This is a genomic window from Bacillus sp. NS1, assembly GCF_058248265.1.
Window position 1 is genome coordinate 172447 of the sequence record NZ_JBZAZF010000004.1, and the last position, 57671, is coordinate 230117.

A 57671-nucleotide genomic window follows, 5' to 3' on the forward strand; every position below is an offset into this window, starting at 1 on the left:
TCGAATGTCCAAAGCTTTGACAGCTTTCCGTCTCTGAAGTTATAGGCCACAAGCGCAGTTTTGGCATAATACCCTCTGGTCATAATCAGGCTCGGCCGCTGTCCATCGAGGTAGGCAATGCCAGCGAGAAAACGATCAACCCGGTTGCCGTAGCTGTCTCCCCAATCTGATACATTGCCGCGCGCCGGTTCAAAATTTGTTGTGACAAGCTCTTTCCCGGTTGCACCCTGAAACACAGTAAGGTATTCCGGCCCCGAAAGCACACGCCCCTGCTCATTTCTGTAATCAGCATTGGCATTTCCAATCACTTTGCCTGTGCCGTCTTTTGTACCGTCTGCCGTTTTCATCGCCACTTCCGCTTTTCCGTCACCATCAAGGTCATACACCATAAACTGGGTGTAGTGTGCTCCCGCCCTGATGTTTTTGCCGAGATTGATCCGCCATAGCTTCGTTCCGTCCAGTTTATAGGCGTCTATCAGCACGTCACCCGTATAGCCATCCTGTGAGTTGTCCTTTGAATTAGACGGGTCCCATTTCAGGATCAGCTCGTATTGCCCGTCACCATCCACATCCCCAACACTTGCGTCATTTGCACTGTAGGTGTAAGCTTCACCCTTTGGCGTCGTGCCGCCAGCCGGCTTATCCAGCGGGACGGAATGATACGGCTGTGCCCATACAGAGGCTTTTTCAGATGCCGCCTGTTCAATTCCATTTACGACAGCCCGAACCGTATACGTTGAGATCGCCGATCCATTTTTATCCACATAGTTCGTGGTTTTGACAGGCGCAGCATTCAGCTTTTGTCCGTCTCTGTACACATTGAACGAAACAGATGCATTTTCAGTGCCAAGAAACCGCCAGCTGACAAAAATGCCGCCGTCCGTCTTGACCGCCACAAGCCCCCGGTTCAGCGCTTCCATCTGCCGCGCTGCTCCTTCAGCTTTCACAGGACATACAGTGGTTCCCATCACCAACAAGACCAGCAACGTAACAGCGGTAAACAAGCGTTTCCTTCGTTTAATCATCAGACAGCTCCTTCTCATTTTTCTGTAAGCGCTTACTTAAATTGGATTTTATGCGCTGTGTGAGCTGTCTTCAATTTCATTTTTTTGCATCTGCCTTTTTCGGGCACTGTACTTTTTTGCACGATTGTCATTTTTTTGTTAACCTGCTTGGTGGTGCTGGGCCTCCGTCTTTTGAAATCCTCTGAGAGCAAAAAACATCGACACAAGCCCAAACAAACATGGGCCGTAAAATGGGATCAAGCCTGGGAGCGTATACAGCAGATAAAGGACAAATCCGCACCCGATCAGCATACAGCCGGTCGTCAGCGGCCGCATGGCGCCAAACAGCAGCGCTTGCGGAATATATTTTCGCAATGGGAGCTGGTAGTGCACATAAAGGGGAAACACATACACCAGTGCGATGATATACAAAAGGCCCGCCAGCAACGTGCAGCTTGTTACGGCAAAGGACAGCCAATCCGTACTGGCTGAAAAATAATGATAATTCGCGGACAATATGAGCAAAAGCGCTGCAAATGCCAATCCAATCGCATTGACCTTGAAAAACTCTTTTTTGTAGGTATCAAGAAATAACGGAAACACTGGGACATCCTTTTGCCCCATCAGCCATTTCCGTATGACGGCACACATTGCGGCTGTGCTCGGCGCCCATCCGAAAAGAACGCCGCCCAAAAGCGTAAACAACAGCCACAGCCCGTTGAGCCACGCGATTTTCACAACCGCTTCGCAGCCGGCGTAAAGCGCATCCGTTACCGTCGTCTTCATCTTCTCACCGCTTGATGCACAGCAAAATCTCGATAAGCGGCTTTCATGGGCGCCATCTGCCGGAACCCGATTTTCCCTTTCGTTAATACAGGCCCGTATGTGCTGCCGTCGTCCATCCATTCAAGAATGGGCAAATCATTAATTGAAAAGTGCACATAGCCTTTGTCTTTAATGAGCTTCATATGATACGGGGAATCAGCGTCGTCTGGAGATGGCAGCGGATCGGCTCCCATCGCGGCGAGGTGGAAACCGCGGCTTTTTCTTAAATTGCAGGTGCGGAACGCTCTTTCCTCCTCGTATTTTCTGCGGAAATACGACAGGTGGAGCGCGTTGATGTCCCCCGAGTGATATTCGGGGTATTTTCCCGTTCTTTTCTTGAGACTAGGGTCAAACAAATCCTCACCTCCGATCCCACCAGCGGAAAAAAACAGCATACACAGGCCCGGCTGCTCAAGCGGAGCGAAGTCCCATGTCACAATGATGCCGTCCGGAAACGTTTCGGGGCACCAATAGACAAAGTGCGCTTCGTCCTGAACATGCGACAGATGCAAGCAGTGATCGTCAAAAGAGATCTGTCCGCCTCCCTCCATCCGCCAGTCCTTCATATCGCTTGCTGACCGTAGGGGGTTGCGGTACAGGCACGCGCCTTCCTTATACATATTCTTTTCCCTCCCGGCTCACAAGATGGTCCTTCAGCGGAAGGCCGAGTTCTTCAATGCCTTCTGCCACAAGCTTCGCAACCTCCATTGCCCCTTCTTTTGAAAAATGCGTATTGTCCTCAATGCCGTCTGGATAATTCGGATGTTCATTCGGCTGAAACCAAACGAACAATCTTTTCGACTCCTCCGGCCCGTACGCTTCATACAGCACCTTTGTTTTTGCCAGCAGATCAATCACGGGCACATCAAGCTCCTTCGCCAGCGCTTTCATTGCATCAGGGTACTCGCCGAGTGTATGCTCGATCCGTCCGTTTTCATCAAAGCGGCGGCGCTGCACCGATGTGACGAATACAGGATACGCTCCTTTTTCGCGTGCCGTATCTGCAAACAGGGTGAGAAATTGCTGGAATGTAGAGTACGGCTTCGTTCCCCGCGGTTTCTGGTCATTATGGCCGAATTGAATAAACAAATAATCGCCATGTGTAATGCGCTCGGCAATCGCTTGAAGCCTTCCTTCCTCCACAAAAGAATTGGTGCTCGCCCCTCCTTTGGCGTGATTATGCACCTTCACATCTTCAGAAAACAATTGCCCGAATACCTGCCCCCACCCCGCCATCGGCGCTTCATGAGGCGGGCAGTCACTCACGGTGGAATCCCCCGCTAAAAACACTTGAATCACTTTCTCCATCACATGTTCTCTCCTTTCACGGCGTTTCCTGATACATTTGCCTGAAGACACCCGGCGGCATGCCCACCTGTTTTTTAAAAATCCGATTGAAGTAATTGTGGCGGTAGCCGACTTCTTCAGACACGTCATGAATTTTTTTATTCGTATTCACCAGCAGCTCTTTCGCCTTTTCGATTCTAATTTGGGTCACATAATCTATAAAATTAATGCCGGTCACTTGCTTAAATGCCTTGCTTAACGTATATGAATTCATGCCGAGCGCATCGGCACAGCTTTCTAGCGAAATATCCGCCATATACTGTTCGTGAATCATGGCTATGACACGATCCGCCAGCTGTTTTTGCTGTCTGTTTTTTCTGCCCTCAAGCTTAGAAAGGTAAGGCGTCACCACAGCATCCATCAGCCAGGCCGCTGCTTCAATGGGTTCGCGCAATTCTGAAATGTCAAGAAGCAGATCCCGATGCTGAAACAGTTCACTCGGATTGAGCCCGGAATGCAAAATATCCTCCTGAATGCGGGAAAACAGCTGAATCAGGGCGGAGTGCACGTGCCTGTCTATAACCGCCTTTTCCGCCAGTTCCTCCATGCATACACGTATTAGTTCCTCGGCTTCCTGTTTTCTTTCCAGCCGGATCGCCTGAACAATTTGTTTTTCCAGTTCAAAAGGATAATATGGGACGGAGTGCTTATCCTGAGGGAAGTCGCCCTGCAAATCAATCATCTGGTGCCGGTTGGCAAACTGCCTGCGGGATTTGCCGCTTTTCACATCCTGAAATAAAGCAGGGATTTCCGTAATATGCTCCGTCTTCCTGCTCATCGTTCCGGTCAGGCTTAATCCGGTAACATCGTCAAATTGGCGTGCCAGCTCCGTTACATACGCCTTCAGATCAGAGCTGTTTGTTTTCATCACCAACACGGTGACGGAAAGCCGGCCGATATCTAGAATGGAGGGCTGAAAACAGCGTTTTTCCGCAAGCTCCTCGGCCAGATTGGTCAGGGTAAATACAGCGAGCTGTTCATCACCGGCATGGAAGATGCTTTTTTCAGAGCGGAGCCCTGTCACCTGAAGATCAAGCACCTGAAACACGTTTTCTCCGATGCTCCATCCAGCCTCCTCCATCCGCGATCTGAGGCTTTTCTCGTTGTCATAGTAAAAATCGCCCTGCAAGAGGTGCTGCAAGAAACTCTTTTTCATATGGGGTGTCTGCCGCAGGAGCTGCTCTTGAAGCTTCCGGCTTTCAAGGGAAAGATCATTCCATCGCTTTTCAATCCACTTGAATTCATCCTGCCCGGACGCCTGCCATGTTTTCTTCTCTCCACCGGTAAATAAGCCAAGCAAATGCTGAATGGGACGGTAGATTTTTTTTGATGCATACCACGTCATGCACACCGCTAAGATAATGCAAATGACAAGCATCACGATGATCACTTTTGATAAAAACACCATCGGCGCTGTAATAGCTGAAAGAGGCGCCGCTGAAACAAAGATCCACTGCTGATGCATGCGATTCATTTCTCCAAATGAGACGGAATACACCTTACCGTCCCATTCCATCTGAAAATGGCCTTTTCCGTCCGGCTGTTTTTTTACCTCTTTTAGTAAAGCTTTTTCAAAATCCTTCTCTCCCTCCTGAAAAAGCACCTCCTGCTTTTGATCCAAAAGAAGCGCACTGCCATCAGGATAAGGAGACAAGCTTTGCAGGATAGACTCCATTTCTTTCGGATCAACCGCCAGCATGATCGCGCCGAACGGTTTCTCCGCCGAGCCCGGAATGAGCTGGATCAGCATCGCTTGATTTCCGGACCGGTTCCAATAAATACTGTTGTCTGAGGCAAGCAGCGAGCGATACTTGCGAAGCGCCTCCTGTTCTGTCAGAGCGCTGTATTCGGGACTCAGCACAAGAGGCCGGGGGCTATTCAGAAAGATGGAAGCCTGTTCGATCAGCGGCTGCTGGTCCCGTAAAAGAAACAGCTTTTTCGTTAATTGATAGGAGAACGTAAAGTCTTTCTCCAAATCCCTCTCGGCCAATCCGTTCATCAGCGAAGAATCGTATGCCATTTGGGTGAGAGTCAGCTCCAGCACTCCGAGCTTCTCATCCATCCGGCTGACTTCACGCGCCACCTGTGTTTCATGCGATTTCTGCAGCTCTTTTTCCACCTTGTCGATCGAAAGAAAGTATATAGCGGCGCCAGTCAGCAATCCGGGAATACAGGCAATCAGCAAAATGAAGACAAAGTTTCTTTTGAAATACGATCCCTTCCAGCGTGAAACCCGTTCCTTCTGTTGAGGCTGTTTTTTCATCCCTTTCCCCCCGCTGCCGTCTTTACTGATACACGCGTTTTTTCGTTCTCAATACATCAGCAAGAAACGTCAGCGCAAGTCCCTGTCCCCATCCTTGTATTCGTTTGTAAGGCACCTGTTTGTAGCCTTCGGCATTTTTCATGACGGCTGTTCCGGCCGATACCTTGCTGACCCGTCCGTCCTCTTCCACCGCATCTAATATGGCGGCAAGCGATTTCTGCGCATATTTCGTATACAGCTTTCCGCTCGACAGCAGAGCAGAAGCAATACCTGCCGATGCCGAAACTTCGAGATACGAATCCGGGTCATCCAAAATGGTATGCCACAGCCCTGTATCGTCCTGGAGGCGGACAAGTGCGCTTAGCTGATCCCTAAGCGATCCGTCGATGATCATAAAGGAAGGATGCGTCACCTCAATGAGCGGGAGTGCCTTCGCCATCGTGAGTGCCGCCCAGCCGTTCGCCCTGCCCCAATAAATCCCCGACAAATGATTTTGCGCTTTGTTGTCCCAGGCGTGGTAGTACAAATTCGTGACAGGGTCCTGAAGCACATCCTCATGTCCGTGAAACTGGCGAAGGCCGTCTTCAAAATAATCCTCACGCTCCATCACCCGCCCGATTCTCAGCAGAAACAGTCCCGCCATCATCAGCGTATCCGCCCATGCCTGCTCAGGAAACACATATTCTGCCGAATTAACCGTATGTTGAAGGATGCCCTCGCCAAAGCGCGGCGCTTTATGCAGCACATATTCCGCCATCTCGCCCGCTGTTTCCAAATACACGTGATCACCCGTCACCTTGTGGAGGAACAATAGCGTATGCCCGATGGAAACCCCGTTGATCGAAAGCGGCGGCAGCCCATCCTCCAGCTGTTCATCCACCCACGTTTTTAGCAGATTGATATATTCCTCGTTTTCCGTCGCTTCATAAGCCTCCGCCACGCCGTAAAATGCGACGCCGCCCGGCCAATCCCACGCAAAATCCATCTGAAATGTCCGTTTCACGATCCGGTCAATGACGGACGTCACCTTTTCTTCATCAAAAATAAGCTGTGCCATCTGCAACACTCCTTTTTATTTTAATCCGGTCGTACTAATGCCCTGAACGATATATTTCTGAAACAAAAAGAATACAAGAATCACAGGCAATAACGAGACGGCCGACATGGCAAACATCGCACCCCAGTTTGAGGCCGATTCCGTATCGAGGAAAAGCTTCAGCGCAAGTGAAACAGGATAAAGCTCCGGCTTATTCAAATACAAGAGCGGCTGAATCAGCTCCTCCCACTTCCAATAGAAAGAGAAAATCGCAGACGTCGCAAGCGCCGGGGCAATCAGCGGGAGAATGATCCGCCAAAAGCAGGCAAAACGCCCGCAGCCGTCGATTCGCGCGGCTTCATCCAGCTCCTCGGGAATCGTCCGGATAAACTGGATCATCAGAAAAATAAAAAACGCATGCCCGAAAAATTGGGGAACGACAATCGGTTTAAAAGAATTCAGCCAGTCTAATTTCGCAAACAAAATGTACTGCGGAATCATCAGCACTTCATGCGGCAGCATTAACGTCCCCATCATACAGGCGAACCAGAACGCTTTCCCCTTAAACGGGATGCGCGCAAATCCGTACGCAATGACAGCCGATGACAGGACGGCGCCGATTGTTGACAGCCCGACAATGATCGCCGAGTTTTTAATAAAGGTCAGAAACGGCTGCCCCGCAATGCCCTTCCATCCTTCAGCATAGTTGCTGAGAATAAAAGGATCGGGAATGAGAGAATGAGAGGTTGTAAAAATACTGGAGCTTTCCTTAAACGAGCTGACAAACAGCCAAATGACCGGGTACAGCAATAACACCGCCAGCGATGCCGTAAAAACATGGAACAGTATGCGTTTGGGCCTGACGCGCCCGGCTTTTTTTCTCTCAAAAACCGGGGCTTCTCTGACAGGCTGGTTGACCGGATCCATCCGTCATTCCTCCTTTGACTCGTAATGAACCCAATATGACGATGTTTTAAACAAAATCAGCGTAATCAGCCCGACAATGATCAGCATGATCCACGCCATCGCCGATGCGTAGCCCATTTGAAAATAGTTGAACGCCCGCTGGAACAAATAGAGCGAATACAAAAGCGTCCCGTCAAGCGGCCCGCCCTCGCCCTTCGAGATGATATAGGCAGGTGTAAATGTCATAAAAGCGGAAATCGTCTGCATCACAAGATTAAAGAAAATAATCGGCGTGAGGATCGGAAGCGTAATTCTAAAGAAACGCTGCACCCGATTTGCCCCATCCACGCTTGCCGCTTCCAAATACGATGACGGAATGTTCTTCAGCCCGGCCAGAAAAATCAGCATCGATGATCCGAACTGCCAGACGGACAACAGAATCAATGTCCACAGCGCACTTGTCGGGTCCTGATACCAGAGGATTTTTTGATCAATTCCGACAAAAAACAGCAGCGCATTGATGACCCCGTCATTGCCAAAAATATTCCGCCACATAATCGCCACGGCCACGCTCCCGCCGATGATGGAAGGCAGATAAAAGAGCGTTCTGTAAATGGCCGTTCCTTTTGCTGCATTGTTTAAAATGACAGCGATAAAAAGCGCGAAGCCGAGGCGGAGCGGAACCCCGGCAAGTACATACGTAAACGTCACCTTGAGAGACTGCCAATACTTTTCGTCACCCGTAAACATTTCTTTGTAGTTGTCTAGGCCGATCCATTTCGGAGCCGTAAACAAGTCATAGTTTGTGAAGGACAGAAACAGGGACGCCCCCATCGGAATCACTGTAAAGCAAAGGAACCCGATAATAAACGGAGAAATAAAAGCATATCCCGCCAGATTGTCTTTTCTCATACTCCGGCTTTTTTTCATTGCATCAGCCCCATTTCCCGTCAATTATTCCTCTCTAATATCTCATTGGCCTGCTTCCGGAACGTTTTGGCGGCTTTTTCCGGCGATACCTTCTGATACAGAATCTGATCAGACGTATCCTTCAGCAGCTTGATGACCTCCGCGCTTCCTACAGGCTCCGGCGGATCGGCTTGGCTGATGTTTTTTGATGCGGTTTCTACATATTCTACGATGTTGGCTTCTTCCTCATTGAGCTTCGGTTTAATCGCGTCCGCCACCTTGTCGGAAACCGGAACACCCCGCTCGCCTTTGATCAGCATGTTGGCTTCTTCATTGTTGATGAAGAAATCGATAAACTTTGCAGCCTCTTTTTTATGCTCAGAGCTTTTCGGAATCGAAAACAGCATACTCGGCTTCAGCGTCAGCGCCTTTTCCTTCATTTGCTCCGGCGGCAAATAAAGAGACAGCGGCGAGTCTGTCAGCTGGGCAAAGCCCAAATATTGATTGGAGTAGTTCCACGTAATCGCTGACTTGCCTTTGACGATAAAGTCGTCCTCCATCCCTTTAATCTGTGCGCTTTCATCAGGTGTTGGGGATGTTTTCGCTTTCACCAGCCTCAGCTGCCGCTCAAAATAATCGACAAACAGCTGATCATCCTGATACGCAAGGCCTGTGCCGTCTTCTTTATAAAAACGTTCACCCTTCGTGCGCAAATAATAAGGGAAGAAAATATCAGGCGGATGCATTCCGTTAGAGCCGTAGACGCCGGCTTTCTCCTGAAGGTCATACGCCAGCTTCTCGTAATCCTCCCACGCCCAGTTTTCCTGATTGATGGACACACCGGCTTTCTTCAGCAAATCATCATTTGCAATCACAGACAGCACGTTGACGCCCAGCGTAAACCCATAGAGCTTATTGTCAATTTTTCCGCCTGACAGCATATTCTCGTCGATTGAACTGACATCAATCGTTCCATCCTTTGTATACGGGGTTAAATCTTCCAGCTGGTTCTTCTTTCCATACTGTGCCAAATAAGCGGTATCCATTTGAATGACATCAGGAAGCTGGCCGGCGGCAGACATCGGAGCAAGCTTTTTCCAGTAGTCATCCCAGTTCGCAAATTCCGCATCAATATGGACGTGCGGATTCTTTTTCTCATATAGTTCAATCACCTTCGTTGTATAATCATGCCTTGGCTGCCCGCCCCACCATGCGATTCTGAGCGTAATGTCTTCTTTTTTCCCCGATGCCTCTTCACCCGCAGAACATGCGCTGAAAAAAAAGACGCAGACAAGCGATAACAGCACGTAACAAATCTTCTTCAAACCAATCCCCCCTTTAATGTAAGTGCTTACATTTTATTTTAAAGCGTTCAGATGGGGCGAAACACTCAAAAAACAGTGGCGAAAGTAAAAAAAACAGAGATGGCTATCCTGCGGAAGCGCCTCCCTGTTTTCTTCTGAATTCTGACGGTGTCAGACCGGTATATTTTTTAAAGACGAGACTGAAATACTTCGGATTATCGCCAAACCCTATTTCTTCTGCAATTTCTGATACACTCGCATCCCGCCTTATTTTCATCTGCTTCATCGCATGCTCAAGACGCACTCGCGTAACGTATTGGGAAAATTTCTCCCCTGTTTCCTGTTTAAATAATTTCCCGAGATAATCAGGATTCATAAACAGCATATCCTTCGCCGCCCATTTTAAGGACAAGTTCGGATTTCCGAGCTCGTCGGCAACAAGCCTGATCATTTTCAAAATCACTGCGCTCCCGTGCAAGTCACCAGACGCTTCGGCTGTGTCACGAAACAGCTGCCCAGCGTGCCGGAGTTCTCCCGCCTGACTGATTGCCATCTGGCGGTCCGCGAAAACGTCCGCCGCCTTTTCAGCGGCGTTCTCCTCCACGGCGAGCACGGTCCATTCTCCGCTGCTGCAAACCGCTGTCAGCGCCGAACCGAGCGCTTCTCTAGCCGCGGCATCAACAGATTGTTCTCCTTTTAAAATCAGGAGGCGGACCTTTTTTTCGGCAAGTGAAGGCGGCGGAGACAGCTGGGCCACACCGGCGATTACCCCCTCCAAGTATTGATCGGCGGCAAAAGAACGGATATGATCGAGCTCATGTTTCAGATGAGCGGTTTTCTTTTTCCGCACCTCATGCTGCTTCAGTTCTGCAATGATTTCCTCCAGTGAGCTGATAATCTGCTGTTCATTGCAGGGCTTCAGCAAATAATGCTTGACCCCATATTTCATTGCTGCCTTCGCGTACTCAAACTCTCCAAACCCGGACAGGACGACAAATTGAACCGACGGACTCACGGCTGACACCTTTTTGATCAGCTCAAGCCCGTCCATGCCGGGCATTTTGATATCTGTAATGACGATATGCGGCTGCTTATGTAAGATCTTCTCATACGCTTCATTCCCGTTCTGCGCCTTGCCGATTAATGAAGCGCCAAGCGCCTCCCACTCAATGATTCCTGCCATTCCGTCAAGAATAATCCTCTCATCATCAGCTAGCAATATCTTATACATCACGCCACCTCATTTCGGCACGGTATTGTGATCACAATCCTCGTTCCCTTCCCTTGCCCACTTTGAATGCGCAAGCCGTACGGCTCTCCGAATGTCAGCCGGATGCGTTCACGAATATTCCAAAGTCCGATTCCACTACCGCCCGATGTTTCAAGCATCCGTTCATCCATGCCTGGCCCATTATCTTCTACCGTAATACAGACACAATCCTTCATCTTTTTCGCCTGAAGGCGGATGGCGCACGGCCTTGTGAAGGGCTCAAGCGCGTATTGAATCGCATTTTCCGCCAACGGCTGGAGCGTCAGTTTCGGAATGAGGTAATGCTTCACTTCATCGTCAATATCCAAAGTGAAGTTTAGGCGCTCTTCAAATCGAAACCGCTGAATGGTCATATAGTGAAGAACGATGTCCGCCTCCTCCTGAATGGTCACTATATCTTTCTTCATATGAATGCTGTTTCGAAGAAGAAAACCGAGCGATTCCACCATTTTTGAGATTTGCTTTTGCTGATTCGCCTTTGCCAGCCAATTGATGGACTCGAGCGTGTTATACAAAAAATGCGGGTTGATTTGGGCTTGCAGTGCCTTCAATTCGGTTTCTTTAATGATGAGCTGTTTTTCCACATTTTCTTCCATAAGCTCGTTAATCCGTTTCATCATGACAGTAAAATGGCGGTTCAGCATGCCTGCCTCATCCTGTGTATGTTCCGGCAGAGAAAGCGATACGCCCGCCTCAATGCCGCCGTCCTGCACCGATTTCATCGCGGACACAAGCTGCTCGATCGGCTCCGTGATACTATTGGCGATTTTCCTTCCGAAAAGCAAAACCACACAGAAAAACAGAAGAAAACACGTGCCAATCACCGTTTTCATAAAGGAAATTTTTTCGAACATCTGATCAAAGGGGATGACGTTATAGTAGCTCCAATTTTGATAGGATGATTGAAGGAAAGAAATAAAATAACGTTTGCCATTCTTTTTTATTAAGTCATAACCGGGGTGCTTTAGCGTCTCCTCTGCCGCCTCAGGCACAAGCACAGATGCATGTGCCGAATACACCAAATTCCCGCCTTGGTCGGCGATCATGATGTCTCCGACCGAATCGCCCCAATCCTTAGGCACATCACGAATCATCTGTTTCACATTGACTTGGATCAGCACCATGCCCAAGCTGTTCAAACTCAGCTGGTGAAAGGATCTGATCTGCCGCGCCGAAATCAGGACAGGATCTGATCCGCCGAGCGTCATCCAAAGATTTCTTCCATTTTTCGCTTTGGCTCGTTTAAACACCTCTTCCCGCTCCTGCTTCAAAAGATCTGAAGAACTGCTTCCGGCTGAATACTCTGAGCCGCGGGCATCAATCAAATGAATGGAATCGATATACTTTTCATCGCCGGCATATTCCGCCAGCTGATCCCACAGCTCCTGCTTCATTTGATACTGATCGTACGTATCATCACGGTTTTGCATGCTCAGAATGCGCTGAATCTGTTCGTCCGTAATGATTTCATATGACACATCCTCTATCTTCTTCAGCTCGTCTTCGATCCTTTCAGAAGACATCCGCAGCACCTCCGAGGATTTGCGGTAAATCTGCTCATCATACACATGAAAGGCGTACTGCACCCCGCTGTATACAAACAAAAAGGAAACAGCCATAATCAGTGAAAGGAACACAAACAGCTTATCCCTAATCTTCATACGCCTGTACCAGCCAGCAGCTCTTTTTTTCATGCCGCCTTTTCTTTCTCCTGCCGCTGATCCATTGACCGAAACGCTTTAAAGGATAGCTTCGTTAAGATCAGGCTCACTAAACTACCGCTGAAAAACAGCAGAAACGTGACATGAAACAACACGAGAAACAGCACACCGACAGCGCCCGCCGCCATCATGAGCGTCACCGCCGGACGGCTGAAAGCAATCAAAAAGCTGATGCTCAGCACTTCTCTGACTTTCACGTCAAAATGAGAAAACACCGGAAACACATACAGCACAACAAATGCGAAAATCAAGCTGATGCTCAGGAACACATTGACGAGCACAGGCTGATTCATCTGAGCCGCAATCCGCATATCCGCAAACAGAAACAGGCCGGCCGTCACAAGAATGAGTCCAAGGATCTGTGCTGCCCGCCACTCCTTCTTGAATGCCCGAAAAAAGACAGAAAACACTGGGGCATCCGTGTTCCCCTTCGCCCATTCTCTCGTCACTGAAAACATCGCGGCAGTAGCAGGTATCAGCCCAAACACAACCAGACCTGCAAGAGAAAACAAAATCCAAAGCACATTCAAATAGGCCAGTCTCATCACCCACGTACAAAAACGATTCAGCCCATTCGTCACACTGTGTATCATCAACATCACCTTCCCGCTCCAGAAAACGCTTTCATTTGAAGTAATAAGTATTTCTCCTTCCGAAAGAAAATTCCTGCCGCCCTGTGAAAAATTCGACATTATTTGAGACAGCAGTCACCCTTACCTTTTTCTGTAACGCCCCTTTAGCACCCGGATGACCAACTCGATCAGATATCCGGCAATGGCCCCGCAAATGACATGAAATCCAAGCAGTCCAAGCGCCATGCCATCCGCCGACAAAAAAGATGCTGTACCAGATCGTAAGTACACCGAGCACAACCAGCCCGGCCAACATCCATTCCGGCCACCTTCTTTTTGAAAGCTTCATTCGTACAAAAACGGATGCGCTAGCGGATATACAAGCTGTCACAAACCCTATCACATAAAAAATGACTACAGCTCTTCCCTCCTTTTTGCACAAGACAAAAAAGCCTCCTGCAAAGGACGCTTATTCTGCCGAAATCTCTTTCTCAAACAAATGATAACCAGATGCATCAGCACCCATGAATTGATATCCCATACGCCGATAAAAGGAGTGCAAGGCATCGTTATCAGCGACACAGTCAAGCCGGATCCGTGTTTTCCCCGGATAGTCAACACCCGTCTCTGCCCAATGCAGGACACGCGCGCCAAGCCCCTGTCCTGCAAACCGGCGGCTGACTGCCAGACGGTGCAAATAAATGGACTCCTCATGGCCATCGTCTCCCCAAAGCGTCCGGTCCCACTCGCTCGGTTCCGGCAGCAGCATCACGACAGCCGCAAGCTCTTCATCTTTTTTAAACACAAACACATGTCCATTTTCAATGGAACCTGTGATATCATGTGTATCTTGTCCTTCCAACAGTCCGCTCCATTGGTTAGAGCCCCGATCCCGGAGCCATTCAGCAGTTCGAACGAGCAACCCAGTAATCGATTCTGCATCCCCATACACAGCCGGACACGCGTAAAACCCATCTGCAATCGTTTCACTCTTAATCTTAAAAGATGACATAAAGGCCTCCCAATCAAAAAGTAAGCTTGCACACACCTTGATTATAATGCAGACCTAACGGCAAAAACAGACATTTTCTCTGTATGTAAAAGGGGTGCATGAAAGAGAGGCCAATCTGCCCATTAGAAAATCTTCTTTTTATCCCGCTCTTCTTTTAAAATTTCAACCGCTTCTCTGAAGCGCATGGAGTGTACAATTTCACGCTCACGCAAAAAACGCAGGGAATCGTTCAAATCAGGATCATCGGATATATCGATCAGCCATTGATACGTCGCCCGCGCTTTTTCTTCTGCCGCAATGTCTTCGTATAAATCGGCAATCGGGTCGCCCTTCGCCTGGATATAGCTCGCTGTAAACGGCACGCCCGCCGCATTGTGGTAAAAAAGCGCGCCATCGTGATTGGCGTAGTGATCTCCAAGCCCGGCTTCACGCAGCTGCTCCGGCGTAGCGTCTTTCGTCAGCTTATAAACCATGGTCGCAATCATTTCCAAATGGGCAAATTCCTCCGTGCCGATATCTGTTAAAAGGCCGATGACCTTATCAGGTATCGTATATCGCTGGTTCAAATACCGGAGAGCCGCGGCCAGCTCGCCGTCCGCTCCGCCATACTGCTCAATCAAATATTTCGCCAGCGTCGGATTGCACGTACTGACCTTGACAGGGTATTGCAGCTTCTTTTCATACACCCACATTCAGGCATTCCTCCTTATACTTGCCACGGCCATGGCCCTTTTCCCCAATCCCAATCCTTGCCCGCGGGGCTGTTGCCGAACTGCAGAAGCGGTCCGTAAGAGGATTCGAACTGTCTTTTTAAGTGCCTTGAATAGCCGGAATATTGATTGAATTGCTTCAGCGCATCTTCATCATGAGGATGTGTGTCCAAATAAAGACTCAGCTCAACAAGCACAAAATCAGCAGCCTGTATTTGCTCAAGCTGACGGTAATATTCGGCATCAACCTTTTTTGCCATGTGCGTCTCCCCCTCGATAAGGGTTTTCATAAAAATCATAGAGATCCTTCCAAAGGGTGCCTTTCCTTAAAGCCTCCATCGGCGAAAACTGCTCCATATGCTCAGGCTGAAAGGTCATATAGAGATTAGGCGGCGTTCTGTAATATTTCTTCCCTATGGGCGGACAGGGATCAAAACGGCTGTGAAAGGGCGTGTATGATTTGACAGGCGTAAACGGCTGCATATCCTTCATTCCGGCTCCTCCTTTCTCAAAAACAATGACCTTAATAGGTATGAGGCAGGAGGTATCATTATGACTGAAAGCGTTAATAAGGAAGCTTGATCTGTCCTTCGATCCTCGCGATACGGAGCGGACCTAGCAGCGTTAAACGCGTTAACTGATTCGCCATAAACAACGGGCTGTACTTCATGCCCCTATCCAGCCAGGAACAAATGACCCCGATAGGCGAGGGCCTGCCGTTTACACTGCCGCGGGTTGAACACAGACTGCGCCATCAGCGTCCTGAAACCCATGGCAACCATAAGAAAGCGGCGACCGAATACCTCCGCAAAAACTTTTTTCTCACAACAAGCGGTGTGTTCAGAACACAGGCCTTAATTGATACATTGTTAGAGGTCGGCTCAGACCGCATCCTCTTCTCGGTCGACTATCCGTATGAAACGATGGAAGAAATCTCTTCCTGGTTTGACCAATGCCCAATCAGCGAAACGGACCGATACAAAATCGGCGCTGAAAACGCGGCTCAGCTTTTTTTTATTTAATCGGTAAAAAGAAGACCTTCGGCAAAGCCGAAGGTCTTTCTAGATCAATCAGTCCAAAATGAGGTCAGCGTTTCCAGTATACAGCATGAGCAGCGGCAAACTCAGTCAGTGAACGGGGTTCTTTTCCCGTCACACGCTTCACTGTATCCGTTACCCGATGTTCCGCACCATGGCGGATCGCGTCATCCAGCTCCGCCATAAAACGGGCATAATCCCCCGGCAAACCTGCTGCCTCCATCCTATTCTGCAGCTCGGAAAGAGAAATACTGACGTGCTCCACCCGGCGTCCCGCCGCAGCTCCGATGATCTCCGCTGCTTCGGTATAGCCCAGCGCCTCAGGCCCTGTCAGAATATGATGTGTTTGATGAGGAACATCATCTATCAAAGCACGCACAGCCGTTTCTGCGATGTCATCAGCGTCAATAAACCCCAGCTTCCCCCCGCCAGTAGCCGTGATGATGTGCCCCTTTGTTTGAATTGACATTCGATGCTGGACATTGATGAAATTTTGCATAAAGTATGAAGGACGCAACACCGTCCATTCAGGGAATTCGCGCACTGCCCGATGAAGCGCACCAAACACAGGGCCATCCTCAGGGACAACAGACGCACTGAGCATCACCACACGTTCAGCACCGAGCCGTTTTGCTTCCTTTAGAAACGGGAGTACATAGTGAGCAGGGTCAAACACACCAACCGGGGCAACAAGATAGATCTGTTTCACCTGTTCCAGAGCAGGAGTAAAACTGGAGGCGTCCTTCCAATCAAAATACACATATTCAGCAGCAGCAAGCTTGCCCTTTTTCCGGCTTGCAATCCGCACCCTGTACCCGAGCCCTATTAAACGTTGGGCAATTCGGCTCCCAGTTGTGCCGGTTCCGCCCGTAATTAAAATCGGCTGCTTTTTCATCATCTTCCACTCTCCTCTGTTTGCAAAAATGATCCTCCAAATGCCTCTTTTACGACAAGCGGATTCCAGTAATCCCTATAACGCACAATGCGGCCATCCCTCGTTTCGATGACACTGATATAGCTTTGGCGATACGGCAGCCCAGTCTCGATCACATGGCCGTCACATTGAAACTCTGCGATGATCGTATTCGTATCTGCTGAGCGGTACACTGTCGGAGCCGTAAACGAAGAAAGATGAATCTGCTTAGGATAATCTTTAATATAATCGTAAATGGCCGCTCTTCCTTCTATTCTTTTTGGTGACCCCTCCGGCGCATACGGAAACTCAAATACCGCATTCTCATCCCAAAGCTCCGTCCAGCTCTCCATGTCTTTTTCAAGCATATACGCCATAAATTTTCTCAATGTGTCACATGCCTTTTCAAATTCAGTCATTAACATTTATCATCACCTCATGTTTTGTTTTTTAGACCATCCAGTCCAAAAAGTGCATACATGGGCAAAGAATCCTTTACCACATGTTAATCAAGCACCGATAAACTCACGTCAACATGATCCTGAAGCCGATCCATATCAGCCGTCACTTTAGCAACAAACGTCAGAGACAGTCTGCTCTGATTCAAGTATCGGGCAAGCGCTGATATATCAGTGTCTTTGCCAGTCAGCTCTCCTTGATCCTTCGCTCTTAAAAGCGCCTGATAAAAAGCGTCCTCAAGCTGCTTGGATTGTCCCTCAAAATACCCGGCAAGCTCAGGATCATGCGGGATCTGTTCAATCGCGCTGTTAATGATGTAACACGCCTTCGCCCGTTCCGAATCTTTAAGGGCATTGACACCCTCCTGAAAAATATCACGTATGGCTTCCTTTACAGATCCAGGCGCCTCAAGCCTTTCGATCACGGCAGCGTTTTTCCCCTCAAGATACGTTTTCACAGCTGACAGAAACAAATCACGCTTCGTACCATACGTATCATACAAACTTTGGCGCGCAATGCCTAAATGAGAGAGCAGCTCCTGAAGAGACGTTCCTTCATAACCATACTCTCCAAAAACTTCTATCGCTCTGTGAAGAACAAGTGCCGTATCAAATTCTTTATTCCTCCCCAAAAGCTCATCACCTCCTGAAACAAAGATTACCATTTTTCAGACTGAACAGTCAAGAATAAATATAAAAAACACCCTTGGTCAGCAAGAGTGTTCCCTTTTAAACAGCCTTTATTTATGGCCGCCTTGTCCCCAGTGGCCCATATGGTGGTGATGATGGCTATAATGACCGTCATGGTGATGATTATCTTTTCCATCATGATGATGGTGATAATGGCCGTAATGACCGTCATGATGGTGATGATGATTATCTTTTCCATCATGATGATAATAATGGTGATGCCCATCGTTCTCATGGTGCATGCTGTAGCTTGGATAGCTTACAGTTCCCGGAGAGCCCCCGTAGCCGCCGAATCCCCCGTGTGCGCCATAGCCCGGATAGCCGCCGACTCCTCCATACATGCCGTATCCCGGATAGCCTACACCATGCATGCCATAGCCCGGAAAGCCTGCACCCTGCATGCCGTATCCCTGATGGCCCATACCACAGTCCGGATATTGACCAAAGCCGGATCCGTCATACATATGTCTTGTATCAGTCATATTCATCCACTCTCTCCTTCTCATAGGTTACAGTCCAGAGTATGAGAAGATCTTACAGATCGTATGGGCGGCCGCCTAAATCAGCTAAAAAGAAAAAGCAGACCATGACAGTCTGCTCATTTTTCTTATTCACCTAAATCAACGTTATGATACACCTGCTGAACATCTTCCAAATCCTCTAACGCATCAATCAACTTTTCAAACTGTTCCTTCGCATCATCCGGAAGCGTCACTTCACTTTGCGCAAGCATTGTCAGCTCGGCAACCGTGAATTCCTCAACGCCCGCGTTTTTAAATGCTTCCTGCACCGCATGGAATTGATCCGGCTCGGCATATACAATCACACTGTCATCCTCTTCTAAAATGTCACGAACATCGACATCCGCATCCATCAGGATTTCTAGCGCATCGTCAGCTGTTTTGCCATCTACACCAATAACAGCCGTGGCATCAAACATGTAAGCAACAGATCCGCTCACACCCATGTTTCCGCCATTTTTCCCGAACGCCGCACGCACTTCCGGCGCCGTACGGTTTACATTATTCGTCAGCGCATCAACAATGATCATTGATCCGTTCGGACCGAAGCCCTCATAACGAAGCTCATCGAAATTCTCTTCCGCTCCGCCCTTCGCCTTCTCGATCGCACGTTCAATGATGTTTTTCGGCACACTGTACGTCTTCGCGCGCTCAAGCACAACCTTCAGCGCCTGATTGGATTCCGGATCAGGCTCGCCCTGTTTCGCCGCCACATAAATCTCACGGCCAAACTTCGCATAAATCCGACTCGTATTCGCGTCCTTAGACGCCTTCTTCTCTTTAATATTGTTCCACTTACGGCCCATGATGCTCCACTCTCTTTCATATATATCAATCTGTATATTGTTATTCACTTTATCCATTATACCTCAAATGGTTTGGTTGTTTCGAGTGTCTTGCGTTAGAAATAGAAGGAATGCCGCAGTGTGGAGAATCGAACGTCTTCCGTAAAGCAAGAAAAAGCCCTAGCTAAGGGCTTTCTTCTTCTGATCCATGAGTTTGTAAGGGGAATGATCGATATACGTCGTGTTTCGATCCGTTGATTCCTTAAAACCGCCGGAGTTTGTCAAGAAAGGAAACGAAATACTTCCGAAAACTAGAGTAACAGCAAAGCACATCATCACTTTTTTCTTAGTAAGCATATAAACACTCTCCTTTTTGAATATCTTCTTGGGCTTTCAGCACTTTACGATAAAACGCAGCAGCGTGTTCAAAATGACAGCGGCTTTCAAAAACAGCGGCAGCGCTGCGGGCACATGCTTCAATGTAAGCGTACAGGTTCTTTTTTTCAAAATAGGCTAACATCTCAAGGACTTTAGCTTCATCAACACTCTCTTTGTAGACGGCCTGCAAGAACAAATACAATTCTTTATAAAATTTGTGAGAACCCGCATTTGGATATGTTGTGATAAGTTCTAATCCTTCTTCTATGAACTGAAACGCCTTCTCTGTTTGGCCTGCTCTACATAATGTCCAGCTTAAGCCAAACAAGACTTTCGGAAGCAGGTCAGGGACCGTTTCCCTGCTTACTTTCGCTGCTTTTTGGAAATGTTCTATAGCCATAGGATAGTCTCCTGATCTGTCATAACTATTCGCGATGTTCAACAGAGATATGGCGATCAACCGGTCGTTTCGAATGTCCATTGCCAATCCCAGCGCCGCTTTTAAATGCGGCAGCGCTCTATCATAATGTTTGAAATCATCATAGTTGCCGGCGATCACAAACAAGCTTTGTATGGTTCTAATGCTGTATAGGGGATGGTTTTGATAAATGTTTAAGGCTTGAAGAATATGATGCATCGACACATGGGTTTGCTTCATGTGATAATACGCCTCTGCCACTTTAAAATGGAATTCCGCTTTCTCAATTTCATCTGACACAATCGGCAGTTCTTTCTCCGCCTCGCGATAATACCCGATCGCTTCCACATATTCTTTCTGATCAAATTCATACATGCCGCGGAAAAACAAAGAGTAGTATTTCAAAAGGCCTGTGAGTTTTTTCTGAGGAGTTTCAATCGTTTCAAGAAGCTCTGTCACTGTAGGGCGATTCCCGTAAGGTTGTCCCGGCTCCAAATAATCCAGCATCAGCTGGTGCCGAAAACACATCAGAGAATAATAGATCAGCAAATCCTGATCCTCTTCCATCTGCTGTATGTCCTGCTCCACCTCCGCTTTCAGGACCTCAGCATCCGGGACACTGAACTGGCGAATCATCTTGTACCATTCATTAATCTTAACACCAACACGCGAAGACGGTATGGCTTGACTCAACGGCTTCCCTCCTTCTCTGTGAGATATGTCATATTCTATCAATCCCAAATTTTGAAAACAATATAGGAGGAAGAAATTGTTTTTTCATCCTGTCAATTTGTTTTTCTTCAAACAATAAATGCCTGACAAAGGCATCGTACCAAAATCTGCTGTCAGGCATTACGTGTTATCCATTCATTTGATTCGTAGGGGCTGCAATCTCTTGAGACACCAATAAAGGATTGTCCAGCATGGAATAAAAATATATTTTCCTTGGCCGATGTCGATTATGCCATTTTTGAAACGGACGGCAGTCTATCCGTACTGAAAAAGGAAGCAAAACAAAACGTGACGAAAAAGGATATGAACGTTCAAGGGGAAAATGCAAATCCGAACGTATCTCATCCTGCTTCAGTCATAGCTGATGGGAAAGTGAGAGAAGACAACCTGAAAAAAATGAATCTGAGCAAACAATGGTTGATGGATCGGCTAAAAGAAACAGGTATCCAGCATCCTGCAGAAGTCTTTCATGCAGAAGTTCAAACAGACGGCACTCTGTATATTGATAAAAAAGAGGATTCTTCACCTGAATAAAAAAGGCTTGAAACAGTCTTCTCTAACTGTTTCAAGCCCATGAAATACGCTCATTGTTAAGCTGCCTGTTTACAAGCCTCGGCACATGAAAAACAAGCTTCCGCACAATCCTGACAATGCTCTTTGTCATGCTTTTTGCATTCATTTCCGCAAGCCTCACAAATCGCCGCGCAAACCTGTGTCAGCTCTGAAACAAACGGCGTGCCTCTTACAATCGACTGCGCAACATACGCACAAATATCAGCACATTCCCGGTCCAGCCGAATGCAATCCGCCATCATATTTTCATTTTCTTCTTTTAAACAGGTGTCATAGCAATGGTTGCAAGCCACCATGCAGTCATGCAATGTCTCAACTAACGATTGATATTGTTCATACGCCATTCGTAAACCTCCTCAATAATCATCTCATTCATACCATATCCATATCCCCTGCTTGTAAAACATGACTCCTTTATCAACAAAAAAGACCTATGTCCGCAACACTGATACGTTGCGGCACAAGGCCCCTCGTTTTATTTCATATACGTATTCACTAGCTCAATGACACATTCTAATGAGCCGTCTTCTTCGTTATGCTGATTTGCCGCCGCATCTCTATCCTTTGTCTATTAGCATTGCTCCATTCACAAGGCCTCCATGTCTGAAACAACTTGCAGCACGCCGTAAGCCTCATTCAGCAATGCATCCCACATTTGATAATTATAGCGGCAATCTATCATTTGATAATCATGATGTTTCTCTTTCCGTTCCCCCATAGTAGCTTTCTTATTTATAGGTCTTTTGGAGGTTTGTACATTCCACTTTTACAGAAGCAGAAAGTGAAATACTCTCAATCGATCACAACAAAATCCTGCACCTTCACTTGTTCCTCAGGCAAATCAAACTGATAGAGCATCTTCTTAGAATGGATATCAAACACACCCACGTACCCGCCAATGCCCTTATTATGCTCTTCCTGGGCAACAATATACAGTTGATTCCCCTCAAACTTTGCATCCATATAACGGAATTTTAAGCCATATGTGCGAAAAGAAAAGTCCTTCCCATACTCAAGCAGGTTCGCTTCCCCCTCTTTGTCTTCGTACGTCACGTAAAAATGGCCGCTTTCTTTGTCATAGTACACGGTATCAGCATATTCAAGCTCATCAGGATACGGAATATATGTCGTCTTCCATGTCCCTTTTTCAATCACAGTCAGTTCATGCTGCGAGCTCGCGACAATAAATTCGGCTGAGTCTGCGAATTGATCTGCATATGAAGCTAAACCCAAAGTCTTAATCATTTCCTCTGTCTTTCTATCAATCACGTAAATAGACATACCCTGAATAATATAAATATAGTTCTCATCACTAGACCCCATCGTGACAAGCGAAGGCAAGGTAAGGCTATATTCCTTTTTCGTCTTTCTGTCGTTTATATGGATGTCATTCCCCATCGTATCAACGTTATAGGCCTTAACAGAAACATCCTTCCCCTCATACCAAAACGAAAATGGATTTGATAGCGGATGCTTTTTTATGGCATCCTTCTCCAGCGTGTAATAAAAGGACTCATGTTCCGCTAATAACACAATGTCTGTTGATGCGTAAGACTTCGTTTGGATGTATGGCACATCCGCCACCTTGAATGTACGCCTGTTAAATTTTTCGCCTGTTGAAGTCGAAAGCAGCGTGCTTTCTTTTATGAAAGGATTGGAGTAAATAAAAAAGATGCGGTCTTCTTCGGGGTGGATGGCGGGAGCTCTGACAGGAATATTGTTTTTATCATGTAATTGTATATATAGAACAAATAGGATGATGCATATCATTAACCCTAATAAACCGAATGTAATGCGTTTTTTCTTCATCACCATGCTCCTCTTCCAAAAAATGTTTAGTGAACAATAACATTTCGACCATGTTTCCACCAATCCCTTCATGAACAAAGACGCATGCCAAATGACTCATTTTTCCACCAAAACACGTTCTCACCCCCACCCTCATCCTGCCCCGTGGTAAAATTTTGATATTGAGCGAACAAAAGAAGGGAAATGGTCATGAAAGTACTTGAAGCGAAAACACTGCTTTCGGAAGCGACAGACCGTGCAAAAGAGTATAAAGAACTAAGAACGCAAATGGTAAACTTGAGAAAAGCGTTAAAAAGCGTCGCTGATCTCAGTGACAGCGAATTCTCAGGAAAAGGCGCCAGCAATATAAAGGCATTCTACCACGACCACGTCGGCGTCACCGACCAATGGATCGACTACATCGACATGAAAATCGCATTTTTCAACAGCATCGCCGGAGCAGTCGAGGATAAAGCCCTCTCTGACGCATACATCGAAGAATCCTTCCTGGAACACGAACTGGCAAATGCCAATAAAAAATCAAAATCCATCATGTCCGAACAGAAAAAAGCGATGAAAGACATCCTGAACGATATCGACGACATCCTCCCGCTCGACCTGTTTTCAACAGAAACCTTCAAAGACGAGCTGGCCGATGCCAACGACAAACGCAAAAAAACACTGGAAAAATTGGACGCCTTGGACGAAGACCTATTGACAGAATACGCCCTGTCAGAACCAAACGAACAATTCATTAAGTCCGACTTCCAAAAGCTCCAAGAGGCAACAGGCAAAGGCAAAAACGCCACACCCATCCACTACAACGCCAAAGCCTACCGTGAGAGTGACATACATAAGAAAAAAGGCGACATTGAAAAGCGGACTGAGGCTTACTTGAAGATTAAGAAAGAGGAAGCGAAGGAACGGGAGATTGAAAAACTGAAAGAAAGAATGAAAAACTACGATTATGCAGATGCCGATGAATTCTACGAAATGGCAAAAACGATCGGCTATGAAAATCTGACAGCAGAACAACAGAGATACTTCACCCAAATTGAAAACACGCGTGAGTTTGAAGCAGGTTTCAAAGGGGTCGCCGTTGGCCTTTATGATTCCGGAAAAGACGCGGTCACAGGCCTGTGGGATATGGTCACAGATCCGGGCGGAACCGTTGAAGCCATTACAGGAGCGGTGGCTCACCCGATCAAAACGTATGAAGCCATTTCAGCGGCAATCGAAGAATCATACCAAAAAGACATGGTGAATGGTGACACCTACTCAAGAGCAAGATGGGTGTCATATGCGGTTGGCACGGTTGTCACATCAGTTGTCGGCACAAAAGGCGTTGGCGCCGTCTCAAAAACTGGCACAGCTGCCAAAGTAACGACCAAAGTCAAAACAGCAGCAAGCAAATCAGCAAAAGCTCAAAAAGCCATAACAGTCTCAAAACAAACCATTGATCACATCAAACAAAAAGTAAACAAAGGCATAGAAGTATCAAAAAAACAGGTCAAAACCAAATTAAATCAAGTCGGAGATCTAACCCTTGCGGATATTCTCCCATATCACCCGCGTCACGATTTAGTGCCGGCAGGCGTTCCTTACAACGCAGTCAATGGGGTCACACTTAAAGAGGGACTGCAGAAATTCGCCAAGGTCATCCTGCCGAAACCGTACGGAACTTCTTCAAGCGGTAGACGAACACCAGCGCCAGTTGTACCGCCGGTAACCGTCAAATACGGCGAGCATTATGCAAAATGGAGCAGAAAGAAAGTGCTGAAGCCGAATGTTGTCTATAAAACAAAAGAAGGCTACACGTACACCACTGACAACTATGGTAGAATTACAAGTGTCAAAGCAGACTTGCTGCTGGGAGAAGCAAAACGAAACCAGTATGCACAGTCCAATGCTGGAAAGCCCCAAGACCGAAAGCCTGACGATGATGGAGGGCATTTAATCGCCACCCAATTCAAAGGCTCAGGCCAGTTCGACAATATCGTGCCGATGAATTCTCAGATTAATAGGAGCGGCGGGAAATGGTATGAGATGGAGCAGGAGTGGGCAAAAGCTCTTAAAGAAGAACCTCCCAAATTAGTAACAATTGAAATTAAGCCTATTTATAGTGGAGACTCTTTAAGACCTAATTTATTTAAAGTCAAATATAAGATCGGGAATAAAAGATTTAAAAATGTTAGAATAAAAAATCAAGCAGGAGGCTGATATTGTGGAAACTGAAAAGATGGGAGTACTATATCAAAAAATCGCTGAGCAAATAAATGAAATTATCCCCTCTGAGTGGGAGAAGGTTGCTCTTTATGCCGAAATTTTAGATGATTCTTCAGAAGTTTACTTTTTCTTTACTATTCCACAAAATCAGGAATATATATATTCCCACGATATTCCTGAACACTTTAATGTTAATGAAGATATATATGACGAACTTCTATATGAATTGCATGATTATTTCGAAGAGTTACGAAATGAATTTAAAACAAACAATGAGGACTTATGGACAAACCTCACTTTACATTTAGAAAGAAGCGGGAAATTTTCAATAGATTATGATTACACCGATGTCATTGCCTCAGACTTAAATGGTACTCAACGACAAGTGGTATGGGAATATAAAAATTTAGGAATATTGCCTGAAGATGAGGAAGATAAACAGTTTGTAATAAACTACTTCGGTCTATAATTCAAAAATAGCTCAGCTTTTTACTGCTGGGCTATTTTATATTCTCAGGTTGGCTTTTATGGAAACCAAAAAAACAAACCTATTATCTTTAATACAAAGGATAGTGAAGAAAATCATTCATTTCCATAAATCCCTAATTCATTACAAGTTTGTGATCAAATTTATGCTTCCATGTTTATTGCACTTCAAAATTAATTTGACGAACTGATGAAAACACCTTCATATCATTACTTAAACATCTTAACAAATAACGAGGTGGAAATTTTGGACTTATTTGAAGAATGCATCGAAGTCCTTAGAGATCCTAAAGTAATTTTATCAGATGAGCTAACCGAACAATACTTTAAGACACCAAACAACAAATTCCCGATAACCAGTTGGGCTAGAATTGAATAGGACAAAGTACCTCAAAAAGATATATAGAAACCTATGATGATCTATATAATAGAAAAGTCTCAAGGGATTGTAGATACAACCATTAATCTTCTATGGAATCCATCGGATTTTCCTGTTGTGAGGACTACATTAGAAAATGCAATAGAAGTGCTAGATAACGTACTTGCTGTAGGTTCAGATACTTATATGTACAGCGACCACGGTTTTGTTATTGAATTTTTCCATGATGGTGAGGTCACAATCGGGAGAAGTGAATAGTAGTAAGCTACTTTTTTGAAATTTAGATTTGTCTATCGAAATCTTAATATTACTATTAATCTTCATTTTTTCTTTAAGAGTTTCAATTGTCACATTAGTCGCTACTATTCCGCCAAAAAAATATTTATCAAAATATTCCACAAAATTCTTTTCTATTTCTTCAAAAACTTCTTTGATGATGGGCTTCGTAACAAAAATCACTCTAAATCTAAATTATAATCAAGCATTCAATTCTCCTTCTTATAGTTTGAATACAACTATATTTTACTTCAAAACACATAAATAAAAGTGTCCTATTTCAATTTTCCTAGTTAGAAATCCTAAATGAAACCTAGCATTTGAAATTTAAATTAAGAAACTTAAATCTGACAGTATGAACCTTCTTAAAGAAAAAAGAGATTGAAAGCTAAGTCATATATTGAAATGAACGAGATTACTAGAGAAAGAAGACTCGGTGAAGGTGAGTAAAAAAACTTCTCTGTGGAGAACGGACCTATTAATTAATTCAGAAATGCAAACTGAAAACAAAAGATCAAAGTAATTTTCACCGAGGCTACGGCCTTCGCTATAATTCATGGGTTGAGGTATGTACTTTTCTTTTTTGGTAAATGTTAATAATTTCTTGGTATTGTAAATGTACTGCCCTTTACTTTCTACAGCTACATTTTTTTTTCATTTTTAGGTCGAGGCTAAATATATCGTTACACTCAAGGCATAATAAAAGTTTCATTTATATCACCAATTGTTTCAGCTTGTCTACGCAAAATATTTTAATTTGATTCATACCAATGATACTCGTCTAAATATTTATTCTTACTTGGAAAACCGGAGCTAATTAAATCTGACAATTTCTTGGATTGTTCAGAGTCACCTAATGTGTATTTGCACATATGTATTAATTTTTCTTTTTCAATTGGTAATTCATTTACCTTTAATTCCTCAAATAAATTAAACAATTCACCAATTACTCCAAGTATTATAGCTGTTTCACTAGTATAAATTAGATTTGATTGTTTTTTGATATATTCTCTTTGGAAGTAACTCTTAAAATTGTCCAATTCCAAATTAAAGTCCAATTGTCTATAACCTTCAAAAGAATAATTCTCAAGGTTTCTTTCTTCGGTAAGATGCTGCGGGTAACTATAGGTCATTTCAGTGATACCGAATTCTTCTGTATTTAAAGCAGAATACTTATTCCAGACGTAGCTATGTGAACCACCGCTTCCTAAATTATTAGTGATTATCAGTTTTCCTTCATTTAAAGATGGATTAATATCGATTTCAATGCCGTACTTTGCATGACTTGCCACAAAACTTCCGTTCTTATTTATATTATTTTGATAACCTTTATTATTTACTAGCTTATAAATATCCTCAACGAAGTTATCACTACTCCCAGAAACTATATATCTTGACTTTCCCGATAAGGTAATAATACTGTTTGCTATATAAAATTTTGCATAATATGCAGTAATTTCGATCCAATGTTGTAGTCCACCATCATATAGTTTTAATGCACATAAATAGTTATAAAAAGCCTTATAAAAGTTAAATAAAGATTCATGTAACAATAACGCCTTAAAATATTCTAAATCTTCCTGTTCTAATTCAATTTCAACCTGATTATTATTCAAAGAACTTTTAAATATGTCAATATTTTCAGGATATACTTTTTTAATAAAAAGGGGAACATTCCACTCGCTAGGTCTAGGAGGTATTCCTCTTATAGATAAACTTTTAGTTTTATAACCCGTTTCTTTATAAAATTCAATCAAACTTTTTCTATCCATACTTTCCCCCTTAAACACCTTATAAATTACTTAAATGTACCTTATACTTTGGTTTATCTCTGTCCATACTTAACTAAGTTGTTAGTGCAACTTGTATGTCAGACAGGGAAGAGATGCATAAGCATCTCTTCTTTTAATACTTAAAAAAATAGGTTCGGCTTAGATTAAGCCCTAAACTTCTTAAAGTTCTCTGACTGTTCGAATATCTCTTTAAAGATCTCGTCTTTAGGGACAGGAGGGTAATCGTTTTCAGCAAGCGTTAATATAAGATCAACTTTTAGCTCTGCCTTAATATCATCTCTACTCGGCCAGTCTGTATATCTAGCTTTATCCGCGATAATTGCCTTTATTTCTTGTGATAGTTTAATAAGTTTGTCGTGCGGGTATTCAAATTCATGTTTCTCGAAAATTGCTTTGAGAATATCGTAAAAAGCCTTTTCCTCATAATCAATCCCTAACTCCTTGAAAGAGTCCCGCTCTTTCATTAGTTCTGCGAACAAATCAGCAAATTGTTCTGCAACATCATCCAAAACATCACTTTGCAAAGCTTAGAAGTCTTTTCTTTCATTATATTGTTCAACCAATTTTTTAAATCTTTTTAAAAAGTCGACACCCTGAATTTTATTGTTTTTTTTAAATTCCTCAATTGCTTTTGACAGTAGTTTTTGTAGAAGCTTAATTTTAGTGTTTGGTAGTTTGATTTTATTAATCTTAGCTAAGTATTCATCACTAAATAAATCCGCACTATTTTTCGGGTCATTTTTATCTAACTTGAATACTTCTTCCACACCTTCACTTATCAACGCTTCCTCCATCATTTGCCTTACTTTTTCGTTCATTTGGGCAGTATCCGGAGCATCACCTTTTGTTAGTTTATGGATGAACACCGGTGATTAATTACCGATTTGCCACCCAACATTTGAATAGAAGCAGGTATTACCCTTATCGGGAGCCTGCTTCATTTTTTAAAATCATCTGCGATACTACCTCCACATGATTCGTATGCGGAAACATATCCACAGGCTGCACTTCGCGCGTCACGTACCCGCCATCCTCAAGCACCCGCAGGTCTCTTGCCAGCGTGCCAGGATTACAGGACACGTACACAACCCGCTTCGGCTTCATCTCGACAATCGTGCGCAGGAGGGCTTCGTCGCAGCCTTTTCTTGGCGGGTCGACGACGAGAGTATCGGCCGTGATGCCTTCTACATACCACTTTGGAATCACGGTTTCCGCTTCCCCGACCGCGAATTCTGCGTTTGTGATGCCGTTGAGCTCAGCGTTTCGTTTCGCATCCTCAATCGCTTCCGGCACAATCTCTACACCGTACACTTTTTTCGCTTGCTTCGCCAAGAAGAGGGAAATCGTTCCGATGCCGCAGTAGGCGTCGATGACGGTTTCTTCTCCTTGCAGCTCCGCGTACTCAAGCGCTTTGTCATAAAGCACTTTTGTTTGCTCTGGGTTAACCTGATAGAACGATCTTGCGGAGATGGCGAATTTGACGTCTCCGATGAGGTCGTAGATGTATTCTTCGCCCCAGATGACGTTTGTTTCGTTCCCAAAGATGACGTTTGTTTTGTTTGGGTTGATGTTTTGCACGATGGATTTGACGTGCGGGAATTGCGCTGTGATGTCTTCAATGATCTTCGCTTTGTGCGGGAAGTCGTTCGTTCTTGTAATGAAGACGATCATCATTTCTCCCGTTACCACGCCGTATCGAACCATAATATGGCGGAGCCAGCCTTTGTGGCGTTCTTCGTTGTAGGCTTTGACACCGTATTTGGCGCAAATGTCTTTGACGGCTTGGACGGCTTCGTCGTTTTTGGATTGCTGGATCAGGCAGGCGCTCATGTCGATGATGTCATGGCTTCTTTGCTGATAGAATCCGGCGACGAGTCCGCCTTCTCGTTCTCCTACCGGCACCTGCGCTTTGTTTCTGTAGTTCCAAGGGTCTTCCATGCCGAGTGTCGGGTGTACGGTGACGTTTGACAGGTCCAGCTTGCCGATCCGTTCTAAGACGTCTTTGACTTGTTTCTGTTTAAACAAGAGCTGGCCTTCGTAGGTCATGTGCTGAAGCTGGCAGCCTCCGCATTGCTTGTAGATTGGACATGGGGCGTCAGTTCTGTGCGGGCTTTCTTCCTTCAGCTCGATCAGGCGGCCGAAAGCGAACCCTTTTTTGACGCGTGTCACTTTGATTTGTGCTTTTTCCTCCGGCAGACCATTTGGCACAAAGATTGGGAAGCCTTGGATCTTTGCGACGCCCGCTCCTTCGTGGGTCAAATCCTCAAATGTCACGTCGTAGTATTCGTTTTTTTCTACTGGGGGTTTCATTTTCATCTATAATCACCTCTAGTTTTAAGCGAAAGAAAAACTTGGCCTGTACAAGCCAAGTTTTTAGTCATCCAGCTGTTCCGCTTTCTCCTTCGGCATGACGACGTGAATGTGTCTATACAGATTCACGAATTCGCCCGGCAGCATGCCGCCGTACTCGCCGTCCAGGTTCAGCTGCATCTTTTCTGATACATTGACTTTCACGCGGTTCGCTTTTGTATAAATAATGTGCTGGTCGTTGATGTGTTCGCCGCGGAGCGCCATCGTTGCGACTCTGATAAATTCAGCAAGGTTTGCTTTCTTTAATATCATCAAATCAAACATGCCGTCATTCAGGCTGGAATCCGGTGCGAGTTTTTCGAACCCGCCGACGGAATTTGTCAGCGTGACCAAAAACAGCATGATTTCACCTTGAAACAGCTTGCCGTCATATTCAATCTCGACTTCTGTCGGACGAAGTGAAGGCAGCATTTCCATTCCCTTTAAATAATAAGCAAGCTGGCCGAGCATCGTCTTGAGTTTGCTTGGCACGTCGTACGTCAGTTCCGTCAGACGTCCTCCTCCGGCGATATTGATAAAATACTGGCCGTTCACCTGTCCGATATCAATCGGGCGGGCAACACCGTTAATGACCGTATCTGCCGCTTTTAAAATATCCTCGCGCGGAATATTGAGCGCTCTGGCGAAGTCGTTCGTTGTGCCGACAGGAATGACACCGAGTGTCGGACGGTTGTCTAAAGGCGCAAGCCCGTTGACGACCTCGTTGATCGTTCCATCTCCTCCTGCTGCAACGATTAAGTCAAACTCACGCAATGCCGCTTCCTTGGCGGCGTGCGTAGCGTCTCCTGCGCATGTCGTGGCATGGGTGGAGGTTTCATAGCCGGCTTGTTCAAATTTTTGCAGGACCTGGGCAAGATGCTTTTTAAAGATCTCCCGTCCTGAAGTCGGATTGTATATTATGCGTGCACGTTTCATTATCTCATCATCCTACTTAAGAGTATCCGATCCATTTTTACACTAACAACCTTTAATTATACTATGAGTTAAAAAAATCGCAACAAAATGTACATAATCTTACAGGTGAAAACGCACAAAAGCTCAAAACTGATTCTTGTTTTGAGCTTTTGTCATCCTTAACATTCTTTCAGCTTGATTGAAAACCTTTGTAGTCTAGGAAGGGGGAGCATTGGAGCGGAGCGAATGTAGAATTCGTGAGCACCGACGCGCAGACCTGACAACGAATGCGAGGGTTTTTCAACAAGCTGAAAGCCTCAGCAGAGCTGAGGCTTTTTGTTTTTTTACTCTTCTTCCGTTCCCGGTTTTTTCTTGCGGAACTTCGCCAATACTTCGTATACGATTGGCACGATTAAGAGCGTCAGAAGCGTCGAACTGATTAAACCGCCGATAACGGTTACGCCGAGTCCTTTTGAAATGACCTGGCTTCCGCCTTCGAATCCGAGTGCTAACGGAATCAAGGCGCCGATTGTCGCGATGGCTGTCATCAAGATCGGACGGAGTCGTGTAGAGCCGGCTTCGAGGAGCGCTTCTCTCGTAGACAGTCCTTCCGCTTCCTTGTGGATGACGCGGTCAATTAAGACAATGGCATTCGTAACAACGATACCAATGAGCATAAGCATACCGATCATTGCGTTCAGACTGATCGTTTCACCTGATACATAAAGTCCGACCAGGGCACCGATAACTGTGAACGGCAATGAGAACAGAATCGCAAATGGCGCTAGTGCTCCGCCGAATGTAATCACAAGCACGAGATAGACGATCGCAATCGCTGCAAGCATCGCTAAACCGAGCTTCGTAAAGGAATCAGCGATATCTGCTGATACGCCGCCTGTATCAATCGATACGTTATCAGGAAGGTCAAGCTTATCAATTTTCTTCTGGACATCAGCTGATACAGCTGTAACGTTGTCTGTTGTCACTTCACCTGTGACATCTGCATAGACTTTTCCGTCACGTTTTGACACTGTATCGGATGTTGATCCTTCTTTCACTTTTGCAACATCGCCAATTTTGACTTCCTGGCCAGTTGCAGAAGTGATCTTTTTGTTCTCTAAATCTTTCACACTCTTATACTCGTCTTTTTCTGTCTTAATGTTCACATCAAGCTCTTTGCCGTCTTTTTTCACGGTTGTGAGCGGTTCTTGTGATGTTTGTGTCATTAAGGCCTGAGAAATTTGAGACGCCGTTAAACCAAGTTTGCTTAATTTTTCTTGGTCAGCGACAAATGTGTACTCATCATATGTGCTGGAAAGGCCTGAGCTTACGTTTTTCAGATCCTTTTCATCTTTCATGACTTTTTCAATGTCTTTGACCGTGTCTTTAATGTCGTTTTCAGAATCGCCATACACATAGTATGTTAATTCATTGTTATTGCCTGAAGAGCTGAAGTCCTGTGACTTCCATTCTCCGCGGTCAGACTGCTTTTGGATTTCCTTCAGCACGTTGTCTTTTTCTTTATCAAAGTCTGGCGTGTCGCTTTCATATTTGATATAGAATAACGCACCGTTAGAATCTCCTCCGGCAAGCGGGCTGCCAGAGCCTAATGAATACTGAACCGTATCGATATGCTTGCGGTCAAGCAGGATTTTTTCCGCTTTTTCAGCTTCTTTTTCGGCTTCTTTTTTCGTTTCACCCGGTTCTGGGCTGTATGTGAGCTGCATCGTTTTTTCTTCCTGGGACGGCAGGTAGCTGGCACCGATTAACGGTACAAGGAACAAGCTTCCAAGGAGCATAAGAACAGCGATGATAGACGTGATCCATTTATGGCTCAGCGCCCAGTTCAATACTTTTTTATAGATGTTTGCAAGTCTGCCAGGTTTGTGTTCTTTCGCTTTGATTGGCGCACCTGTTAATGATTTTTTGAACAGGCTGTGCGCCAGCATCGGCACAAGCGTGATCGAAATCACCAGGGATGCGGCAAGCGCAAAAACAATCGTTAAGGCAAACGGGATAAACAACTCACCGATTTGTCCGCCTACAAGTGCGAGCGGCAGGAATACTGCGATTGTCACGATCGTTGATGACATGATCGGTTTAAACATTTCCTTCGTCGCTTCACGAACCAAAGCTTTTCCGCGGAGCGGCTCATCTTTGAGTCTCATGCGGCGGTAAATGTTCTCGATCACAACGATAGAGTCATCGACAACCCGTCCAATCGCAACTGTCATCGCACCGAGCGTCATGATATTCAGTGTGATATCAAGCTGTTGCAGCACAAGAAGTGCGATCAGCAATGATAATGGAATAGAAATAATCGAAATTAATGTTGATTTGATATCTCTTAAGAATAAGAGAATAATCACAATCGCAAAAATAGCGCCGAAAATGGCTTTGCTTAACATCGTTTCAACTGACTGTGTGATCGGCTCTGCCATATCGAGTGTTGCGCTGTAGTCGAAGCCTTTATGGTCTTCTTTAAACTTCTTCAGCTCAGCTTTGACATCGTCAGCAACCTCTACTGTGTTTGCATCGTTTGCTTTGACGATGTTAATGCCGATACTGTCTTTGCCATTTGTGCGTGAAACAGATTCAGCTTTTTTCACATCTTTCATTGTGGCAATGTCAGAAAGCTTGACCGTCGGCACGTCTGTGCTTGCGCTTTGCTGCGCCTGTGCTGCCGTGCTTTGAGCTGCTTGTGCACTCTGCGCTGCCGCTTGAGATGCTGCGCTGCTGCCAGCACTTGAAGCAGATGCCGTCGGGATTCTCATATTCTTCAAATCTTTGATTGTTTCAATATCGCCGCTTACGACAACAGATTTTTCTTTATTTCCGAATGTGTACAATCCAAGCGGAGTTGTCACATCTGAACCTTGAATCACTTGCTTGACTGTATCTTCATCAAGGCCGAATTCTTTCAGTTTGTCTTCTTTGAAAGAGAATTCAACCTCTTCCACCTGCTGGCCTGATACTTGGACTGAAGCAACGCCTTCTATGCCTTCAAGCTTAGAAACGAGGCTGTCCTCCACTTGTTTCGTCAGTTCTTGCAAGTTGTCTTTGTCACTGGACACGCTCAGCGTCAGAATCGGGAAGGAGTTCAAGCTGTAGCGTGAAATTTCCGGGTCCTTCGCGTCATCAGGCAGGCTGACGTTTTCTAATGCTTCAGCCGCTTCTGTTTTGGCTTTGTCCATATCTTTCTCATAGTCATATTCAATCATGACCGACGATGCGTTTTCATAGGACGTCGAAGTCACAACACTGACCCCGTCCAAATTCTGCACCGCTTGTTCAACCGGTTTGGTCACCTCATCAGCCACCTGGCTTGGCGTCGCGCCCGGATATGTCGTGCTGATCGTCAAGTAAGGCATGTTCACGTCAGGAATGGATTCTTGCTTCATATTCATACCCGCATACAAGCCGGCTGCTGTTACAATAATCGTCATCAGCCATACGGCGAATTTGTTTTTCAGAACGAAATTAATAACGTGATTCATCATATCCTCCATTACATTTTTAATTGACTGACTGGTCATTCTATATAATACTAAACGTTATAACGCAACAACGTCAACTCATATACCAGAAAATTTTACTAAATTTTTCAAGGATTAAGGGGAAGCACGTCATGAATGAGAAAAAAGAGAAAATCATAAAAACAAGCATTCATTTATTTGCGAAAAAAGGATTTGCAGCTACGACGATCCAGGAAATCGCCAGTGAATGCGGCATCTCAAAGGGCGCTTTTTATTTGCACTTCAAATCAAAAGAAGCGCTGCTGTTATCTGCCTGTGAATATTATATTGGCATGTCTATGAAAAAAATGAAGAATATAGAAGAGGATCTCGCCGGTAACCCGCCTAAAGAAGTATTAAAAAAGCAAATCGGCGCTCAATTTGAAGATTTTCGTGTTCATAAAGATTTTATCGTTCTTTTGCTTACCGAAAATATCGTTCCGGAAAATCAAGAAATCAAGCAATACTTTTACAACATAACAGCGGAGACGGATAAACTGTACCGAAGCGCATTGCTGGCGTCCTATGGCGAAGGAATCGAGCGGTACGTCGCAGACCTTTCCATTATGGCAAGAGGCATTGTGCATTCCTATATGAATGTGATGGTATTTAACGGAGAGCTCAACATTGATGCAGAAGAAATCTCAGCCTTTATCATCGAGAGGCTGGATGACCTCGTACAGGGACTGAGCCGTTCAACCCTCAATCCAATTGTGCCAAAAGACATTTTCAGACCGATGTCTGCGGGAAAAGACCAGCTGCTTGAGAACATACAGAAAGTGAAAGAAAATAGCACGCTGCCTGAGGATATCACCGTATCGCTGGAGGTCATCGAGGAAGAACTGTCTCAGGTTAAACCGCGCAAGCCGATTATTAAAGGCATGCTGTCCAATTTAACCGGAACCACCGATAAAGAAGTTGAAAAGCTTCGGACCCTGATTTCTGTCTTCATCTCGATTTGACCGTAAAAAAAAGCAGCCCCTGCGGGCTGCTTTTTATTAGCGTTTTTTTATTTCTTCAAGCAGGATTTTGTTGACCATCGGCGGGTTGGCTTGTCCTTTGGACGCTTTCATAATCTGTCCGACAAGGAAGCCGATCGCACGGTCTTTCCCGTTTTTAAAGTCTTCGATTGATTGAGGATTGTTGTCAAGCGCCTCTGTGACAAGCTTCAGAAGCACACCTTCGTCAGAAATCTGAACAAGGCCTTTCTCTTTCACAATCTTCTCAGCGTCGCCGCCTTTTTCAATCAATTCCTTAAACACTTTCTTCGCGATCTTAGAAGAAATGGTTCCTTTTTCAATCAACTTGATCATGCCGGCAAGGCCTTCAGGTGTCAGCGCTACGTCAGCAAGCTCTTTTTGCTCTGCATTTAGATAAGCTGACACTTCACCCATTAGCCAGTTAGATGCTTGTTTGGCTTCAGCGCCTTTTTGAACGGTTTCTTCGAAGAAATCAGCCATTTCTTTTGTCAGTGTCAGAACCATCGCGTCATATGCAGGCAAGCCAAGCTCTTCGATATAACGCTTGCGGCGCTCATCCGGAAGCTCAGGAATGCTTGCTTTCACGCGTTCCTTCCATTCGTCATCAATGTAGAGCTCGACAAGGTCTGGCTCTGGGAAGTAACGGTAGTCGTCAGATCCCTCTTTGACACGCATGAGAATGGTTTTCTTCGTTGCTTCATCATAACGGCGAGTTTCCTGCTGGATGACGCCGCCGGAGAGAAGAACCTGCTCCTGGCGTTTTTCTTCATGCTCAAGGCCTTTTTGAACAAACGCAAAAGAGTTCAAGTTTTTCAATTCTGTTTTTGTGCCGAATTCCTCTTGGCCGATCGGACGAAGAGAGATATTGGCGTCACAGCGAAGTGAGCCTTCTTCCATTTTACAATCAGAAACGCCTGTATATTGGATGATGGACTTCAGCTTTTCAAGATACGCGTACGCTTCTTCCGGCGTGCGGATATCCGGCTCTGATACGATCTCAACAAGCGGCGTTCCTTGGCGGTTGAAGTCAACAAGAGAATAGCCGTCGCCTGTATGCGTCAGTTTTCCTGCATCTTCTTCAAGGTGAAGACGTGTGATGCCGATGCGTTTTGTTTTTCCGCCGACTTCAATTTCGATCCAGCCGTTTTCGCCGATTGGCTTATCAAATTGAGAAATCTGATACGCTTTCGGGTTGTCCGGATAGAAATAGTTTTTGCGGTCAAACTTCGTATCCGTTGCGATCTCACAGTTGAGCGCCATAGCTGCTTTCATTGCGAATTCAACGGCTTCTTTGTTCAGAACAGGCAGGACGCCCGGGTATCCGAGGTCAATGACGCTTGTCTGCGTATTCGCCTCCGCGCCGAATGGCGTTGGAGAGCTTGAGAAAATTTTTGATTTTGTTTTTAACTCAACGTGGACTTCAAGTCCAATTACCGTTTCAAAGTTCAATTTTTTTCACCCCTTACAATTCAGGTTTTGCTTTATGATGGTCTGTCGCTTGTTCAAATGCATGGGCAACACGGTATACAGTGCTTTCATCAAAGTGTTTTCCGATGATTTGCAGGCCGAGCGGAAGTCCGTCTGCTAATCCGCATGGCACACTGATTCCCGGTACGCCGGCAAGGTTGACCGGAATCGTTAAGATATCGTTTGCGTACATTGTGAGCGGATCTTTCGTGTTCTCACCGATTTTAAATGCAGGTGTTGGTGTAGTCGGTCCAACAATAACATCATATTTCTCAAATACGTCTTCGAAGTCTTTCTTAATCAAAGTACGCACTTTTTGCGCTTTTTTGTAGTACGCATCGTAGTAGCCTGAGCTTAATGCGAACGTTCCGAGCATGATGCGGCGTTTGACTTCATTTCCGAAACCTTCAGCGCGCGTTTGCTTGTAAAGGTCGATCAGGTTGTCCGCGTTGTCTGTACGGTAGCCGTAGCGGATGCCGTCAAAGCGTGCAAGGTTGGCTGACGCTTCAGAAGATGACAGCAGGTAATATGTCGCTAGCGCATATTTGCTGTGCGGAAGAGACACTTCTTCCCATGTAGCGCCGAGGCCTTCAAGAACTTTCAGCGCAGCAAGTACAGATTCTCTCGCTTCTTTGCCGACACCTTCACCAAGGTATTCTTTCGGAACCGCAATTTTCAGTCCTTTGATGTCGCCAGTTAATGAAGAAAGAAAATCAGGCACGTCCACATTTGCGCTCGTGGAATCCATTTTGTCTACGCCGGAAATCGCTTGAAGCAAGAATGCGTTGTCCTCAACCGTACGAGTAATCGGCCCGATTTGGTCTAATGAAGACGCAAATGCGACCAGCCCGTAACGGGATACACGTCCGTATGTAGGCTTTAATCCGACAACGCCGCAGAAAGATGCCGGCTGACGGATGGAACCGCCTGTGTCAGATCCAAGAGAAAACGGAACTTCTCCCGCAGCAACCGCAGCCGCTGAACCGCCGCTTGAACCGCCGGGAACTGTATCCAGATTCCAAGGGTTTTTCGTCAGCTTGTAAGCTGAGTTTTCAGTAGATGATCCCATGGCGAATTCATCCATGTTCAATTTCCCGATTGTGACCGCTTCAGCGTCTTGAAGGCGCTGAACAACAGTAGCATCGTAGATCGGATCGAAGTTTTCGAGAATTTTGCTGGAGCAAGTTGTGCGAAGCCCTTTTGTTACGATATTATCTTTTACGCCGATCGGCATACCAAAAAGAAGACCGTGCTCAGAACGGCCGTCAACCGCTTCATCAAGCTCCTTCGCGTACGCGCGCGCTCTTTCTTCATCTAATGCCAAAAAGGCTTGTACCTTATCATCAACCGCTTGGATGCGTTTATAAGATTCGTCAACCAGATCAGAAATCTTAATCTCTTTTTTATGTATGAGCTGTTTTAATTCTGTGATTTTATGATCAAATAATGACATTCTTGTGTCCCTCCTTTAGTCCAAAATTGATGGCACACGAATATAGCCGTCTTTATGGTCAGGCGCATTTTTCATAACGTCCTCAACCGGAAGACCTTTACCCGCTTCATCTTCTCTCATGACATTTTTCATTTTAAGCACGTGAGTTGTAGGCTCCACATTGTCTGTGTTAACCTCATTAAGCTCCTCGGCAAATGAAATGATGCTGTCAAGCTGTTCAGTGAACATTTTTGCTTCTTCTTCAGTAATCGCCAGTCTTGCAAGGTGCGCAACGTGCTTTACTTCTTCTATTGAAATTCGTGACATATGATCCACCTCCACATATTTCTCCGTTAAGTCATATAATACTGATCATATCAAAAACAAGCCCTCTAAAGCAACAAAACGCCTTGGAACAGGCCTGTGTTTTCGAGACAATACCCTATATATTTTATACTAAAAAGAAGCAAAGGAGAAACGAAATATTTTTCTGAATATTTTTACTTTTACTAATTTATGAAAGCGCTTTATCTACTAGTCCCTTCTAGGTTTACAATGGTATTTCTCACTGCTGCTCCAGGTTTCATCGCTTGAATGGCCGGGAATACTTTGTTAGGTTAAGTTAACAAGTGCACCTGCAAATGAATGACTTTAGGGCTGCACTTGCGCCAGGCTGCTTAACTGGCACCATCAATTTGAGAGGTGATGCAACATTATTAGAACTGAAGAGAGGGTAAAATGTGAGTATTGAAATTATTATATCGTTAGGAATTTACTTTACTGCCATGCTGTTAATCGGCTGGTACTCGTTTAGGAAAACAACTGATATCAACGATTACATGCTTGGAGGAAGAGGTCTCGGACCGTTTGTCACAGCTTTGTCTGCCGGAGCGGCGGATATGAGCGGATGGATGCTGATGGGAATTCCAGGGGCAATGTTTGCGACAGGCTTGTCGACATTATGGCTTGCACTCGGTTTGACAATTGGCGCGTATTCGAACTATCTTCTTTTGGCTCCCCGTCTTAGAGCTTATACAGAAGCGGCGGATGACGCGATTACGATTCCGGATTTCTTTGATAAACGATTCCAGCATTCTTCGTCAGTGCTGAAAATTGTATCAGCTTTAATCATTATGATCTTTTTCACACTGTATACTTCTTCAGGTATGGTATCGGGCGGACGATTATTTGAATCTGCTTTTGGAGCCGATTATACCCTTGGACTCCTGCTGACTGCAGGCGTCGTTGTGTTATATACACTGTTTGGCGGTTTCCTTGCTGTCAGTCTGACTGACTTTGTACAGGGTGCGATTATGTTTGCAGCACTAGTGCTTGTGCCGATCGTTGCTTTTACCCAGCTGGGCGGCGTTTCTCCTGCTTTGCATGAGGTTACAGCTGTAGACCCAAAGCTATTGGATGTTTTTAAAGGCGCGAGCGTCATTAGCATTATTTCTTATTTGGCCTGGGGTTTAGGCTACTACGGCCAGCCTCATATCATCGTCCGTTTTATGGCGATTAAGCATATCAAAGATTTAAAACCTGCGCGCAGAATCGGTATGAGCTGGATGGTCATCTCCATTCTCGGTTCAACCGTAACGGGTTTAGTCGGCGTGGCTTACGCACATAAATTCGGAGTTGCTGTAAGTGATCCTGAAACGATTTTCATTATTTTTTCTAAAATATTGTTCCATCCGTTGATTACGGGATTTTTGCTTTCTGCTATTTTAGCAGCCATTATGAGTTCGATCTCTTCTCAGCTTCTGGTCACAGCGAGCGCAATGACAGAGGATTTATACCGGACATTTTTCAGACGTGAAGCATCTGATAAAGAATTGGTCATGGCCGGCCGGCTGTCAGTATTGATTATCGCGGTCATTGCGATTCTCATGTCCTTGAATCCAAGCAGCACGATTCTTGATTTGGTTGGTTATGCGTGGGCCGGATTCGGTTCTGCTTTTGGGCCTGCCATTCTACTGAGCCTGTATTGGAAACGGATGACTGAATGGGGCGCCCTTTCTGCCATGGTGGTGGGGGCTGCGACAGTGTTAATTTGGATTACAACTGGTTTAGCTGACTCTACAGGTATCTATGAAATGATTCCAGGATTTTTCCTGAGTATGATTGCGGGTATTATCGGAAGCTTGATTACAAAACGTCCTGCAAAAGCCTCTTACCGTTTATTCGGTGTCATGGAAAAGCTGTTAAAACGCAAAAAGTAAGCAATAAGCCATCAAGCACCGCTTGGTGGCTTTTGTGCTCTTGTTTTGCTATAAATACTGTGAGAAAATCATATTTATTTAAAAACACCTTAGAGAAGGGGGAAGTTGCTGTTGAGCTGGTATATTGATCCTGATATATTATTAAAACTGGGCATTGCCACTTTGATTGGCATGGTCATCGGGCTTGAGCGCGAATTAAAAAATAAGCCGCTCGGATTAAAAACCTGTATCGTTATCGCCGTCAGCTCATGCATGCTGACGATCGTCAGTATTAATGCGGCATATCATTTCCCTAAATACTACCGCATCATGATGGATCCGCTGCGTCTGCCGGCACAAATCATCTCCGGCGTCGGGTTTATCGGAGCCGGTGTCATCTTGCGGAAAAGCAACGATGTCATTTCCGGCCTGACGACATCAGCTATGATCTGGGGGGCAGCAGGACTCGGGCTGGCAACGGGAGCCGGATTTTATAAAGAAGCGTTTGCCAGTCTTCTGTTCATCCTGATCAGCGTGGAGTTTCTCCCATGGGTGGTCAGAAAAATCGGGCCCGACCGCCTTCAGGAAAAAGACATCCGCATCAGAATGTCGCTTTCTGATAAAGACAAAATGACAGAGATTTTAAAAGAAATGAAAAGTAAAGATATCAAAACACACTCCGTTCGGATCGACGACCTGGGCGAAAAGGAATTTCCGATTATGGAAGTGAAGGTCCGCGTCCATAAAAACAGGTACACGACCGATGTCTACTATGACATTAAAGACATTGAAGGCGTAGTCGGCGTAAAGTGTGATACATTATAAAAGCCAATGGGACATGAACCCCATTGGCTTTTCGCTGTCATCGAAAAAAACATTGAAGTCTCTATTACTTTCAAATAAAATACATATTAGTAAATAAATATAATAAAAGGAGATGTTCCTCATTACCAAAGCCCGGTTTACAGTAACTGTCGCCCTCATTTTGACTGCTTTCTTAAGTATTTTTGCCATAACAGAATTCATATCCCCTCCTCAATCTCAATCATCCAAGAGCAGCAGCAAGAATCCTAAAAATATTATCTTAATCATCGGAGACGGAATGGGTATGCCAATGATTAACAGCTATAGGACATTAAAAAGCGAAAAGCTGAACACTCCCGTCCAAACAGCATGGGACTCTTATTTAACAGGCATGCAGATGACACATCCTAACGATCCCAGAGACAATATTACTGACTCTTCGGCGGCAGCAACCGCCATGGCAACCGGAACGAAAACATATAACGACGCCATTGCTGTAGACAACAATCATCAGCAGCTCAAAAGCGTAACAGAAGCTGCCAAAGAGAAAAAGAAGTCCGTCGGCTTCGTCGTGACTTCGGACTTAACCGACGCCACTCCCGCTGCTTTCGGCGTACATAACGTCTCACGGAAAAACTACACTGAAATTGCTGACCAATACTATGATGAACGGATTAATGGATCTCATAAGGTTGATGTTTTACTGGGAGGCGGAGCGAAATATTTCATTCGCAATGACCGAAATCTTGCTGAAGAATTCCAAAAAGATGGCTATCATTATGTGACCACAAAGCAAGACCTGAAAAAAAATCAGCACGATAAGCTGCTCGGACTGTTTGGAGAAGTAGAATTAGATAAATCAATTGACAGAGAGAACAGTACACCTTCTCTAAAAGACATGACAGAAGCGGCACTCACCCAGTTACAGAAGAACGAAAACGGTTTTTTTATGCTTCTGGAAGGAAGCAATATTGACAATGCAGCCCATGAAAATGACGTGGTGGGCGCTTTGAGTGAAATGGAAGATTTCGAGAAAGGTGTTCAAGCTGCTCTGGATTTTGCGAAAACAGATAAAGAAACGCTTGTTATTATTACAGCTGACCACTCTACAGGAGGGTTCTCTTACGGCGCAGAGGGAATGACGCGCGAGACCGGCTATAAATGGGATCCTTCCCCAATCATCGCCGCTAAAAAAACGCCGGGCTATATGGCAGAGAAGATCGCTGAAGGCCAAGATGCCGAAAAAGTGCTCAGCACTTATATTGATATGAAGCTGACGGAAAATGAGATCAATCAGGTTAAAAACGCAGCCTCACAATCGAATATAGCTGCTGTCCAAAAAAGCATTCAATTGATTTTTGATAAACGGTCTTTTTCAGGCTGGACGACGTTAGCCCACACCGGGGAAGACGTACCGGTTTATGCTTATGGTCCGGGAAAAGAAAAATGGAAGGGGCTTATCGACAATACGCAGCAGGCAAAAAACATTTTTGCTATTTTAGAACAAAAATAAAAAACTCCGGCTCACAGCCGGAGTTTTTTATTAAGGAGCGCCGCCCCAGAAAGGATCGGCGCAAATTTCTTAAGCTAACTTCGAAAAGTCAAATTCGGTTATCGGCGTTTGATTTTCGATATCGTTTCTGAATCCCTTCAGCATTTCTTTTTCTTCTTCTCCTATTGAATCAAGGTCAAACATTTGATGGAGCAATCCATAAATCAGCATATGGCGCAGGCGGAGGAAATCCGGGATTTTCTTGAGCCATTCGGCGGCAATTTCATTTTCCTCCCTGTACCCTTTCATAAAATGCGTCATAAATTCTTCTGTAAAGGCTGCTTTATTTTCATATGGAACAACTGGATACCAAAGTACATTGTAGAGGAGAATGCTGATATCATTCACAAACCAGTTGTACCCGATATCATCAAAATCAAATGTAGTGATCTTCCCATGATCCCAGTTAAAATTACCATGGTGAAGATCTGCGTGAACAAGGCCGTAGCTGTCACGGTTTTTTGGCAGTTGCCGCAACTCATTCATTAAATCGTCCGCCTGCTGAAAAACCTTTGTCTGATCTTCAGGGACATATTTTCTGAGCTTCAACTGCTCTTCTTCATCCCACTCTTGTCTTTTAAATCTAGGATTGCTCAGTTTATAGCTTTTTGTCAGGCTGTGCATCTTCCCTGTATATCTGCCAAGCTCGAAAAATAGGGTTTCGTTCCACTCAGATTCGTCTACTTTATGACCCGGCGCCTTTTCATACACTCTCAATAAAAATGCTCCGCCGTTTCCGTCCGGCACTTCCTCAACATCCTTACCGTTTAACGACGGGATTGGTTTGGCGACTGAAAGCCCGCCTTCAGCAAGATGATGGAGCCATTCCATCTCTCCCATAATATAATCCGGCGACCGGCGAATCGTGTGTGTAATCTTTAAAATATAAGATTCATTGTCTTTGGCAAACTCATACACATAGTTTTCCGCATCCGCTAAAAACTGCACTTGATCTCTAGTAAATCCATATATAACGGCAGCTTCTGCCAAAACCTTTTCTTCATCAAATATTGCTTTAATGTCTTTATGCATGCTGATTCTCCCTCTTCATATATTTAGACAATTCCCTTATCGTGTGTTTTTTCGCAAGATTCAAATCATCAACATACCAGCCTTTCTTTTCCATCTCTACTTCCATTTTGACAGCGAGCAGCGAATTTCCTCCCAAATCAAAGAAATCGTTGTCAATTCCTACATAATCCAAGTGGAGAATTTCCTTCCAAATATCCGAGAGGATTTTTTGCTGTTCTGTCTCCGGTCCGCTATCTTCTGTTTCAGCTCCTACATGTTCCTTCACTAACAGAGCCCGCAAATGCTCCGGCTGATTGGTATCTAAGGCCATTAAATATGGAGAATGCAAGGATTTTTCAGCATGCAGCACTTCCCAATGAGCGTTTGTGTTTTCCATTAAAGCGGATTGCAATACGCCATCAGCAATCACTTTCGCCTTTTTGCGAGGCGCGGGTTGTAAAGAGGACGCCCATTCGATATGTCCGCTTTGATCCTCTACCTCATCGACGGATATGTGATAAATCGTTTTTAACGGGCCTGCCTCTTCCTTAAAGCAATGCTCAGCCAAAAACTCAGAAAAAGCCCGGTTCTTTTCTGATTTCTTATACTTCAAGGACAACGTCGCAAGCTGTTTATCCCGTGCATATGAAGCAAGGCCTGACAGCACTTTATGTTCAATTCCTTTGCCTAGTGCGCGGCAGCTGAGCAGAAAAGTATCTAGCTTTAATGAATCTTCTGTTCGGATTCCCATGATTGCACCGACGATGCCTTCATCACTGAATCTGTCCGCTGCTTCAACGATCCAGCCGATATGGCCGTCCGTATTGAGCCGCTGGGCAAGCTGCTCCTCACGATAGACTGACGGATTCATATTGAACTGATTAATTCTCGCACTCATTTGAGCAACTCGCGGCAAATGCTCTTCTGTCATCTCAGTCAAGGCGATACGCAGGTGTAAGCCGGAAAGAAATTCTTCAAGCGAACGGGACGTATTCAAATCTATTTTTCTTTCTTGCGCGGCCAAATATCGTTCCGTGCGCTTTTGATCAGCTTCTGTCACTCTGAATCTGTCAAATGCCCAGACATGTTCTAAGAACATCGGAATAGAATCTGTATCAGACGGCAGAAGCAAGGTCAGAACCTCTGGCAGGCGTTCGTTCATTTCCAGGCATTGAGCCGGATCATCATCTAAGAATATGAACCGATCCACTGAAATGTTCAGCTCATCGGCCATTTCTTTCATGTTTCTGGCTTTCTCATTCCAATTAATGCGTGACAGGACAAAGTCCTCTTTCTTCAAAATCATATCTGGATGACGTTCAAACACATTCCAGACGTCTTCTTCATTATTTCTGCTTGAAAGCACAAGGAGCAGACCCTCTTCTTGTTTCTTCTTTAAAAATTGCTGCAGCGCTCGGTGGGCAGGAGTAATAATGACTCCTTCCGCACCAGCTTCAGACACGGTACCGCTCCACAAAGTGCCGTCACAATCGATGGCGGCCGCTTTAAATGGCGGTTTGAGCCATGCTGCAAACTCACGTGCCACCCGTGTTCCCATCGCCGCATAAAATTCTTCAGTAAACGGTATTCTTGCCGCTCTTTCACTTTGCGGATCAAATATGGCATCAAGCTGGTATGTTTGATGCAGCTGGCGGAGATCAATCAAATGTATATCCGTTTCTCCAGCAAGCTGCGCGATCCAATTCTGCTGGGATTGCACAAGGATGTCCCGGAGCTCCTGCTCTTTCACATTTTCCAGCGGCAGCAAGCCAATGAAATAAGGCACTTCCTTTTTCTTTTGTTTCATGATGGCGAGCAGTTCATCTGAATTATATTGAACGTGAGCCATTCTTTCTTCCAAAGAAAGACCCGAATCCCCCGCCATATCCTCAAGGCGAATCAACAGCAGATTGGCACCGTTTTTTTGCCGTGACAGCAAGCTTTCTTCATTAAGCAATTCTTGAAACACCTGACCGTAAGGAGACAGCTTTAAATCTAGATTGATATCAAACTGTTCGCCCCACCATTTTAGGTAAGGCACAACCGGATCAGCCGTAAAATTAGAACAAATGGTTAATGGGCACGAGATGACTCGGTTTGACTCTCTCTCCCTTTTCCGCTCGGCCTCTTCCTGCTCTTTTTGGCTCAGCACCGGAATGTCCTTTATGCGTTTTTCAGGCTCTTCTGCAGCTTTTTCAGCAAGAGAGATAAAATGAGAAACAAATGCCTGCATGGATTCATGAGTGAAAAGCGACCGGTTGTATTGAAGCACACATTTAAGCTCTCCCGTCACTTCCTTCACGACGTCCATTTTCATATCAAGCTTTGAAATGCCCTTTGCGAATTCGTATGTTTCAAATGTTAATCCGCCAGCCTCTATTTTTATATTCGGGTCATACTCATTATGATAGATCAGCATGGTATCAAAGAAAGGGTTGCGGTTTGGCTTGATCACCGGCTGCAGCGCTTCTGCCATTTGATCGTATGGATAATCCTGATGGTCATAAGCTTCAAGCAGAGTTTGTTTTGTGTGTTGAAGGTTGCCGGCAAACGACTCTTCAGGATTCAAATGAATTTTGATCGGCAAAAAGTTAGTAAACATGCCGATCGTATTCTCAATATCCGCATGACGCCGGCCTGCCACCAATGACCCAATCATCAGCTCCTGCTGTTTTGTATAGCTGGACAAAAGCATGGCATATAGCTGAAACAGCATGACATTGTTGGTCAGCTGCTGCGCCTCTCCGATTTTCTCAAGCTTTTCTAAAACACGAGGCGGGATTGTAAACTTAATTGCCCTGCCTAAAAAGCTTTGTTCTTTTCGTTCATAATCAAGAGGCATATTCAGCACAGGCACTTCACCCTCAAGCTGCTTCAGCCAATACTCTTTTTGGCGTTTAAACATGTCACTATTAAAAAATGTCTGCTGCCACTCCGCATAATCTTTATACTGAATGATTTTTTCCGGGAGCTGTTCCCCTCTATATAATTGGGTAAATTCTTTTATAAAAATATTCATCGAGGCGCCGTCCGCCACAATATTATGCATATCAACAAGCAACGCATGTTTTTCTTCCTCAATTTTGACGAATTTCACCCGAATTAATGGAGAGACCTTAAGATCAAATGGCCGTATAAATGAACTGATTTCGTCATCAAGCTCATCCATTTTCGCTTCGGTTTGTTCGATCGAAAAATCAAAGTTCTGATGGATTCTCTGCACAGGTTCTCCATCCTTAATTTCAAACGTTGTACGCAGTGTTTCATGCCTTTCGATCAGCTTTTTGAATGTATCCTCGAAGTGGGCGGCATCAATTTTTCCGAAGCACAAAAGAGCCATCGGCATGTTATATGTGGTGACTTGCCCGATTCTCTGATGAATCAAATACGTTCTCCGCTGTGCCGCTGACAGCCTGTATACGTCTTTTTTCTCTGAAGGCTGAATGGATGTATATTGATTTCGGTCAGAGCGCTCAATAAGTGCGGCAAGCGCACGGATTGTCGGGTGCTGGAACACGTCGCTTAGCGTAAGCTCCGCTCCAAATTCCTTGTGAATGCGGGAAATCAGACCAGTGGCGTTCAATGAATGCCCGCCTGTTTCAAAGAAATGGGTATCTAATGTGACACGTTTGACTCCGAGAATGTCCTTCCACATAGCAGCCAAGACCGCCTCTGTCTCATTAAATTGAACATCTGATTCTGTATCCGCTGTCTGCCCGTCATTTGCTTGCTCAGGAACCAAAAGCTGAAAATTTTCTGCCACCGGTGTTCCCGACTGTTCATTTGTCCGGCCAATCCAATATCTTTCTCTTTCGAAAGGATACGTTGGAAGCGGAATAAGCTGGCATTGCTCCTGATCATAAAAAGCTGTCCAATCGACCGGCACCCCGTGCAGCCACATCTCACCCAGTCTGCTCAGCAAGTAACGGTAATCAGAAGCTGCCTCCTTTGGATGCCTCATCAGCTGGATTGCAATGTGCTGCTTGTCCTCTGCCTGATACAATTTGCTGACAAACGAACGCAGTGCATTTCCAGGGCCGACCTCTATAAAAATTGGATCCAGCTCTTCTTTTAAGCGTTTTGCGCAGTTCATAAATCTGACGGTCCCCCGCAAATGATCAGCCCAATATGACGGATCTCCAGCTTCCTCATCAGTGATCCAGTCTCCTGTTACATTTGAGACAAACGGGATCTTTTGTTTTTTAAATTGATAGGCTGAGAGCTTTTGTTTCATGCTTTCTAAAACCGGTTCCATCATATACGAATGGAAGGCATGTGATGTATGAAGCTTTCTGCAGCTGTGTCCTTCCGCGTTCAGCTTCCTTTCCAATGCATCAATCGCACTTGATTCTCCTGATACAACACATGAATCCGATGCATTCACAGCAGCGATTGAAATGGTTCCGTCTGTATACGGTTTGATGTCTGCTTCGCTTAAGGAAACGCTAAGCATAGAACCGGACGGCAGATTTTGGAGTGCAGCCCCTCGATAGCTGACGATGTCAAGAGCATCTTCCAATGAGAGCACACCCGAAATGGCTGCAGCCGTATATTCACCGATGCTGTGTCCCGCCATTGCTTTCGGCTTAATTCCCCAGTGGATCAGCATTTTTGCAAGTGAATATTCGATACAGAACAGCAGAGGCTGCGTATATTCAGTTTGGTTAATCAGTTTTGCATCATGCTGATTATTGTCAGAGAAAAGCACCGTACGCGGATCTGTGTCCATATGATTTTTTAATATGTCAAAACAGGCATCGAGCTCTTCTTTAAAAATGGGTACAGTATCGTAAAGCCCTTTAGCCATATCAACATACTGCGCCCCCTGTCCCGGAAAAAGAAAAACAACGGGCCGGCTTGCAGATTGAGAGCTGCCGGTTTTAACAGACTCATAGTCATTTTCATGAATAGCCTGAAGAAGCTCAGGCACATCCGCTGACACAATCGCTTTTTTATAAGGAAACGAATGACGCCCTACTTTGAGGGTATATGCCGCGGCTGCCAAATTGGCATGCGGATTTTTCACAAAATAGTTTGACAGCCGGTCTGTCATGTTGTTTAAAGCGGCCGGTGTTTTGGCTGACAGCAATAAGAGTTCAGCGTCATGTCTTTCCGCTGCTTTTTGCTGTGCCGGCGCTTCCTCTAATATGACATGGGCATTTGTTCCCCCAATGCCAAATGAGCTAACACCCGCTCTGCGCGGGAACTCATTTTCTTCCCAAGGGGTGAGTTTCGTATTGACGACAAATGGTGATTGCTCAAAATCGATTTTGGCGTTTGGCTTTTCGAAATTCAGAGTCGGCGGAATCACTTTATGCTTTAAGCTTAGAACTGCTTTCATAAATCCAGCCACACCAGACGCATCATTTAAATGACCGATGTTGGATTTGACAGAACCAATTCTGCAGTAGCCGCGACGGTCCGTTTGGTAAGCTTGTTTTAATGCTTCAATTTCTATCGGATCACCAAGTGTCGTCCCTGTGCCGTGAGCCTCGACATAGGTAATGGTTTCAGGCTCCACCTCGGCCATGTGCAAGGCTGTTTTGATAGCTGTTACCTGGCCTTTGGTGCTCGGCGCTGTATATCCAACCTTTCTGCTGCCGTCATTATTGATCGCAGTACCTTTTATTACAGCATAAATATGATCTCCGTCTGCTTCAGCATCTTCAAGCGTTTTCAAAATGACCGCTCCTGCCCCGTCTCCAAATACTGTGCCTGCCGCCTCATCATCAAAGACGCGGCAATGCCCGTCTGGAGAATGGATCATACCTTCTTGGTAGAGATACCCGGATTTTTGCGGGAGGCGGATAGAGACTCCGCCTGCAACCGCCATATGGCAGTCCCCATTTAACAAAGCCTGAGCAGCAAGGTGAATAGAAACCATCGAGGTTGAGCAAGCAGTCTGCACCATCATGCTCGGCCCTTTCAGGTTAAGCTTATAAGAAATAAGTGTTGCCATGTAATCTCTCATATTCAAAACAGCTGTTTCCAGCGTCTTTGAGTCTTCTCCAGACTTTGCCCCCTGAAGAGCCCTCAGCACCCATTCTGCATTGAGGCCAGCTCCGGTATAAAGACCGATCTGCCCTTTGTAAGTGAAAGGATCGTAGCCGGCATCTTCCAAGGCGGTCCACACGCATTCATGAAAGATACGGAACTGCGGATCCATCATGGCAGCTTCCTTCGGCGTATAATCAAAGAAGCCGGCATCAAACAGATCTACATCCTCCACAATTCCTTTTGCTTTGACAAATCGCGGATCATTCAGCAGCTCTTCATTAACGCCCTCTTCTCTCAGCTCCTCATCAGTGAAAAAAGAAATCGTCTCTTTCGCATTTTTTAAATTGCTCCAAAACTCCTGCATGTTTTTTGCTCCCGGAAATCGGCCTGCCATACCGATTACCGCAATTTCAGCTCCATGATTCGCATAATGAGAATTACTCATTCTATTCGCCGCCTCTCAATCTTTTATCTCGCTGATTGCGTATCCGCGTTTTTCTTCGTCCCTTGGATACAGCTGCCATTTCTTCTTTCTCCTCTTCACTTTCCTCTTGATCAGGACCGATAAATTGCGCTAAAGCAGCTACAGACGGGTATGTGAATAAAGTCACCACAGCCTCGTTGGTTCCCAATTCTTTATTTAAACGGTTTGTCACTTGTACAATGTCTAAAGAGCTGGCTCCCAAATCAAAAAAGTTATCATGTATGCCGACTTGCTCCAGACCCATGAAATCTTGCCAAATGCCGCATATGACCTGTTCTGTTTTGTTGCGGGGAGCGACATATGGATTATTCAATTCAGGTCGGGTGTGTAAGGCGCCCGTCTTTTTCTCCTCTTTCGCTATGCTATCGGCATTCATGGATATCCATTGCTTCATTCTGTATCCCAAATCACCTGTTGAAACTAATAAATGGCGATTGTTGATATCTGACAGCACATATTGAAAAAGAGCTGCTCCTTCTTCAGGCAAAATGGCAAGTTCAGCAATAGATTCTCCGATAGTAGATTCAAGCTGGCCCCAGAAGTTCCATGCATCCCAGTTCACGCAAACCCAAGGAGTCTTGCTGCGCTGATTCACCCTCGCCGCAAAAGCATCCATATAAATATTCGCTGCAGAGTAAGCTGAGAAACCGAGACCTCCAAGCAAAGCACTAATCGATGAAAATAAGAAACAAAAATCTATAGTTTCGTTTTCTAATAGAGATTCAAGCACTTTCAATCCTCTAACTTTAGACTGGAACTGGTCTTCTCCGCCTTCAATCGTTGCAGGTATATCTGTTATCGCCCTGAAAGACGAACTTCCCGGAAGCCCTGCAGCGTGAAAGACGCCGTTCAGCTGGCCAAACTCAGTATGAACCTTTCTCATAACAGCCTGCATATCCGACAGGCTTCCCGCATCTGCCTGAAGAGCTGTCACCTTTGCACCTAACCGTTCCAATTCTTTTATTTTCAGGATTTTCGCGGTAATCGGATCATCTTCCTCATGTTTCTCGCACCAGCTTTCCCACTGGCTGCGCTGCGGAAGTTCACTTCTTCCTGTCAGAATTAGACGGACGTTTCCTTCTTGTGCAAGCAGCTTTGATAACACAAATCCGATTCCGCCAAGCCCTCCCGTAATAAGATAAACACCTTTCGGGCGGATCATATTCGGCAAGCCGGTCGCTTTATTTAACTGAACAGGCTGATACATCTGCACCCATCGGCGGCGGTTTCGGTATGCAATAATTTGATCTTCACCCGCAGTATCAGTTTCCGTCAGAATTTGGTCAATCAACTCCTCTTCTTTCCATGTCAATGTATCCGGTAAAGGAGGAATGTCGATGTTCCAGCATTTCAAATGGTTATATTCCTGCGGGATGACTTTCAACGGCCCCAAAATCGTCGATTTTTCAGCATTGATTTGTTCTTCTCCAGTCACCTCATGAATCCCGCTTGTCAGCACAAACATGTTACATTCGTTCATTTGTTTTTGATTAGATGCCGCCTGTGCAGTAAAAATCAAACTGTAATAGCCGTTTTCACTGTATGTGCTGAAAGTTTTGAAGGATTCCCCTTGCTCCGAAACGCTCCACAGATGCATCATACAGTTTGGAAGTAGCCCGTCTGAAGCAAGTGAAGAAAATAAACGCTCATAATGTGTCCCATCAGCTGGATTGATGACATACAATCCGCTGTTTATTTTTTTGAATTGCCGGTCTCTCGTGACAATTACGGTCTCATGTCCTTGGCGGCGTATCGATTGCACCAGCCGATCTCCAAAGGCTGTTCCTTCATGGAAAACCAGTGTTTTTCCGCTTTCAGCTGGCTGCTCTTTCTTTCGGCTGTCAGCGGACTTGATCTTTCTATCCCATGACGGCAAATAGAACCATTGATCCATCGGTTTCTTTTTATTCCATTCATCAACTGCGGTGAAAGCAGCCGCATTGTCAGCGGCTTCTATCCAATAGCGTTTTCTCTCAAAAGGATAAGGCGGAAGCGATATCAGACGCTTAGGCTTATCACCGCCATACTGCCTCCAGTCAATTTCACATCCGCAGACCCAAAGCTGGCCTAATTTCTTTAAGAAGTAGGAATGATCATGCGCTGGTTCTTGAACATGTCTGACGAGATTGACGATGTCATGCTGGCTAGATCTCTTCTTGTGCCTTCTGGCAAATGTGCTTAATGTGCTGCCCGGTCCGACTTCTATTAACAGAACGTTATCGTCACTCAAAATCTGTTCTAATCCTTCATGGAAGCGGACTGTGCCTCTTAAGTGCTGAGACCAATAAGCCGGGTCTGCTGCTTGTTCCGGAGTTATCCATGTTCCCGTTACATTCGAAACAAATGGAATCCGAGGGGTGTTCATATCCTGTTGCTTTACAATCGCGGCAAATTCCTCAAGAATGGGTTCCATCATATAAGAATGAAAAGCGTGAGAAGTATGCAGCTGGCGGCCGGCAACGCCCTTTTCTTCAAGGAGAACCGCAAACGTCTCAATGTCTTCGCTTTTTCCGGATACTACGCATAAGTCATGAGCATTGACAGCCGCAAGTGACAGACTGTTCGTAAGCAGAGGCTGCAGCTCTTCCTCTGATAGCTGAACACTCATCATTGCTCCAGATTCCAGCTGCTGCATCAGCCTTCCCCGCTCCATTACGAGCGTTAAAGCCGTGTCTAATGCGAACACGCCGGACAGGCATGCAGCAGTGTATTCACCAATGCTGTGTCCAATCATATAATCCGGTGAGATGCCTGCACTTTGCAGCAGCTTTGCGAGCGCGTATTCAAAGATGAATAGCAGCGGCTGCACAACAGCGGTCTCCGTCAGCTTCGCCCCATCATTTGAATCTGGGAAGACGATCGCCTTCAAATCAATTTGATGTGACTTCTGTGCGAAAGCAAAACAGCGGTCCGCTTCTTTCTGAAATACAGGTTCAGCTTCATATAAATCTTTCATCATATCAATATACTGAGAGCCTTGCCCGGAGAACATAAAGGCAGCCGGGCGCCTGCTGTGTCTTTGATAGGCTGTGAGCTCTGCACCGCTTTCCCATTCCGTTGATTTTGACAGCACGACCGCTTTTCGGTATGAAAATTGTTTTCTGCCAACTTGCAGGGTGTATGCCACATCCTCTAACGGAACGTTTGAATGCGTTCGAAGAAATTCCTTCAATCGATTTGTCATCTGCTCCAATGCTGTGTCTGTTTTTGCTGACAGAACTAGCAAATGCCGCTGGCTCTCGGAAGCTTCTCTGCCTGACTCCGGCTCTTCTTCCAGTACAATGTGCGCATTTGTGCCGCCAATTCCGAAGGAGCTGACACCCGCCCGCCTTGGATCAACGGATTCCTTCCAGTATGCCGCCTCGGTATTGACATAAAATGGCGTCCGGTCAAAATGAATATGCGGATTAGGTGTCGTGTAGTTCAAGCTTGGCAAAATTGTTTTATGTTTTAGCGATAAAACGGCCTTAAAGAGTCCGGCAATGCCGGCAGCGCTGTTTAAATGTCCGACATTGCTTTTCACTGACCCGATAGGAATCGACATTGGCTTGTCACTTTTAAAAACCTGGCTCAGGGCTTCCATTTCGATTGGATCACCCATTTTTGTACCGGTTCCGTGAGCTTCGATATACCCTACTGTGTTCGGGTCAATCCCTGCATTCTCGTATGCATTCTTTAACACTTCGGCCTGGCCTTCTACGCTCGGGGCGGTAAAACCGACTTTTCGGCTTCCGTCATTATTCATTCCGACCCCTTTTATGACCGCATAAATGGTGTGCCCTTCTTTAACGGCGTCCTCATATCTTTTTAAAACGACAATCCCCGCGCCATCGCCAAAAACTGTACCGCCTGCATCCTCATCAAAAGGACGGCAATGCCCATCAGGTGATTGAATCATGCCATCCTGATAAACATAGCCTGACCGCAAAGGGGTGCTGACAGTTACGCCTCCCGCAAGCGCCGCGTCACATGCTCCGTTCTGCAGTGCTTGACATGCCGCTCCAATATTGACTAAAGAAGTGGAGCAGGCTGTTTGCATTGTGATGCTCGGCCCATGCAGGTTTAATTTATAAGCAAGCTGGGTACTGAAAAATTCTCTGTCATTTAGCAGCATGGAGCTAAACTGTTCAGTCCCATCCAGTTTCCCTGCGAAACGTGTAATCCATTCGAGGTTCGGACTTGTCCCAGTGTAGACGCCGATTTTCCCTGTTGTCCGCTCAGGGTTGCAGCCCGCATCTTCTAAGGCCTCCCAGGCACATTCATGTAAAAGCCTGAATTGCGGATCCATCAATTCTGCTTCTCTAGAGGAATATTGGAAAAAATCCGCATCAAACATATCAGAGTCCTCGATGATCCCCTTCGCTTTTACATAATCGGGGTGCTGCAAGAGCTGATCATCAATGCCTGACGCTTTTAATTCTTCATCCGTAAAGAAGCTGATAGATTCTTTGCCGTTTACGAGATTATTCCAAAACTCATCCAAATTGCCGGCTCCCGGAAAACGCCCTGCCATACCGATAATCGCGATATCAGATCCCTGACCGTTCGGACGGCTTTGCGACACCTTTTGATGCTGCGTCATTTCTGGCTGCCCGGCCTTCGTTTGAACCTGTTGATGAAGATGCTTCGCCAGGCTGCGAACTGCGGCAAATTGATAAAGCAGAACTGGTTCCACCTTCCATTTCAGATGATCTGTTAATTTTGCCGCTAATTGAGAGATATCAAGCGACGTAGCCCCCAGCTCAAAAAACGGCGCATCATCGTTAAGCTCATTGAATCCAAAATGCTTTATGACAATTTCTCTGATTGTCTTTTCAATAGCAGATAACGGCATTGCACGAAACGGTTCTGCCGGCTTGCGAGGCTCATCTTCTTCAAGTTCAGCCAGTGCTAAGCCGTCAGGCAACGGGAAATGCTGCTTTGTAAAAGGGTAAGTCGGCAGAGCTAACCTTTTATTATGCTGAGGTTCATGCAGGACGCTGAAATCAACCCCAGACCCGAGACTCCACAACGCTCCGTATATATGTAACTTTAAAACGTCTGTGTGTCCTTGTGTGCCGAGATCACCTGTCATGCCAATTGATTGACGCTCTGTAAACACTGATGCCCCCTGAGTCAAACGCAGGTCTATGCAAACAGCAGGTTCCTCCCGCAAACAAGACGAGATGTGTTCAAAAAACCGTATCGGCTTGCAGATTTGGCCGGCCCAATAACTGGCATCCGCTGCTTCGTCATCTGTTATCACTTTTCCAGTGACAGATGAAACGACTGGAATGTCTGGTGACTTCATGTCCAGCGTGCCAAGGAAGTGCATGAATTCTTCCGCAGCGTCGACCAGCAGATCCGATTGATACGCAATATCCCCATCAAGTAACTCAGCAGCTATCCCTTCTTGTTCAAGCCGCGCCTTCAGCCGATACACATCCTCTGGCAAACCGGAGACGGCACAATACCGCTCATCAATCAGCGCAAGGGACAATGATTTTTCTAAGTATTGAACGATATCCGGTTCTGACAGGCTGACACCGAGCATTTTACCTGCCGGAGACATGTTGATTAACTCTCCGCGTTTATATGCGGCTGCGGCCCCTTCTTCAAAGGAAAACATCCCTGCCGCACATGCCGCCGTAAACTCCCCGAATCCCCGCCCGATAAAGCGGTCTGGTGTTATGCCGATGTGCTGTAAGAAACGGACTGCGGCGTATTCCATGATGAACGACAACGCATGGACCAATCCTAGATTTTCCTCTTCCTGGTACGTTTCTGGAGCAGAAATACATGCTTTAAAGAAGCTGAGTACATCCTGCTGAAAAGCATTTTGCACCTTTTCAAGGCAAGCATCGACTTCTTTTTTGAACAGGTTTTCCGTGCGGTACAGCTGCGCATATCGGCCAAAGCCCTCTTGAACGTCTCCCGCAAATACAAACATGGTGCTGCTTGGAACAACCGCCGATTCGGTGATTTGTTTTTTATGCCGATGTTCAGAAAGCTGATCAAGAAGATCCTTTTGATGTGAAGCAACAAAGGAGATTCTGTACTGGAATTGCTTTCTGCCAAGCTGTAACGTACGGGCTATGGCTGGCAGCGGCGCTTCCGGGTTCCGGCGAAGAAAATCAGCCAATTGATCCATTGAACGGGTAAGCTCCTGTCTTGTTCTCGCAGAAAGAACAACGAGCTCAGGACCGCCGGCTGGCATTTCGTCAGTAAGAGATGGAGGCTCTTCAAGGACAACGTGAGCATTAGCGCCGCCGATTCCAAAGGCGCTCACGCCGGCTCTTCTCGGCCCTTGCAGAGATTCCCATTCAGTCAGCTCTGTATTGACAAAAAACGGCGTGTTCTCAAACTTAATGCGCGGGTTCGATTTTTGATAGTGAAAAGCGGGCGGCAGCATTTTATGATGGAGCATCATAACGGTTTTTATAAATCCCGCTACCCCGGAGGCGGCGTCCAGGTGCCCGATATTCGCTTTGACAGAACCAATTCGGCAATATGCTTTTTTATCTGTATTGAAAGCACGGGTCAGCGCCTCAATTTCAATCGGATCTCCGACAGGCGTTCCTGTCCCGTGGGCCTCAACATAACCAATGCTTTCCGGTTCCGTTTCCGCCATCTCCATAGCTGTGGCAATGACATTC

The 57671-nt window shown here is 45.6% G+C and carries 43 protein-coding genes and 4 pseudogenes (2 of these 47 only partly in view); 9 read left to right on the forward strand and 38 right to left on the reverse strand.

The window, feature by feature from the left end; all coding sequences use genetic code 11:
* The 17 genes and pseudogenes from rhgW to cotJA form a co-directional block, all read right to left on the reverse strand.
* Positions 1-1025: the 5' portion of a rhamnogalacturonan lyase gene (rhgW, locus tag AC4CV5_RS16535; protein WP_446680241.1), read on the reverse strand. 820 nt of this gene lie to the left of the window's left edge; 1025 of the gene's 1845 nt are visible here — the first part of the coding sequence; it begins with the start codon at positions 1023-1025; its stop codon lies beyond the left edge, outside the window.
* Between the two features lie 138 nt (positions 1026-1163).
* Positions 1164-1790: a YesL family protein gene (locus AC4CV5_RS16540; RefSeq protein ID WP_166853971.1), complete on the reverse strand. Its 627-nt coding sequence runs from the start codon at positions 1788-1790 to the stop codon at positions 1164-1166.
* Positions 1787-2449 (reverse strand): YesU family protein, encoded by a 663-nt coding sequence (locus tag AC4CV5_RS16545; protein ID WP_166853972.1) that lies wholly within the window; start codon positions 2447-2449, stop codon positions 1787-1789. Before AC4CV5_RS16545 ends, AC4CV5_RS16540 begins: the two co-directional genes overlap by 4 nt.
* Positions 2442-3140, reverse strand: a complete 699-nt coding sequence (gene rhgT / locus AC4CV5_RS16550) for a rhamnogalacturonan acetylesterase (RefSeq protein ID WP_490923297.1) — start codon at positions 3138-3140, stop codon at positions 2442-2444. The genes AC4CV5_RS16545 and rhgT overlap by 8 nt, the downstream gene beginning before the upstream one ends.
* A gap of 13 nt (positions 3141-3153) precedes the next feature.
* Positions 3154-5439 (reverse strand): transcriptional regulator YesS, encoded by a 2286-nt coding sequence (gene yesS / locus AC4CV5_RS16555; protein ID WP_490923298.1) that lies wholly within the window; start codon positions 5437-5439, stop codon positions 3154-3156.
* Between the two features lie 22 nt (positions 5440-5461).
* The gene (gene yesR / locus AC4CV5_RS16560) at positions 5462-6496 is read right to left on the reverse strand and encodes a rhamnogalacturonyl hydrolase YesR (RefSeq protein ID WP_166853975.1); all 1035 of its coding nucleotides are present in this window, start codon (positions 6494-6496) and stop codon (positions 5462-5464) included.
* A gap of 15 nt (positions 6497-6511) precedes the next feature.
* Entirely contained in the window at positions 6512-7402 is an 891-nt protein-coding gene (locus AC4CV5_RS16565; RefSeq protein ID WP_166853976.1) for a carbohydrate ABC transporter permease, read from the reverse strand.
* Between the two features lie 3 nt (positions 7403-7405).
* Entirely contained in the window at positions 7406-8335 is a 930-nt protein-coding gene (locus AC4CV5_RS16570; protein WP_166853977.1) for a carbohydrate ABC transporter permease, read from the reverse strand.
* The gene (locus AC4CV5_RS16575) at positions 8332-9615 is read right to left on the reverse strand and encodes an ABC transporter substrate-binding protein (RefSeq protein WP_248602528.1); all 1284 of its coding nucleotides are present in this window, start codon (positions 9613-9615) and stop codon (positions 8332-8334) included. The genes AC4CV5_RS16570 and AC4CV5_RS16575 overlap by 4 nt, the downstream gene beginning before the upstream one ends.
* A gap of 103 nt (positions 9616-9718) precedes the next feature.
* Entirely contained in the window at positions 9719-10825 is a 1107-nt protein-coding gene (gene yesN, locus AC4CV5_RS16580) for a two-component system response regulator YesN (protein ID WP_166853979.1), read from the reverse strand.
* Positions 10825-12558, reverse strand: a complete 1734-nt coding sequence (locus AC4CV5_RS16585) for a cache domain-containing sensor histidine kinase (protein WP_490923302.1) — start codon at positions 12556-12558, stop codon at positions 10825-10827. Before AC4CV5_RS16585 ends, yesN begins: the two co-directional genes overlap by 1 nt.
* Positions 12555-13184: a YesL family protein gene (locus tag AC4CV5_RS16590; protein ID WP_166853981.1), complete on the reverse strand. Its 630-nt coding sequence runs from the start codon at positions 13182-13184 to the stop codon at positions 12555-12557. Before AC4CV5_RS16590 ends, AC4CV5_RS16585 begins: the two co-directional genes overlap by 4 nt.
* Positions 13185-13298: 114 nt before the next feature.
* Positions 13299-13599, reverse strand: a pseudogene (locus tag AC4CV5_RS16595) (YesK family protein).
* A 27-nt stretch (positions 13600-13626) separates the two neighbouring features.
* A complete protein-coding gene (locus tag AC4CV5_RS16600) occupies positions 13627-14169 on the reverse strand; it encodes a GNAT family N-acetyltransferase (RefSeq protein ID WP_222143751.1) in 543 nt (180 codons plus the stop codon).
* 122 nt (positions 14170-14291) lie between these two features.
* Positions 14292-14861 carry a spore coat protein CotJC gene (gene cotJC, locus AC4CV5_RS16605; protein WP_003219494.1) on the reverse strand — a complete coding sequence of 190 codons (570 nt, stop codon included), beginning with the start codon at positions 14859-14861 and terminating at the stop codon, positions 14292-14294.
* Positions 14862-14875: 14 nt separating this feature from the next.
* On the reverse strand, positions 14876-15139 hold the full coding sequence (gene cotJB / locus AC4CV5_RS16610; protein ID WP_222143750.1) for a spore coat protein CotJB: 264 nt from the start codon (positions 15137-15139) through the stop codon (positions 14876-14878).
* On the reverse strand, positions 15123-15371 hold the full coding sequence (gene cotJA, locus AC4CV5_RS16615; protein ID WP_003219489.1) for a spore coat-associated protein CotJA: 249 nt from the start codon (positions 15369-15371) through the stop codon (positions 15123-15125). Before cotJA ends, cotJB begins: the two co-directional genes overlap by 17 nt.
* Before the next feature lie 176 nt (positions 15372-15547).
* Between cotJA and AC4CV5_RS16620 the strand changes: the two genes are divergently transcribed.
* Positions 15548-15901, forward strand: coding sequence for an amidohydrolase family protein (locus AC4CV5_RS16620; RefSeq protein WP_490923305.1), 354 nt, complete (start codon positions 15548-15550; stop codon positions 15899-15901).
* Positions 15902-15945: 44 nt separating this feature from the next.
* Here the strand turns inward: AC4CV5_RS16620 and AC4CV5_RS16625 are convergent.
* From AC4CV5_RS16625 to rapH, 7 genes and pseudogenes are all read right to left on the reverse strand, one after another.
* Positions 15946-16814 (reverse strand): annotated as a pseudogene (locus AC4CV5_RS16625) (NmrA family NAD(P)-binding protein).
* Entirely contained in the window at positions 16811-17254 is a 444-nt protein-coding gene (locus AC4CV5_RS16630) for a nuclear transport factor 2 family protein (protein ID WP_166853986.1), read from the reverse strand. The pseudogene AC4CV5_RS16625 and the gene AC4CV5_RS16630 overlap by 4 nt, the downstream one beginning before the upstream one ends.
* An 80-nt stretch (positions 17255-17334) precedes the next feature.
* Complete coding sequence (locus tag AC4CV5_RS16635; RefSeq protein WP_490923307.1) at positions 17335-17919, reverse strand: TetR/AcrR family transcriptional regulator; 585 nt, start codon at positions 17917-17919, stop codon at positions 17335-17337.
* Between the two features lie 108 nt (positions 17920-18027).
* Positions 18028-18459 (reverse strand): spore coat protein, encoded by a 432-nt coding sequence (locus AC4CV5_RS16640; RefSeq protein ID WP_490923400.1) that lies wholly within the window; start codon positions 18457-18459, stop codon positions 18028-18030.
* 125 nt (positions 18460-18584) lie between these two features.
* Entirely contained in the window at positions 18585-19304 is a 720-nt protein-coding gene (locus AC4CV5_RS16645) for a YebC/PmpR family DNA-binding transcriptional regulator (RefSeq protein ID WP_166854715.1), read from the reverse strand.
* A 159-nt stretch (positions 19305-19463) separates the two neighbouring features.
* Positions 19464-19640: a phosphatase RapH inhibitor PhrH gene (gene phrH, locus AC4CV5_RS16650; protein WP_326222493.1), complete on the reverse strand. Its 177-nt coding sequence runs from the start codon at positions 19638-19640 to the stop codon at positions 19464-19466.
* A complete protein-coding gene (gene rapH, locus AC4CV5_RS16655) occupies positions 19630-20772 on the reverse strand; it encodes a response regulator aspartate phosphatase RapH (RefSeq protein WP_490923309.1) in 1143 nt (380 codons plus the stop codon). The genes phrH and rapH overlap by 11 nt, the downstream gene beginning before the upstream one ends.
* Before the next feature lie 252 nt (positions 20773-21024).
* Between rapH and AC4CV5_RS16660 the strand changes: the two genes are divergently transcribed.
* Complete coding sequence (locus tag AC4CV5_RS16660; protein WP_490923310.1) at positions 21025-21345, forward strand: DUF421 domain-containing protein; 321 nt, start codon at positions 21025-21027, stop codon at positions 21343-21345.
* 56 nt (positions 21346-21401) lie between these two features.
* On the opposite strand, the gene AC4CV5_RS16665 is transcribed toward AC4CV5_RS16660, so the two are convergent.
* The 3 genes from AC4CV5_RS16665 to AC4CV5_RS16675 form a co-directional block, all read right to left on the reverse strand.
* Complete coding sequence (locus AC4CV5_RS16665) at positions 21402-21728, reverse strand: four-helix bundle copper-binding protein (RefSeq protein ID WP_326222496.1); 327 nt, start codon at positions 21726-21728, stop codon at positions 21402-21404.
* A gap of 242 nt (positions 21729-21970) precedes the next feature.
* Positions 21971-22102: a hypothetical protein gene (locus tag AC4CV5_RS16670; RefSeq protein WP_268379645.1), complete on the reverse strand. Its 132-nt coding sequence runs from the start codon at positions 22100-22102 to the stop codon at positions 21971-21973.
* Between the two features lie 74 nt (positions 22103-22176).
* On the reverse strand, positions 22177-23193 hold the full coding sequence (locus tag AC4CV5_RS16675; RefSeq protein ID WP_490923312.1) for a hypothetical protein: 1017 nt from the start codon (positions 23191-23193) through the stop codon (positions 22177-22179).
* A 189-nt stretch (positions 23194-23382) separates the two neighbouring features.
* On the opposite strand from AC4CV5_RS16675, the gene AC4CV5_RS16680 reads away from it, so the two are divergent.
* From AC4CV5_RS16680 to AC4CV5_RS16690, 3 genes are all read left to right on the forward strand, one after another.
* Complete coding sequence (locus AC4CV5_RS16680; RefSeq protein ID WP_490923314.1) at positions 23383-25392, forward strand: T7SS effector LXG polymorphic toxin; 2010 nt, start codon at positions 23383-23385, stop codon at positions 25390-25392.
* 4 nt (positions 25393-25396) lie between these two features.
* Complete coding sequence (locus AC4CV5_RS16685; RefSeq protein ID WP_248339911.1) at positions 25397-25867, forward strand: antitoxin YezG family protein; 471 nt, start codon at positions 25397-25399, stop codon at positions 25865-25867.
* Between the two features lie 432 nt (positions 25868-26299).
* The gene (locus AC4CV5_RS16690) at positions 26300-26521 is read left to right on the forward strand and encodes a CDI toxin immunity protein (RefSeq protein ID WP_490923402.1); all 222 of its coding nucleotides are present in this window, start codon (positions 26300-26302) and stop codon (positions 26519-26521) included.
* A 770-nt stretch (positions 26522-27291) separates the two neighbouring features.
* On the opposite strand, the gene AC4CV5_RS16695 is transcribed toward AC4CV5_RS16690, so the two are convergent.
* From AC4CV5_RS16695 to srfP, 5 genes and pseudogenes are all read right to left on the reverse strand, one after another.
* Positions 27292-28311 carry a hypothetical protein gene (locus AC4CV5_RS16695; protein ID WP_490923315.1) on the reverse strand — a complete coding sequence of 340 codons (1020 nt, stop codon included), beginning with the start codon at positions 28309-28311 and terminating at the stop codon, positions 27292-27294.
* Positions 28312-28475: 164 nt separating this feature from the next.
* A pseudogene (locus AC4CV5_RS16700) lies at positions 28476-29198 on the reverse strand (type I restriction enzyme endonuclease domain-containing protein).
* A 55-nt stretch (positions 29199-29253) separates the two neighbouring features.
* Positions 29254-30648, reverse strand: coding sequence for a 23S rRNA (uracil(1939)-C(5))-methyltransferase RlmD (rlmD, locus tag AC4CV5_RS16705; protein WP_490923316.1), 1395 nt, complete (start codon positions 30646-30648; stop codon positions 29254-29256).
* Between the two features lie 57 nt (positions 30649-30705).
* Positions 30706-31617 (reverse strand): diacylglycerol kinase, encoded by a 912-nt coding sequence (locus tag AC4CV5_RS16710; protein ID WP_003219448.1) that lies wholly within the window; start codon positions 31615-31617, stop codon positions 30706-30708.
* A 323-nt stretch (positions 31618-31940) separates the two neighbouring features.
* Positions 31941-35093, reverse strand: coding sequence for a surfactin resistance protein SrfP (srfP, locus tag AC4CV5_RS16715; RefSeq protein WP_490923317.1), 3153 nt, complete (start codon positions 35091-35093; stop codon positions 31941-31943).
* A 131-nt stretch (positions 35094-35224) separates the two neighbouring features.
* Between srfP and AC4CV5_RS16720 the strand changes: the two are divergent.
* Positions 35225-36113: pseudogene (locus tag AC4CV5_RS16720) on the forward strand (TetR/AcrR family transcriptional regulator).
* Here AC4CV5_RS16720 and gatB read toward each other — a convergent pair.
* From gatB to gatC, 3 genes are read right to left on the reverse strand one after another with little or no spacing between them, the layout of a single operon-like run.
* Positions 36110-37540 carry an Asp-tRNA(Asn)/Glu-tRNA(Gln) amidotransferase subunit GatB gene (gene gatB, locus AC4CV5_RS16725; protein ID WP_003219444.1) on the reverse strand — a complete coding sequence of 477 codons (1431 nt, stop codon included), beginning with the start codon at positions 37538-37540 and terminating at the stop codon, positions 36110-36112. The pseudogene AC4CV5_RS16720 and the gene gatB sit on opposite strands and share 4 nt — an antisense overlap.
* 13 nt (positions 37541-37553) lie before the next feature.
* Positions 37554-39011, reverse strand: coding sequence for an Asp-tRNA(Asn)/Glu-tRNA(Gln) amidotransferase subunit GatA (gene gatA, locus AC4CV5_RS16730; protein WP_003242878.1), 1458 nt, complete (start codon positions 39009-39011; stop codon positions 37554-37556).
* Positions 39012-39026: 15 nt separating this feature from the next.
* The gene (gatC, locus tag AC4CV5_RS16735; protein WP_003219442.1) at positions 39027-39317 is read right to left on the reverse strand and encodes an Asp-tRNA(Asn)/Glu-tRNA(Gln) amidotransferase subunit GatC; all 291 of its coding nucleotides are present in this window, start codon (positions 39315-39317) and stop codon (positions 39027-39029) included.
* Positions 39318-39730: 413 nt separating this feature from the next.
* Between gatC and putP the strand changes: the two genes are divergently transcribed.
* From putP to AC4CV5_RS16750, 3 genes are all read left to right on the forward strand, one after another.
* Positions 39731-41209 carry a sodium/proline symporter PutP gene (gene putP, locus AC4CV5_RS16740; protein WP_326222503.1) on the forward strand — a complete coding sequence of 493 codons (1479 nt, stop codon included), beginning with the start codon at positions 39731-39733 and terminating at the stop codon, positions 41207-41209.
* Between the two features lie 105 nt (positions 41210-41314).
* The gene (locus AC4CV5_RS16745) at positions 41315-42013 is read left to right on the forward strand and encodes an MgtC/SapB family protein (protein ID WP_248602517.1); all 699 of its coding nucleotides are present in this window, start codon (positions 41315-41317) and stop codon (positions 42011-42013) included.
* Positions 42014-42125: 112 nt separating this feature from the next.
* Positions 42126-43505 (forward strand): alkaline phosphatase, encoded by a 1380-nt coding sequence (locus AC4CV5_RS16750; RefSeq protein WP_490923320.1) that lies wholly within the window; start codon positions 42126-42128, stop codon positions 43503-43505.
* 69 nt (positions 43506-43574) lie between these two features.
* Here the strand turns inward: AC4CV5_RS16750 and AC4CV5_RS16755 are convergent, their stop codons facing one another.
* The 3 genes in view from AC4CV5_RS16755 to AC4CV5_RS16765 are tightly spaced (at most 1 nt apart) and all read right to left on the reverse strand, a layout consistent with a single transcriptional unit that may run on beyond the window.
* Positions 43575-44576 (reverse strand): phosphotransferase enzyme family protein, encoded by a 1002-nt coding sequence (locus AC4CV5_RS16755; RefSeq protein WP_003240104.1) that lies wholly within the window; start codon positions 44574-44576, stop codon positions 43575-43577.
* Positions 44569-50997, reverse strand: coding sequence for an HAD-IIIC family phosphatase (locus AC4CV5_RS16760; RefSeq protein WP_490923321.1), 6429 nt, complete (start codon positions 50995-50997; stop codon positions 44569-44571). Before AC4CV5_RS16760 ends, AC4CV5_RS16755 begins: the two co-directional genes overlap by 8 nt.
* Position 50998: 1 nt before the next feature.
* On the reverse strand, positions 50999-57671 hold the 3' portion of the coding sequence (locus AC4CV5_RS16765) for a type I polyketide synthase (protein WP_490923322.1). The gene runs 881 nt beyond the window's last position; only the last 6673 of its 7554 coding nucleotides appear in the window; the start codon falls outside the window, past its right edge; the stop codon is at positions 50999-51001.

Bases quoted from the DNA above. Each gene is read 5' to 3' on its own strand.
- AC4CV5_RS16755 (WP_003240104.1), bottom strand. From the start codon at position 44,576: ATGCATAAAGACATTAAAGCAATATTTGATGAAGAAAAGGTTTTGGCA.
- AC4CV5_RS16750 (WP_490923320.1), top strand. From the start codon at position 42,126: ATGTTCCTCATTACCAAAGCCCGGTTTACAGTAACTGTCGCCCTCATT.
- cotJA (WP_003219489.1), bottom strand. From the start codon at position 15,371: ATGAAGGATATGCAGCCGTTTACGCCTGTCAAATCATACACGCCCTTT.
- AC4CV5_RS16585 (WP_490923302.1), bottom strand. From the start codon at position 12,558: ATGAAAAAAAGAGCTGCTGGCTGGTACAGGCGTATGAAGATTAGGGAT.
- phrH (WP_326222493.1), bottom strand. From the start codon at position 19,640: ATGCTTACTAAGAAAAAAGTGATGATGTGCTTTGCTGTTACTCTAGTT.
- AC4CV5_RS16630 (WP_166853986.1), bottom strand. From the start codon at position 17,254: ATGTTAATGACTGAATTTGAAAAGGCATGTGACACATTGAGAAAATTT.
- AC4CV5_RS16545 (WP_166853972.1), bottom strand. From the start codon at position 2,449: ATGTATAAGGAAGGCGCGTGCCTGTACCGCAACCCCCTACGGTCAGCA.
- gatC (WP_003219442.1), bottom strand. From the start codon at position 39,317: ATGTCACGAATTTCAATAGAAGAAGTAAAGCACGTTGCGCACCTTGCA.
- AC4CV5_RS16600 (WP_222143751.1), bottom strand. From the start codon at position 14,169: ATGTCATCTTTTAAGATTAAGAGTGAAACGATTGCAGATGGGTTTTAC.
- AC4CV5_RS16620 (WP_490923305.1), top strand. From the start codon at position 15,548: ATGCCCCTATCCAGCCAGGAACAAATGACCCCGATAGGCGAGGGCCTG.
- yesR (WP_166853975.1), bottom strand. From the start codon at position 6,496: ATGGCACAGCTTATTTTTGATGAAGAAAAGGTGACGTCCGTCATTGAC.
- yesS (WP_490923298.1), bottom strand. From the start codon at position 5,439: ATGAAAAAACAGCCTCAACAGAAGGAACGGGTTTCACGCTGGAAGGGA.
- AC4CV5_RS16690 (WP_490923402.1), top strand. From the start codon at position 26,300: ATGATCTATATAATAGAAAAGTCTCAAGGGATTGTAGATACAACCATT.
- AC4CV5_RS16675 (WP_490923312.1), bottom strand. From the start codon at position 23,193: ATGAAGAAAAAACGCATTACATTCGGTTTATTAGGGTTAATGATATGC.
- AC4CV5_RS16695 (WP_490923315.1), bottom strand. From the start codon at position 28,311: ATGGATAGAAAAAGTTTGATTGAATTTTATAAAGAAACGGGTTATAAA.
- yesN (WP_166853979.1), bottom strand. From the start codon at position 10,825: ATGTATAAGATATTGCTAGCTGATGATGAGAGGATTATTCTTGACGGA.
- AC4CV5_RS16760 (WP_490923321.1), bottom strand. From the start codon at position 50,997: ATGAGTAATTCTCATTATGCGAATCATGGAGCTGAAATTGCGGTAATC.
- gatA (WP_003242878.1), bottom strand. From the start codon at position 39,011: ATGTCATTATTTGATCATAAAATCACAGAATTAAAACAGCTCATACAT.
- AC4CV5_RS16590 (WP_166853981.1), bottom strand. From the start codon at position 13,184: ATGTTGATGATACACAGTGTGACGAATGGGCTGAATCGTTTTTGTACG.
- AC4CV5_RS16710 (WP_003219448.1), bottom strand. From the start codon at position 31,617: ATGAAACGTGCACGCATAATATACAATCCGACTTCAGGACGGGAGATC.
- AC4CV5_RS16640 (WP_490923400.1), bottom strand. From the start codon at position 18,459: ATGACTGATACAAGACATATGTATGACGGATCCGGCTTTGGTCAATAT.
- AC4CV5_RS16670 (WP_268379645.1), bottom strand. From the start codon at position 22,102: ATGGGGGAACGGAAAGAGAAACATCATGATTATCAAATGATAGATTGC.
- cotJB (WP_222143750.1), bottom strand. From the start codon at position 15,139: ATGGCAAAAAAGGTTGATGCCGAATATTACCGTCAGCTTGAGCAAATA.
- srfP (WP_490923317.1), bottom strand. From the start codon at position 35,093: ATGAATCACGTTATTAATTTCGTTCTGAAAAACAAATTCGCCGTATGG.
- rlmD (WP_490923316.1), bottom strand. From the start codon at position 30,648: ATGAAAATGAAACCCCCAGTAGAAAAAAACGAATACTACGACGTGACA.
- AC4CV5_RS16540 (WP_166853971.1), bottom strand. From the start codon at position 1,790: ATGAAGACGACGGTAACGGATGCGCTTTACGCCGGCTGCGAAGCGGTT.
- AC4CV5_RS16665 (WP_326222496.1), bottom strand. From the start codon at position 21,728: ATGGCGTATGAACAATATCAATCGTTAGTTGAGACATTGCATGACTGC.
- AC4CV5_RS16680 (WP_490923314.1), top strand. From the start codon at position 23,383: ATGAAAGTACTTGAAGCGAAAACACTGCTTTCGGAAGCGACAGACCGT.
- cotJC (WP_003219494.1), bottom strand. From the start codon at position 14,861: ATGTGGGTGTATGAAAAGAAGCTGCAATACCCTGTCAAGGTCAGTACG.
- AC4CV5_RS16645 (WP_166854715.1), bottom strand. From the start codon at position 19,304: ATGGGCCGTAAGTGGAACAATATTAAAGAGAAGAAGGCGTCTAAGGAC.
- AC4CV5_RS16565 (WP_166853976.1), bottom strand. From the start codon at position 7,402: ATGGATCCGGTCAACCAGCCTGTCAGAGAAGCCCCGGTTTTTGAGAGA.